At 55.2% G+C, this 57,671-nt stretch carries 49 protein-coding genes and 1 pseudogene (1 of these 50 running past the window's edge); 34 read left to right on the plus strand and 16 right to left on the minus strand.

Features of this window, described 5'->3' with window-relative positions:
- Positions 1 to 79 precede the first annotated feature (79 nt).
- The 4 genes from ABD735_RS05695 to ABD735_RS05710 all read right to left on the minus strand — a co-directional run bounded on the left by ABD735_RS05695 (position 80) and on the right by ABD735_RS05710 (position 3,609).
- Entirely contained in the window at positions 80 to 604 is a 525-nt protein-coding gene (locus ABD735_RS05695; protein ID WP_344804218.1) for a hypothetical protein, read from the minus strand.
- Between the two features lie 57 nt (positions 605 to 661).
- Complete coding sequence (locus ABD735_RS05700) at positions 662 to 1,459, minus strand: hypothetical protein (protein ID WP_344804220.1); 798 nt, start codon at positions 1,457 to 1,459, stop codon at positions 662 to 664.
- A 288-nt stretch (positions 1,460 to 1,747) separates the two neighbouring features.
- Entirely contained in the window at positions 1,748 to 3,262 is a 1,515-nt protein-coding gene (locus tag ABD735_RS05705; RefSeq protein ID WP_344804222.1) for a relaxase/mobilization nuclease domain-containing protein, read from the minus strand.
- The gene (locus ABD735_RS05710) at positions 3,262 to 3,609 is read right to left on the minus strand and encodes a hypothetical protein (protein WP_344804224.1); all 348 of its coding nucleotides are present in this window, start codon (positions 3,607 to 3,609) and stop codon (positions 3,262 to 3,264) included. The genes ABD735_RS05705 and ABD735_RS05710 overlap by 1 nt, the downstream gene beginning before the upstream one ends.
- Positions 3,610 to 4,077: 468 nt before the next feature.
- Here ABD735_RS05710 and ABD735_RS05715 point away from each other — a divergent pair, with 468 nt between their 5' ends.
- The gene (locus tag ABD735_RS05715; protein ID WP_344804226.1) at positions 4,078 to 4,935 is read left to right on the plus strand and encodes a hypothetical protein; all 858 of its coding nucleotides are present in this window, start codon (positions 4,078 to 4,080) and stop codon (positions 4,933 to 4,935) included.
- Positions 4,936 to 4,979: 44 nt separating this feature from the next.
- Here ABD735_RS05715 and ABD735_RS05720 read toward each other — a convergent pair whose 3' ends face one another.
- Positions 4,980 to 6,578 carry a tyrosine-type recombinase/integrase gene (locus tag ABD735_RS05720; RefSeq protein ID WP_344804228.1) on the minus strand — a complete coding sequence of 533 codons (1,599 nt, stop codon included), beginning with the start codon at positions 6,576 to 6,578 and terminating at the stop codon, positions 4,980 to 4,982.
- A 437-nt stretch (positions 6,579 to 7,015) separates the two neighbouring features.
- Between ABD735_RS05720 and ABD735_RS05725 the strand changes: the two genes are divergently transcribed.
- The 3 genes and pseudogenes from ABD735_RS05725 to ABD735_RS05735 all read left to right on the plus strand — a co-directional run.
- Positions 7,016 to 8,089 (plus strand): calcium/sodium antiporter, encoded by a 1,074-nt coding sequence (locus ABD735_RS05725; protein ID WP_344804230.1) that lies wholly within the window; start codon positions 7,016 to 7,018, stop codon positions 8,087 to 8,089.
- Between the two features lie 272 nt (positions 8,090 to 8,361).
- Positions 8,362 to 8,643 carry a hypothetical protein gene (locus tag ABD735_RS05730; RefSeq protein WP_344804232.1) on the plus strand — a complete coding sequence of 94 codons (282 nt, stop codon included), beginning with the start codon at positions 8,362 to 8,364 and terminating at the stop codon, positions 8,641 to 8,643.
- Positions 8,634 to 9,062, plus strand: a pseudogene (locus ABD735_RS05735) (chemotaxis protein CheB); the annotation flags it as partial. The gene ABD735_RS05730 and the pseudogene ABD735_RS05735, both read left to right, overlap by 10 nt.
- Here the strand turns inward: ABD735_RS05735 and ABD735_RS05740 are convergent.
- The 5 genes from ABD735_RS05740 to uvrY all read right to left on the minus strand — a co-directional run bounded on the left by ABD735_RS05740 (position 9,051) and on the right by uvrY (position 13,122).
- Positions 9,051 to 9,437, minus strand: coding sequence for a helix-turn-helix domain-containing protein (locus ABD735_RS05740; protein ID WP_344804234.1), 387 nt, complete (start codon positions 9,435 to 9,437; stop codon positions 9,051 to 9,053). The pseudogene ABD735_RS05735 and the gene ABD735_RS05740 sit on opposite strands and share 12 nt — an antisense overlap.
- Positions 9,438 to 9,568: 131 nt before the next feature.
- On the minus strand, positions 9,569 to 9,946 hold the full coding sequence (locus ABD735_RS05745) for a DUF2237 family protein (protein WP_425548578.1): 378 nt from the start codon (positions 9,944 to 9,946) through the stop codon (positions 9,569 to 9,571).
- A 37-nt stretch (positions 9,947 to 9,983) separates the two neighbouring features.
- Entirely contained in the window at positions 9,984 to 10,562 is a 579-nt protein-coding gene (gene pgsA, locus ABD735_RS05750; RefSeq protein WP_344805380.1) for a CDP-diacylglycerol--glycerol-3-phosphate 3-phosphatidyltransferase, read from the minus strand.
- Between the two features lie 18 nt (positions 10,563 to 10,580).
- The gene (uvrC, locus tag ABD735_RS05755; protein WP_344804236.1) at positions 10,581 to 12,458 is read right to left on the minus strand and encodes an excinuclease ABC subunit UvrC; all 1,878 of its coding nucleotides are present in this window, start codon (positions 12,456 to 12,458) and stop codon (positions 10,581 to 10,583) included.
- Positions 12,459 to 12,465: 7 nt separating this feature from the next.
- Positions 12,466 to 13,122 carry a UvrY/SirA/GacA family response regulator transcription factor gene (gene uvrY / locus ABD735_RS05760; RefSeq protein ID WP_344804238.1) on the minus strand — a complete coding sequence of 219 codons (657 nt, stop codon included), beginning with the start codon at positions 13,120 to 13,122 and terminating at the stop codon, positions 12,466 to 12,468.
- Positions 13,123 to 13,373: 251 nt separating this feature from the next.
- On the opposite strand from uvrY, the gene ABD735_RS05765 reads away from it, so the two are divergent.
- The 3 genes from ABD735_RS05765 (at position 13,374) to ABD735_RS05775 (ending at position 16,020) form a co-directional block, all read left to right on the plus strand.
- Positions 13,374 to 13,889 carry a PaaI family thioesterase gene (locus tag ABD735_RS05765; protein WP_344804240.1) on the plus strand — a complete coding sequence of 172 codons (516 nt, stop codon included), beginning with the start codon at positions 13,374 to 13,376 and terminating at the stop codon, positions 13,887 to 13,889.
- Positions 13,890 to 13,981: 92 nt separating this feature from the next.
- Positions 13,982 to 15,571 (plus strand): GNAT family N-acetyltransferase, encoded by a 1,590-nt coding sequence (locus ABD735_RS05770; protein WP_344804242.1) that lies wholly within the window; start codon positions 13,982 to 13,984, stop codon positions 15,569 to 15,571.
- Between the two features lie 35 nt (positions 15,572 to 15,606).
- Entirely contained in the window at positions 15,607 to 16,020 is a 414-nt protein-coding gene (locus ABD735_RS05775) for a hypothetical protein (protein WP_344804244.1), read from the plus strand.
- Between the two features lie 2 nt (positions 16,021 to 16,022).
- On the opposite strand, the gene ABD735_RS05780 is transcribed toward ABD735_RS05775, so the two are convergent.
- Together ABD735_RS05780 and ABD735_RS05785 are read right to left on the minus strand one after the other, a co-directional pair.
- Entirely contained in the window at positions 16,023 to 18,098 is a 2,076-nt protein-coding gene (locus ABD735_RS05780) for a putative bifunctional diguanylate cyclase/phosphodiesterase (RefSeq protein WP_344804246.1), read from the minus strand.
- A 191-nt stretch (positions 18,099 to 18,289) separates the two neighbouring features.
- A complete protein-coding gene (locus ABD735_RS05785) occupies positions 18,290 to 19,609 on the minus strand; it encodes a hypothetical protein (RefSeq protein WP_344804248.1) in 1,320 nt (439 codons plus the stop codon).
- Between the two features lie 225 nt (positions 19,610 to 19,834).
- Between ABD735_RS05785 and ABD735_RS05790 the strand changes: the two genes are divergently transcribed.
- The 3 genes from ABD735_RS05790 (at position 19,835) to ABD735_RS05800 (ending at position 24,228) form a co-directional block, all read left to right on the plus strand.
- Positions 19,835 to 22,474, plus strand: a complete 2,640-nt coding sequence (locus tag ABD735_RS05790) for an EAL domain-containing protein (protein WP_344804252.1) — start codon at positions 19,835 to 19,837, stop codon at positions 22,472 to 22,474.
- Positions 22,475 to 22,593: 119 nt separating this feature from the next.
- Positions 22,594 to 23,538 (plus strand): DUF2914 domain-containing protein, encoded by a 945-nt coding sequence (locus ABD735_RS05795; protein WP_344804253.1) that lies wholly within the window; start codon positions 22,594 to 22,596, stop codon positions 23,536 to 23,538.
- Entirely contained in the window at positions 23,539 to 24,228 is a 690-nt protein-coding gene (locus ABD735_RS05800) for a DUF4136 domain-containing protein (protein WP_344804255.1), read from the plus strand. It begins immediately after the preceding gene.
- Positions 24,229 to 24,281: 53 nt separating this feature from the next.
- Here the strand turns inward: ABD735_RS05800 and ABD735_RS05805 are convergent, their stop codons facing one another.
- The 3 genes from ABD735_RS05805 to ABD735_RS05815 are packed head-to-tail and all read right to left on the minus strand — an operon-like array spanning position 24,282 to position 29,501.
- Positions 24,282 to 25,541 (minus strand): hypothetical protein, encoded by a 1,260-nt coding sequence (locus ABD735_RS05805; protein WP_344804257.1) that lies wholly within the window; start codon positions 25,539 to 25,541, stop codon positions 24,282 to 24,284.
- Between the two features lie 22 nt (positions 25,542 to 25,563).
- Entirely contained in the window at positions 25,564 to 27,723 is a 2,160-nt protein-coding gene (locus ABD735_RS05810) for an EAL domain-containing protein (RefSeq protein ID WP_344804259.1), read from the minus strand.
- Entirely contained in the window at positions 27,720 to 29,501 is a 1,782-nt protein-coding gene (locus tag ABD735_RS05815) for an ABC transporter ATP-binding protein (protein ID WP_344804261.1), read from the minus strand. The genes ABD735_RS05810 and ABD735_RS05815 overlap by 4 nt, the downstream gene beginning before the upstream one ends.
- Before the next feature lie 168 nt (positions 29,502 to 29,669).
- Between ABD735_RS05815 and rimK the strand changes: the two genes are divergently transcribed.
- The 13 genes from rimK to ABD735_RS05880 all read left to right on the plus strand — a co-directional run bounded on the left by rimK (position 29,670) and on the right by ABD735_RS05880 (position 45,875).
- Complete coding sequence (gene rimK, locus ABD735_RS05820; RefSeq protein WP_344804263.1) at positions 29,670 to 30,581, plus strand: 30S ribosomal protein S6--L-glutamate ligase; 912 nt, start codon at positions 29,670 to 29,672, stop codon at positions 30,579 to 30,581.
- Positions 30,582 to 30,586: 5 nt separating this feature from the next.
- Positions 30,587 to 31,093 (plus strand): ATP-dependent zinc protease family protein, encoded by a 507-nt coding sequence (locus ABD735_RS05825; protein ID WP_344804265.1) that lies wholly within the window; start codon positions 30,587 to 30,589, stop codon positions 31,091 to 31,093.
- A gap of 42 nt (positions 31,094 to 31,135) precedes the next feature.
- Complete coding sequence (locus tag ABD735_RS05830) at positions 31,136 to 32,554, plus strand: acetyl-CoA carboxylase biotin carboxylase subunit (protein ID WP_344804267.1); 1,419 nt, start codon at positions 31,136 to 31,138, stop codon at positions 32,552 to 32,554.
- Positions 32,555 to 32,606: 52 nt separating this feature from the next.
- A complete protein-coding gene (gene oadA / locus ABD735_RS05835) occupies positions 32,607 to 34,439 on the plus strand; it encodes a sodium-extruding oxaloacetate decarboxylase subunit alpha (protein WP_344804269.1) in 1,833 nt (610 codons plus the stop codon).
- Between the two features lie 368 nt (positions 34,440 to 34,807).
- Positions 34,808 to 36,709 carry a DEAD/DEAH box helicase gene (locus tag ABD735_RS05840; RefSeq protein WP_344804271.1) on the plus strand — a complete coding sequence of 634 codons (1,902 nt, stop codon included), beginning with the start codon at positions 34,808 to 34,810 and terminating at the stop codon, positions 36,707 to 36,709.
- Between the two features lie 45 nt (positions 36,710 to 36,754).
- Positions 36,755 to 37,804 carry a succinylglutamate desuccinylase/aspartoacylase family protein gene (locus ABD735_RS05845; RefSeq protein ID WP_344804273.1) on the plus strand — a complete coding sequence of 350 codons (1,050 nt, stop codon included), beginning with the start codon at positions 36,755 to 36,757 and terminating at the stop codon, positions 37,802 to 37,804.
- A 31-nt stretch (positions 37,805 to 37,835) separates the two neighbouring features.
- Positions 37,836 to 39,335, plus strand: coding sequence for an OmpA family protein (locus ABD735_RS05850; RefSeq protein WP_344804275.1), 1,500 nt, complete (start codon positions 37,836 to 37,838; stop codon positions 39,333 to 39,335).
- 30 nt (positions 39,336 to 39,365) lie between these two features.
- Complete coding sequence (locus ABD735_RS05855; protein WP_344804277.1) at positions 39,366 to 40,271, plus strand: formate/nitrite transporter family protein; 906 nt, start codon at positions 39,366 to 39,368, stop codon at positions 40,269 to 40,271.
- 81 nt (positions 40,272 to 40,352) lie between these two features.
- On the plus strand, positions 40,353 to 40,706 hold the full coding sequence (locus tag ABD735_RS05860; RefSeq protein WP_344804279.1) for a histone-like nucleoid-structuring protein, MvaT/MvaU family: 354 nt from the start codon (positions 40,353 to 40,355) through the stop codon (positions 40,704 to 40,706).
- A 260-nt stretch (positions 40,707 to 40,966) separates the two neighbouring features.
- Positions 40,967 to 42,949, plus strand: coding sequence for a polysaccharide biosynthesis protein (locus ABD735_RS05865; RefSeq protein WP_344804281.1), 1,983 nt, complete (start codon positions 40,967 to 40,969; stop codon positions 42,947 to 42,949).
- Positions 42,950 to 42,992: 43 nt separating this feature from the next.
- Complete coding sequence (locus ABD735_RS05870; RefSeq protein WP_344804283.1) at positions 42,993 to 44,051, plus strand: MraY family glycosyltransferase; 1,059 nt, start codon at positions 42,993 to 42,995, stop codon at positions 44,049 to 44,051.
- Positions 44,048 to 44,986: an NAD-dependent epimerase/dehydratase family protein gene (locus ABD735_RS05875; protein WP_344804285.1), complete on the plus strand. Its 939-nt coding sequence runs from the start codon at positions 44,048 to 44,050 to the stop codon at positions 44,984 to 44,986. The genes ABD735_RS05870 and ABD735_RS05875 overlap by 4 nt, the downstream gene beginning before the upstream one ends.
- The gene (locus tag ABD735_RS05880; protein WP_344804287.1) at positions 44,976 to 45,875 is read left to right on the plus strand and encodes a glycosyltransferase; all 900 of its coding nucleotides are present in this window, start codon (positions 44,976 to 44,978) and stop codon (positions 45,873 to 45,875) included. Before ABD735_RS05875 ends, ABD735_RS05880 begins: the two co-directional genes overlap by 11 nt.
- Here ABD735_RS05880 and ABD735_RS05885 read toward each other — a convergent pair.
- Positions 45,872 to 46,897 (minus strand): metal ABC transporter solute-binding protein, Zn/Mn family, encoded by a 1,026-nt coding sequence (locus ABD735_RS05885; RefSeq protein WP_344804289.1) that lies wholly within the window; start codon positions 46,895 to 46,897, stop codon positions 45,872 to 45,874. The genes ABD735_RS05880 and ABD735_RS05885 overlap by 4 nt on opposite strands.
- A gap of 99 nt (positions 46,898 to 46,996) precedes the next feature.
- Here ABD735_RS05885 and ABD735_RS05890 point away from each other — a divergent pair, with 99 nt between their 5' ends.
- The 11 genes from ABD735_RS05890 to asd form a co-directional block, all read left to right on the plus strand.
- On the plus strand, positions 46,997 to 47,344 hold the full coding sequence (locus ABD735_RS05890; protein ID WP_344804291.1) for a PilZ domain-containing protein: 348 nt from the start codon (positions 46,997 to 46,999) through the stop codon (positions 47,342 to 47,344).
- A gap of 96 nt (positions 47,345 to 47,440) precedes the next feature.
- Complete coding sequence (locus ABD735_RS05895) at positions 47,441 to 48,256, plus strand: TatD family hydrolase (protein WP_344804293.1); 816 nt, start codon at positions 47,441 to 47,443, stop codon at positions 48,254 to 48,256.
- Positions 48,257 to 48,259: 3 nt separating this feature from the next.
- Positions 48,260 to 49,264: an alpha/beta hydrolase gene (locus ABD735_RS05900; RefSeq protein WP_344804295.1), complete on the plus strand. Its 1,005-nt coding sequence runs from the start codon at positions 48,260 to 48,262 to the stop codon at positions 49,262 to 49,264.
- On the plus strand, positions 49,261 to 50,361 hold the full coding sequence (locus tag ABD735_RS05905) for a DUF4892 domain-containing protein (protein WP_344804297.1): 1,101 nt from the start codon (positions 49,261 to 49,263) through the stop codon (positions 50,359 to 50,361). Before ABD735_RS05900 ends, ABD735_RS05905 begins: the two co-directional genes overlap by 4 nt.
- Positions 50,354 to 51,295: a 50S ribosomal protein L3 N(5)-glutamine methyltransferase gene (prmB, locus tag ABD735_RS05910; protein WP_344804299.1), complete on the plus strand. Its 942-nt coding sequence runs from the start codon at positions 50,354 to 50,356 to the stop codon at positions 51,293 to 51,295. The genes ABD735_RS05905 and prmB overlap by 8 nt, the downstream gene beginning before the upstream one ends.
- Before the next feature lie 51 nt (positions 51,296 to 51,346).
- On the plus strand, positions 51,347 to 52,477 hold the full coding sequence (gene aroC, locus ABD735_RS05915) for a chorismate synthase (RefSeq protein WP_344804300.1): 1,131 nt from the start codon (positions 51,347 to 51,349) through the stop codon (positions 52,475 to 52,477).
- Positions 52,478 to 52,484: 7 nt separating this feature from the next.
- Positions 52,485 to 53,684 carry an MFS transporter gene (locus tag ABD735_RS05920; protein WP_344804301.1) on the plus strand — a complete coding sequence of 400 codons (1,200 nt, stop codon included), beginning with the start codon at positions 52,485 to 52,487 and terminating at the stop codon, positions 53,682 to 53,684.
- A 115-nt stretch (positions 53,685 to 53,799) separates the two neighbouring features.
- Complete coding sequence (gene leuC, locus ABD735_RS05925) at positions 53,800 to 55,287, plus strand: 3-isopropylmalate dehydratase large subunit (protein WP_344804302.1); 1,488 nt, start codon at positions 53,800 to 53,802, stop codon at positions 55,285 to 55,287.
- Complete coding sequence (gene leuD, locus ABD735_RS05930; protein WP_344804303.1) at positions 55,284 to 55,955, plus strand: 3-isopropylmalate dehydratase small subunit; 672 nt, start codon at positions 55,284 to 55,286, stop codon at positions 55,953 to 55,955. Before leuC ends, leuD begins: the two co-directional genes overlap by 4 nt.
- Before the next feature lie 37 nt (positions 55,956 to 55,992).
- Positions 55,993 to 57,096 carry a 3-isopropylmalate dehydrogenase gene (gene leuB, locus ABD735_RS05935; protein WP_344804304.1) on the plus strand — a complete coding sequence of 368 codons (1,104 nt, stop codon included), beginning with the start codon at positions 55,993 to 55,995 and terminating at the stop codon, positions 57,094 to 57,096.
- 61 nt (positions 57,097 to 57,157) lie between these two features.
- Positions 57,158 to 57,671, plus strand: the 5' portion of a protein-coding gene (gene asd, locus ABD735_RS05940) for an aspartate-semialdehyde dehydrogenase (RefSeq protein ID WP_344804305.1). 593 nt of this gene lie beyond the right edge of the window; the window shows 514 of its 1,107 coding nt (coding positions 1-514); it begins with the start codon at positions 57,158 to 57,160; its stop codon lies beyond the right edge, outside the window.

The raw sequence follows: 57,671 nt of genomic DNA on the forward strand, positions 1-57,671 counted from the left end.
GGAGCTATCAGGCGTCTAGAAAAGTAGGGGCTTGCCAGTATGTCGAAAAGGGAACTATTGTTCCCATTTTGATCCACCACTATTTAACGAGTGAGAGGTAGGTTGGGACCGCCCTGGGTACTCCTGTCGGGACCGCGACTTCGGCGGGACCGAGGATCAATCGAATGAGTGCTTTCATTGATGCGCTATCGCCTCTTGCGCCTCGCGCTAGCAGGTGACTCATCTTTACGTTAACTAGATGGGTCAGACGTTCGTTTGTCCAATCGTCGTGTTTGGCTGCATCGATCAGGTCCTGTAATTTATCGTTTCCAAACGGCAGCTCATGCAGACCTATCAGTTGCTCAATTTCCTGCCGCAGAGCGCCAGAAGCTTCGGCGAGTGCAGTTAGTGCCTCAATCCATCCGTTTTCGTCAGTCGGTTCATACGCTCTAGACCCACCTCTGTAAACTTCAACTTCAACAGCGATCACTTCATGCATGCAGATGCATTTGCGAATAGTCTGTATGGCGCACGTCATGTCGTCAGACAGATCCTGATCTTCAGACCAGTTGGTCAAATATACGTGCAAATCGTCATCTTCTAATTTAACTTTGATAATATTCATTTTGATTCCTTTTATTGTTTTTAGTAGTAAAGCCCCTGCTTGGGACGGACCGAAGTCTTATCGCTTAAGAATTTTGTACTCTGCTTCGAGCTTTAGAGTGAGTATCGCTTTAACTTTACAGAGACAGTAGCCCGCACGGGTCTGCTTAAGATTCTTAAACTTTTCTTCAGCGGCATGCTTTGTAGAGACTTGCAAGTCTGAGTTTTTACGACTGAGCCCGCGAGTTACAAAATAATAAAGCTGTCGCTCAGCTACATAAAGCTTGTGCGTTTGCTCATCTGAAAAGATCTCATGAACTTTTCCATGGCTAGAATTCATGCGACGGAGCAAGCCTTGAATGATGGGGTCGCAGAGCTCGTCTAAACGGCCTGCAGCGATCATTGCATCAATCTCGCTGTCTAGATTACTAGGTGCACTTTCTGTTGAGTCTGGCAGTTCAATACGCTTAGCATCTTTGATAACGCCAGAAAACTCTCCGATCTTGCTCGATGCGACGTAGCATGACTCAGATGAATATTTGTCATCATCGCGCTTTCCGGTCCTAATCACCGGCACACCGCCGAAGAGGCCCAGCTTGGCATTATGCAAGTATGCTTTCTCAATCAATTCGACTTGTGATCTGGCCCAGCTTGAGAAAGTTTTGACTTTTGATTTACTGATCTGTCCACCACAGCTTAAAACGACCGTATCAAGCTGAGCGTCGATATCGGCAGATAAGTCGATCTCAGCAAGCTTGTTGTTGTCAGTGCGATATATTTTTCGGGGGCGGCCCTTGTGCTCGACTAGACCGTCAAATTCTGACCTGGACTGGTAGATATTAAAAGACGTGGCTTTTGAGTTAAGACGTGCGTACATAGGGTGTTCCTTCTTTATTGTTGTTGAGTTGTATAAAACTTACACTATTATTATCCCACAATTGATGGTAATGTATACAATTAATTTGGTAATAATTGAGAGTATTCTTTGATGATCAGAAAGGTGATCATATTATGGTGCCCTATTATTGCTAATCAGATTGTGCCCAGTACTAGCTTGGAATAGGCAACCTGCTGACATTAATATGGAAGTGAAACGACAATTTATTATTATTTTGTCATTAAGTAAGGAGCTCGCCGACTTCGAATGATCGGCGAACTGAAGGATTTACCGCCAGGTCTGCTGGAATTCGCGCGGCACTAGAGCCATCGAACAATCTGCATCCCAGTCGTAGCGGGTGCCAGGGATCTCTTGAAGCCTTGCCCCATCAATCCACTGCTCTTCTTTCTTGATCTCGTCTGCAATCTCCTTGGCTTTCTTGTCCTGAACATCCTTCACCTCCCGCTCTTTGACTTTATTAATGCCGTAAATTTGTTCAGCTTCGGCTCCATGCGTGATGAAAACCGACTCGCTGGGTAATGTGCCGAACAGCAGTTTCATCATCTCTTCGACAAAGCGCAGCAGCTCAGCCATCTGCGCTTCAAGCGCTCGCTCCCTCTTCGTTTTTGAAAAGTTCGCTGCCATATTCAAAATGAAATCCCAGCTCGTGTAAGTCGCTCTCTTGTTCGTGGTCGACTTGTAAAGTGGCATCTCAAGCCCGTTACGCTCAGCAGCGCTCAGGTGCAAGTTGTTGAGCGGGATATAAACTCGGTAGCCGCAAATGATTTCGACCGGAGCAAGCTTCCGAGGAGCCCTCTTCTTGGGCGCAACAGTTGAAGCCAAATCGGGAGACTTTTTCGGAGTCAACGCTGCTGGCTCCTTTGGGGACAACGCAAGCATGTCTTTGAGCCCAAGCAATACACCGCTGAGCGCTAGGTACTTGTCGTCGCGGGCTGGTGCGTAGTCAATGCCTTCTTTAGACATCAACTTCTCGAATGTTAGACGCGTCTTTTTGATGCGTGTGCCGCTGATCCAGTTGTCTGAAGCTGTCAGTTTGTAGCAGATGCCTGATGGGGTGGGGGAGCCCGGGCGGCATTTGATGTCAACGCCTTTTTCTTTAAGAGACAGCGCCAGGTCTTCAAACGTCACTGGCTTGTTCTTAGCCCATAGATCGTTGATGCGCGCGCGGATGATAGACCCTTCATCAGCATTTTTTGCATTATCACGCGAGCCGTAACCCTTCATTTCGTCTTTGCTGTAATCCTTTCCGAAATTGTCCTCCGGGTTCGGTACAACTCGCAAACCATACTTGAGCTCGAGCCTGCGCATTGACGACAGACCAAGATCATAGTCGTTGGTGTCATCTACCAACGGTCCCCCGAGCTCCGAAACAACCCTGCAAGCGACGATGTGCATGTGCTCTAGATCGGTATCGCCATGAACCACCGCAGTGTATTTTGTTAATGCTGCGTCGTAGCCCATTGCACCCATATAATCCTGCAGCACATCCGACCACTGCTCGTCTGTTAACTTCTCACCGGGCGCTAACGATATAATATAGTGCGAATAAAGCTTCTCACCTTTGCCCTGGTGCAGAAGGCCCTGCATTTCAAGTTCGTCATTCACATCATCGAAATCGATCGAAGCTATCTTTCCCTTCTCGTCATACTCGATAACAGGTTCAGCAAAGCAAGATCCTTGGATTGGGCGAACGTGCTCTACTTTATGTTCGTGTTTTGCACCATAGATATACTTGAGACGACCTAACGCATCCGGGCTGAACTCTTTCTTCTTATGTATCATTATTGTGCGCTCCGGATAAACTTTGCGAGCGCCTTATTGGCTTTTAGCAGTTCAGCTGTGATCTGCTTGACTTCATCTGCTGCGTCGCTCTTCTTGCTTGCAGCGATCGCTAGACGTGTGGTCTTGGTTAGCTGCTCGATCAAATCAGCTTTTTCAGGGGCTTTGCTCTTACGTGACTTAGTCAACATGACGTCGCGGAAATATTTGGAAAGCATTATGAAGCCCGCGGACTTCGAATCCCTGAGTAGCTGCTCCATTTCCTCTTGCGAAACATACATGCGAACATCTAGCGACCTCTTAAGCTCTGGCGCTACTACTGGTCGACCATTCTTTTTTTTCTTGCTCATTGATCAGTACCTTTTCTTATTATTATCTTTGTTTTTATTATGGTATTCATAGAGCGCAGCACCCAGCGGGTGTGAGCATCCAGAGTTTTCAAGAGTAATCAGATGAGCGAAGCTTATTTGATTAGGATTGAAAACATAGCTGGCCAAGCTTTTTTTTAATTCCGCACTCAGTACTTCGCTCAACCATATATATTATCGCATCAATTGAGCAAAAAGCATACAACATTAGAGTTTAGTTTGGTGTGATAGTTCTAAGGGTATTGTGCGGAAGGAAGTGAGATGGCGTGAGAATGGTCCTGGATATCATGATCGCGAAAACTGACGGATAATATCCGAGGTTTTTACATGGTGAGTATTTTTTTAACTTTCGTGATCAGAAAATGGATCATAGTATCACCCGAACAACATTTTTGACATTTATTACACGGTCAACTATAGTCGCGACTTGATTGGTGGGCGGTGTACGAAATGTCAAGAGCCGGAAGACCTAAGAAGACGACGCTGGAGAAGCTCAAGTCAGCAGCATCGAGAGCGTATCGCGAATGGCAGCGATCGCTAACTTGCGAATTTGCAGATGAGCACGATGACAAGCGCGTTCAAATCGCGAACGACAACGCGGGTCGCCCACCAAAAGAATTATCAAAAATTAGATTCGAAGCAGAACAAAAATACAATAAAGCCCTAGCTGAGTTCCGAGCGTTCGAAACCGACAACAGTATGGATCATTGCAGCGAAGACAGCATTATTGAATTTGCGAAGGACGAGAGTCCTGGCAGGAAGGCTCACGACAAGATCACGTATCTAAAGAAATACATCAGACGAGTGCAGATGCAGATCAGTCATGCAGAACAAGTTTATGAGCAAGAGCAACTTTCTGGGCCTGGGCGGAAACCCATGAGCAAAGCTGAGAAGATCGAATATCTAAATAACAAAATCAGCAAAGCGGAAGCGGAGATAGCGCCGCTTTATAATAAGCTGCCAACACATGAGAAAGTATGGCTTGAACTGAATGATGTGAGAATTGAGGCAAGGCAGCTAAGACTGTTCTTGAAGGGCAGCGGGCAGGCGAAACACGTCTACATGACAAAAGAAGAGGCAGAAACCAGGCTAGCCAAAGCGAACGATGAGATATTCGAACTTGAGCAGATATATAGTGAAGAAGAGAGAGAACACAGGAAGTACATGCGCTACTTAGAGAAGCGCGACAACAGAGAAGAGAAAGCGGCTAGACTACTCATACAACAGAAGAAGCTTGAAGAGCAGCTCGATAGCATAAGAGAAGATATCGAACGACTAAACACTAAGAAGTCAGATATAGCTGTTTAATCTTGAATCACCTCGCAAGCGAGGATGAGACCAGTGTGGAGTCACTACTTGCTCCCGTTATCTAGGCTCTTAGCTGTGTGTTTAAGCTGCTTGATTGTCGCAGTATCAGCAAAGCTTTCAATCAATGATCCGAACCTGATCCATTTTCTGAGCAAGTCCTGAACATTCACTTGTTGACGCCCCGCAATATCAACAGCCATTTCAGCTATGTCTTCAGATACCAATCCAGATGTGTCAGCGTTGACTACTTGTCGCTCTCCGACAAGTCTATACAACTCATCAGCCATAGCTTGCGAGCCTCGGCGCAAGATAGCCTCCTCACTTGTGAAGTAGCCTGATGTAATGTCCGCGCTCTCTCTACTTGTGTGGTTCATCAGTCGCTTTATAACCCATGGGTTAACGCCAGCAGCTACGCTAATAGTATTAAACGTATGTCGCAAAGTGTGCAGCGAAAATCTCATTGAGATGCTAGCAGCTTCATTCCATTTGTTAACCCAGTCTTTGGGCTCGCTGAGATGACTCTTGCCATCGGCTCCCGGAAAAAGGTATTCGCAATTAATGCCGCTCCGGTCTTGATGACTTTTGATTTCAACCAGCAATTCTCTGGCTTGCGATGACAGCGGCAGCCAGAACTTTTTACCACCCTTCATCAATTCAGCATTACTGTCGTAGAACTCAACGACACCGCGCTCTAAATTGACCTGGCTCCATTTTGTTTCAAGGGCGCTCGTGAGCCTAAGCCCCGTAAACATCACGAACCTGAAATATGACCAGGCCGTGAAGTGGTTCTTGCTCTTTGGGTTAGAGTCACCATAGCTCTTCAAGGTCTCTAGCGCCAACCAGACCGCAGGAAGATCTTTCGCAGGGATAGCTTCTTTGTTCTTTGCGCTTTGTCCGCCTTCGATGCTCCAATCGACATTGGTCGCGGGGTTATGCGTAATGATCGGTCGATGTTCGCTATCTTGATATTTGCTTTGAGCGAACTTGAACAGCATCCTAATCAAGCCGGCCCATTTATCTGCAGATCTTCCTTCACCCCTAGTGTTCTCCATTATTCTCTTGTGAGCTTCGCTCACATCGAGTCCGGATATCTGTCGCAGTGGCTTTTTCATGAGCTTAGCTGGCGTGTATCGAAATGACTTGTGGTAGTCCAAAATGGTCAATGGACGCACTCCAGATGGCTTGAATGGGATCTTGATGAATGATGATTCACTGATCTGCATCTTGATGCCGCCCTTAAAAACCTCTGTCTTCAATTCTTTCTCGATTCGTCCGTTATTGACCAGACCTTTGGACATCAACAAATCCTCGAAGCATTTCAGGAGAGAAACATCTTTCAGCTCGTCAAACTTTTGCGCATTGGCCGGATTGACTCCGGCTGTCATGTTTTCGTGATGCTGCCTTGCAAGCTGTCGAGCTTTGATTAAGCTTATTCGCTGAGCATTGCCGACAGTGAAGCGTCCTGAGGTTTTGGCTCCTCGGATTCTACCGGCGACGAAGTAGGTTTTGGTGCCGCCCGGATTAACTCTTAGATGTAGTCCGTTCGCGTATTTTGAGAGGTCTCGAATCTCGTAGGTCGAGTCCTCCGGCTCAAGCTTGTCTATGAGGGTTTTGGAAAGTACAAGGGCTCTGCTTGTAGCCATTAAGGAACCTCGAGAAGGATCGTAATGAGGGGTGAAACGCTCGAAATTCTTGCATCGCACATGCATCAGTACAGGGCTAGCTTATAGTATTTGCAACGTATATGCACGCTATTTTTAGCAATTAATAGACGGTAATCTAACATAAGTCATTGATATATAATATTTCATGTAATGAATGCCTAATAAAAATATACGGTTATGTATTTGTGGAATAGGACTTAAAATCCCTCGGAGGCAACTCCGTGCCGGTTCGATTCCGGCTCCGGGCACTCTTTCGGCTTTGGCACCAGAATCTGTTGCGCTCCCCCTCGATCCTCAATGATACTCCGCACCCTCGGCCCCGTAACTACATGGGGTCAATATCATGTCTATGTGGCTGACGACGTCCACGCTGGATGTCGCAGTCTGATTAAGGTCTCAAGGGGTCGACACTTTTCATGTTAATGACAATCATCTATCTTGTCGGTGGCCTGGTGCTGCTGGTGGCAGGCGCAGAAGTCCTGGTTCGTGGCGCAGCCAAGCTGGCTGGCATATTCGGTATCTCACCGCTGGTTATTGGTCTGACCGTAGTCGCTTTTGGTACCAGCTTTCCTGAAATGGCGGTCAGTGTACAATCCGCTTATGCAGGAAAGGGTGACATCGCCATTGGCAACGTCATCGGCAGTAATATCTTCAATATTCTTTTCATTCTCGGCCTGTCAGCCATGATCATTCCTCTGGTAGTGTCGCGCCAGCTTATACGGCTCGATGTGCCGGTGATGATCGCTGCCAGTGTACTGGTCGTGGCGCTGGGCTTCGATGGTCAACTTGGGCGGCTCGACGGGGCGATCCTGTTTGGTCTCGTGATCATATACACGACCTATCTCGTGATCAGCAGCCGGAAGGAACAATCGGCCGCCAACGACGAGTTTGCTGATGAGTTCGGACTGAATGAAAAGCCCGGCCAGTATGCCTGGCTCGTGAATCTCGCCTTCATCGGCGTTGGTCTCGGGCTGCTGTTACTCGGTTCAGACTTCCTGGTAACCGGTGCGGTCGATCTCGCCCGTGCTTTTGGTCTCTCTGAGCTCGTCATTGGTCTGACGGTGATCGCGGCAGGGACCTCGATGCCTGAAGTGGCCACGTCGGTCATGGCTGCCATCAAGGGTGAGCGCGATATTGCCGTGGGTAACGTAGTTGGCAGTAATATCTTCAACCTGCTGTCCGTTCTCGGACTGGCTTCACTGGTGTCTCCCATCCCGCTGGCTATTTCCGAAAGCGCGCTCGCCTTCGACTTTCCGGTCATGATCGCCGTAGCTCTGGCCTGTTTGCCGATCTTCTTCTCCGGCTATGTTATCAACCGCTGGGAAGGCCTATTGTTTTTTGCATATTACATCGCCTACACCGCCTACGTGGTCCTGTTCGCCACTGGAGCCCCTGTGGTCGATCAGTTTGCTCATGCCATGACCTGGTATGTCCTGCCGCTGACCGCAATAACGCTTCTCGTGGTGGGCGTCAGGGCTATTCGTACATAACGATCCTGAGTTCGGCATTCGACATCGGAGCGCTGCCCCTGGTTGATGGCCGGGCAGCGCTTTTTGCCCGCCTTGCATTTTTTAATTCTTCTTTATATTTCCTGTGTTCTTCTTCTGTCGAGTGACAGCCCTCTGATCACATCTAAACTTCGAATAACAGACGTCGAGACCGGCGCTGAACCCCTTCACTGGCTTCGCGAGCCGGCATTCTGGTGCTGAATCAGTATTGCCTGTGCCGCCAGCTCACGCTCCATATCAAGCATTCGGATTTTATGATGATCATCAAGCGCTACAAGACGTTTGCCGTTCCCATCGTCGTGCTGGCCGTGCTGACGATAGTCATCAGTTTTTGGTCCGGCGATGTCTCGATACTGGCTGGTATCGTGCAACTGGCTTGCGTGGTGGCCTTGCTGTGTCTTGTTTATAAACTAGTGGCCAGTCTGACACCGGCTCCTACTGAAGCTGGCACCGAAACCGATGAGGCGGCTGTAAGAGAGCTGGCTCAGGATTATCAGGACATCCTTCGGGTTTATCTGGAGGTTTCGTACGGGTGAAGGAAGCCGAAGATCACGAGCGGGTCCTGCCTGGTCACGCCTATATCGCCCCAGGTGGGTATCACATGCGCATTGCCCGAAGTGGCGCCAATTATCTCATCGCGCTGTCGGACGAGGCCCCGGTCAACCGGCACCGGCCTTCAGTGGATGTGCTGTTTGACTCGGCGACAGAGCATGTTGGTCGTAATGCGGTTGGCGTCATTCTGACAGGCATGGGCCGCGACGGCGCAGCCGGACTGCTCAGTATGAAACATGCCGGTGCGACCACCTTTGCCCAGGACGAGGCGAGCTGCGTGGTATTTGGCATGCCAAAAGAGGCCATAGTACTAGGCGCCGTGATTCACATTCTGCCGCTGGCGCAGATGGCCGAGCAAGTGGTCGCATTACTCGCCCACGGCGGGCGCGCCTTAAGAATCTGAGGCGGCGCTGGTCGAATCGACAAACATGCCTGGCAGCGCGACCGCATCGGCAGTAGCCGGTAGATCCTGTTGATCCCGAAGCAACTTGCCAAACGCGAGCAGAAGTTCTCGATCCCGGTCAGGCAAGGCAATATAGAGCGAGTTCAGAGCCAGCTGTAGCTCATCTGGCTCGCGGTTGTCGACTATGAAAAACACGTCTGAGACGCTGACATCGAGCGATGCAGTTATACGATACAACAAATCCATACTGGGCATGGTTGACCCCCGCTCGATTCGAGAGAGGTTGCCAACATGCGAGCCAGCCCTTAGCGCAATGTCCGCCAGTGTTAATCCTTTCGACTTCCTGAGATGTCGCAATGCGCTTCCGAGATGCATACTGCCATTCCAACGTTATGCTTGACCGACTGCCTGTCGTCAAATCGCTATACCACAAGATCGCTCATTCGCTGGTGAAAACCAAATAGATTGTACTAATGGCTGGCATTGGGCGCCGCTATGTCAAGCGATCAGTTGAGATCTGCTGCGTGCTGCTTGAGTTCGGTCAGTGGCACGATGTCCAGGGCAGCAAGATGTGTGGCCTGTAGACGAACCCGGGGCGCACAGTCCGCCCGGAAGGCATCGCGCCAGCGGCTGGCACACAGGCACCAGCCATCTCCAGGCTTCAGCCCCGGAAAGCCGAATTCCGGCCGAGGTGTACTCAGGTCGTTGCCCTGTCGCTTCGAGAAGTCGAGGAATTCAGCCGTAAGCAGCGTGCATACGGTGTGTGATCCGCTATCGAGCTTGCTGGTATTACAGCAGCCATCCCGAAAGAAACCGGTCATCGGTGAGGTACTGCACGGCTGAAGCTGTTCGCCGAACACATTCAGAGCGGGTTTCATATCCATCGAAGTTCCTTGGTGGGGTGGCATGGCAGCCCCGGAGTCATATAGGGGAATCAGTGTCGCGACCGATGGCGCGATTGCTGGTCAGGTCAGGCCAGGCCGCACGCAGGTAGAGCAGCATGGACCAGAGCGTGAGTACCGCAGCACAATAGAGTAGGCCCAGGCCCAAGACGGCACCAGCGTGATCGGGATCAAAGGCCAGCAGGACGGTAATTGAGCCCATCTGCACGAAGGTCTTGATCTTGCCGATCATTGATACTGCAATACTCGCACGCTTCCCGGTTTCGGCCATCCACTCACGCAAGGCGCTAATGACGATCTCACGACCGATAATGACCATGGCCGGGATGGTCAGCAGTATCGAGGCATGCAACTCAATCAGCATGGACAGCGCTACGGCAACGATCAGCTTGTCGGCCACCGGGTCCAGAAATGCGCCGAAGGGCGTCGACTGGTTCAGCCGGCGGGCCAGATATCCATCGAGCCAATCAGTAAAGCAGGCCAAGGCAAAGATGATGGCAGAGGCAAAGGGGCCCCAGGTGTAGGGCAGGTAGAACACGAGCACGATGATCGGGATGAGCACCAGTCGAGCCAGTGTAAGTGTGTTCGGCAAATTCAGAAACATGATGGACAACTATTACTCGCGAAATGCATTGTGAAGCGACTTGGCAAGCGTCTGGCTGACGCCCTGAACTTTCTGCAGATCCTCGATACTCGCGCCAGCTATGCCCTTGACGCTGCCGAAGTAGTTCAGCAGGTCACGTCGCTTTTTAGGGCCGATACCTGGAATATCATCGAGTACCGACTCACCCATTTTCTTGCTGCGTTTGTTCCGGTGGCCAGTGATGGCGAAACGGTGGGCCTCGTCACGAATGTTCTGCAGCAGATGAAGCGAAGCTGAGTGGGACGGTAGCGTGATGATCTTGCCGCTATAGCCGAGTATCAGGGTCTCGAATCCAGGCTTTCTGGTCACGCCTTTGGCGATGCCCAATAATAATACATCATCGATGCCGAGTTCCTGAAACACTTTCTCGGCCATGGTGAGCTGACCCTTCCCGCCATCGACAATAAGAAGATCCGGCAGGCCGATGTCACTCTCCTTCATGCGTTTATAGTGGCGCATCAGGGCCTGTTCCATGGCGTGGTAGTCATCGCCCGCGGTCACGCCGGTGATATTGAAGCGTCTGTACTGCGATTTGACCGGCCCTGAGGCATCAAAGACGACACAGGAGGCAACAGTCGCCTCGCCAAAGGTATGGCTCACGTCGAAGCATTCCATACGCAGCATCGGCGTCTCGAAGCCAAGGGTATCGCTGAGCTGTTGCCAGCGCGCCGCCACGGCCTGTTGCGTGTCCAGTTTCAGCGTCAGTTGCTGCTGGGCGTTCTGCTGGGCCAGCTTCAGCCACTGGGCCCGATCCTGTCTCACGGCATGGGCAAGTCGAATCTGCATGCCGGACTGTTCGCGAATGGCGGCAGACAGCGCTTCCGCCTCCTCAATGGGGCTGGAGGTGATAATCTCGCGGGGCAGGCCATGGACCTGGTGGTCCGCCAGATAGTACTGCGCCACAAAGTCTCGCAGCAGTGCAGCCTCGGGTTCGCTGGCTGACTCATCATCGTCCATGGAGTTGACGATATCCTTGAAGTGAAAGCTTTGCGAGCCAATGACCTGACCATCGCGAACGAAGACACCGTAGACCAGCGCTTCACCGCCCTCGATGACCGCTGCAAATAGATCGACATCGGAGGCCACACCAGCTTCGATACCCTGGTGTGTCTGTACCTTGCGCAGATAGGCAATCTGATCCCTGAGCACGCTGGCGCGTTCAAAATCAAGCTCGTCGGCGGCCTGTTGCATCTGCGCCATCAGTGCCGCCATCAGTTCAGGCTTTTTGCCCTGCAGGAACATGACGGCATGCTGCATGTCCGTGGCGTACTGGTCCTCACTGACGAGGTCGACGCACGGCGCGCTGCAGCGGCCAATCTGATGCTGCAGGCAGGGCCGCTGCCGATTGCTGTAGTAACTGTCGGAGCAGGAACGGATGCCGAAGCCTTTCTGCAGGGTCGTCAGCGCCTCGCGGACCGCGTGGGCGCTGGTATAGGGGCCGAAATAACGTCCCTTGTAGCTCGATTTCTTGCGACGGATGCGGCGCAGCGTCAGCGACGGATGGCGCGGGTGATCCGACAGCAGAATGTAAGGGTAGGACTTGTCGTCCCGCAACAGGATATTGAATGGCGGATGCAGGCGTTTGATGAGGTTCTGCTCGAGCAGCAGCGCCTCGGTTTCGTTCGTTGTGGTGGTGTAGCGAACGTCGGCGATGCGCTCGACCAGGGCCTGCGTGCGACGTGCGAGGCCGGAGCCACGAAAATAGCTCGACAAGCGGTTCTTGAGGTTCTTCGCCTTGCCTACATAAAGGATGCTGTCGCTGGCGTCGTACATCCGGTACACGCCCGGCACCTGCGGCGCCTGCCTGAGAAAGGCGCGGGCGTCGAACGCAGTGGTATCACTGTCGCTCACTGTATCGTCAAAACCCCTCGACCTTGCTTTCGTCAACAATGCCATGACGAACAGCCAACAGCGTCAGTTCGACATCACTGCTGATACCGAGTTTCTCGAACAGTCGATACCGATAGGTATTGATGGTTTTCGGGCTCAGGCAGAGATGGTCTGAAATGTCCTGAACTTTCTTGCAGCTGACGACCATGACGGCAATCTGCATCTCTCGCTCAGAGAGCGTCGAAAATGGATTGTCGGCAGCGCTGCCGTGGAAGGGCTTTAATGCCATTTTCTGGGCAATATCCGGACTGATGTATCGCTGACCTGAATGCACCAGTCGGATGGCCTTGATCATCTCCCGAAGATCGGCTCCCTTGGTAATGTAGGCTGATGCGCCGCTTTTGAGTACACGAGAGGGGTAGGGGTCTTCCTCAACGGCTGTGACCACGATGACCCGCACGCTGTCATCCAGCCTTTGCAAGCGCTTGATTGCCTCAAGGCCGCCCATGCCCGGCATCCTGATGTCCATCAGAATGATGTCCACCGCGTGTTCGCGGACAAACGAAATGGCCTGCTCCCCTGAATCCGCCTGCCCAACGACCTCGATGCCAGGCTCGTCTTCCAGCATGCGCGCAAGACCTGCTCGCACGAGGTCATGGTCGTCTGCGATCAGCACTCTAATCACTGGATATCCCCTCTGCTGACTGGCGTGATTCGAAGCTTTTCCGGCTTCGTTTTCGTATGCAGTAGCTGTGCTAATTCAGTTGACCAGTATAAGGGAGTCGGCTACAAACCACTACAGTTCAGGGTCACTCCGTCTGGCAGAAACAGCATCTTGCGTGAATATTGCGCTATGATACGTGGCAGGACGGGTAGAGGCGTCTGCGAATTCAGAATCATCGATCAGCCTGGTAAGGGGTTTAGCAGTTCATGTCCATGCAGCACAGCGTCTACGGCGGAATCAAACAGTGGATGGCCTCGGAGACACTCCCGCTGAGCGGACTCAGAAGTGCCAGTGGCCTCCTGGCCGTCAATACCTTTGTAGGTCTGGCCATTCCCTTCGCGCGTCGCTGTGGCTTCAGGGTTGTCGAGCTCGAGCGGGGTTATATCCGCGCCCAGGTCCCAGTGAGGCGTAACAGAAATCATCTCGGCACGATGTACGCCGGAGCCCTGTTCACGCTGGCCGAAATCCCCGGTGGGGTGCTCGTGCTGTTCGACTTCGGCGGTCGCTTCGTGCCTATCCTCGAGCGCTTCGACATTACTTACATTGCCGCCGCCAAATCCGACGTGACCGTGGAGTGCCAGCTGTCGCCCGAGACCCTGAACAGTCTCGAAGCGCAAATGAGGCAGTCCGACCGTGCCAGCTTCGAGCTGGTCAGCACGATGACTGACAGCACAGGCCGTCGCGTCGCTGAAGGCACCGGGTATTACCAGATGCGTTATAGCCGCTGACATGCAGTGCACACCCAGATTCCGTCACCCGTGACTGGTGATTTTCCATTCAATGCTGCCTTCGGGCGGTTCGCAGTATTCAGGACTCATTCATGACCAAAGATAACGACCAGCCAGACGAGCGCGAAGTCTCTTCTCTCGACGATACCAGTGAACACAAACTACTGCTGCGGAGTCTCAAACTCTCCGATTTCGACGAAGTCAGGAGCATCATGGATCGTGTGTACGCACATCTTGGCGGTAGCTGGACCAAACGCGAATTCAGCAGTCAGCTGAAACGCTTTCCCGATGGCCAGATCTGTATCGAAGACAATGGCAAGGTCGTCGCTGCCGCATTCTCGGCCATCGTCGACTACGACAAATTTGGCGATCGGCATACCTACGAAGAGATCACTGGCGACTATTATCTCACCACGCACGATCCCAAGGGTAATGTGCTCTACGGCGTGGATATCTTCGTCGACCCGGATTATCACGGCATGCGGCTGGGCCGTCGTCTCTATGAAGCGCGCAAGGAACTGTGCAAGAACCTCAATCTGCGCTCCATCATTGCTGGGGGGCGCATACCTGGTTACAAGGCTGTATCCGATACGCTTTCGCCGTTCGAGTACATAGAGAAAGTCAGCAAGCGCGAGATATTCGACCCGATCCTGACCTTCCAGCTGGCCAACGATTTCGAGGTCAAGCAGCTGCTGCCAGGCTATCTGCCGGAAGACAAGGAGTCCAAGGGCTACGCGACGCTTCTGATCTGGCACAACATGTATTTCCAGCCGCAGGAGCGGAAGCTGATTGGCCGCAAGAAGACCACCGCGCGGGTAGGCTGCGTGCAGTGGCAGATGCGTGAACACAAGAGCGTGGAGGAGCTGCTGAAGCAGTTCGAGTACTTCACTGATGCTCTGTCGGATTACAAGTGCGATCTGGCGGTCTTCCCTGAATTTTTCTGCGCGCCCCTGATGGGACTGAAGGAGCATGAGAACTCGGTCGAGGCCATTCGTTACCTGGCTGGCTTCAGTGAGCAGATCCTCGAACACATCAGCAAGCTGGCAGTCTCCTACAACATCAATATCGTCGCGGGTTCGATGCCGGTGCTCGAGGATAATGAGTTGTACAATATCGCCTATCTCTGTCGCAGAGACGGCACCATCGAAAGCCAGTACAAGATCCATCCCACGCCTTCGGAGAAGAAGGACTGGTATATGCAGGGCGGCGAGCAAATCAAGGTATTCGATACCGATTTCGGGCGCATCGGCATCCTGATCTGCTATGACTCGGAATTCCCCGAATTGGCCCGCCTGATGTCAGATCAGGATGTACAGATTCTGGTAGTGCCTTTCTGGACCGATACCAAGAACGGCTATCTCAGAGTCAGGCTGTGCTCACAGGCGAGAGCGATCGAAAATGAGTGCTACGTCGCCATTGCAGGCTCCGTCGGCAACTTGCCACAGGTGGACAGCCTGGATATCCAGTACGCCCAGTCCGCGGTGTTCTCACCGTCTGACTTTGCCTTCCCCCACGATGCGATCATGTCAGAGACTACGCCGAATACTGAGATGACGCTCATCGTGGATCTGGACCTCAGCAAGCTCGAATTCATCAGAAATGAAGGCTCCGTGCGCAATTTTCTTGATAGACGCCGCGATTTGTATACAGTTGGATGGGTGGGACACAAACACAGCCAGTGATCTCAGAATAATCACAATAAGCCCAGGAGTGGGACATGTCGCAAGCGGTACAATCCAATACGGCGCGGACGGCCTCCGTACGCGCTACTGATCAGGCGCACAGCCGAAATGTGCAGCCTGGCGTCTATGCAGATGGTGTCAAATCATTGTTGCTACGCAAGATCAGGAAGGCAGAACATGAGCTGGTGCAGTTGAAGATGGATTATTGCCGCTTCATCTTTGGCCTCAGCTTCGGGGCGCTCGTCGTCAGTAACGGCAAGCTCTACGTGGTGGATCAGGTTGAAACCGAGACCATGCAACTACTGGACTCTGGTGACTGGTCGCGCCCGGCGCTCCAGGCCCGACCAGTCGATGCGCTGGCCGTGAGCAAGAGGCAATTGTCAGCACCGGTGCAGCTGGCGCCGGATTGGGAGATTTTCAGGCCAGCAGAGAGAACCGCGCGGGTCTGATCTCAGTGTGACGTGGTATTCGAGGGCAGGGTTGACAGCCAGCTCTCGCTGCCGCTTTGGCCGGCTATATCTTCAGGTGGATAGATGCTCAGCTCAAACTTCTGGCGGCATTCATTGCGCTGCATGAATTCGTTGAGACCGGTGTAGCTGAGCGGCCTGGAAAAGAAGAAGCCCTGGGCATAGTCGCAACGGTTGATCATCAGAAAGTCACGCTGATCGATATTCTCGACGCCCTCGGCCACGACTTTCAGCCCCAACTTATGTGCAACCGCGATGACCGCTGCCGTGATTTCCATATCATGCAGTTGCTCTGGAATGTCGCGTACGAACGCGCGGTCCACTTTCAGAACGTCGACAGGCAGTTTTCTCAGGTAACTGAGCGAAGAATAGCCAGACCCGAAGTCGTCGATGGCGATACTGACGCCGGTAGACTTCAGCCTGGTCAGCCGCGCCACGACCATGTCCACATCGCCCATCAGCATGCTTTCCGTCACTTCAAGCTCAAGATACTTCGCCTTCAGGCCTGAATACTGTAGCGCCTGAGCGATATTGTCCTCGAGTTGTTCGTCATGGAACTGCCGCATCGACAGGTTGACGGCCACCTTGATGTTGCGTCCAGTAACCACCTGAAGCTGTCTGATCTGCTTGCAGGCGTTGCGCAACACCCAGTTGCCGATAGGCACGATCAGGCCGGTCTCTTCGGCTACGGTGACGAAATCGTTGGGAAACACCATGCCCTGAGACGGGTGATTCCAGCGCAGCAGTGCTTCTACACTGATCAGCCGGCCCTGCTTGAAATCAAATTGTGGCTGGAAGGCGAGGCTGAACTGGTTGGTATTCAGCGCCAGCCTGAGTTCCTGCTCGAGCACGAGCTGCCGGATTGCCTGGGCGTTGAGTTCTTCAGTGAAATAGTGATAGCAGTCCCGGCCCTGATCTTTCGCTCGATACAGCGCAAGATCAGCGTTCTTGACCAGGCTTTCAGCTTCCAGACCGTCAGTAGGGGCCAGGGTGATACCGATGCTCGTGGACACGATGATCTCGTGCTGGTTCAGCGTGATCGGCTGTTTCAGCGACGCCAGAATGAGCTGCGCGATGTGCGTGACCGAGAGTGGGTCCGTGATATCCGTGAGCAGCACGACAAACTCGTCGCCACCAAAACGCGCGACGGTGTCGTTGGCTCTTACACAGCGCTTGAGGCGCTCAGCCACAGTGATGAGTAGCTGATCGCCCGCATCGTGGCCCAGGGTGTCGTTGATCCGCTTGAACTTGTCGAGGTCCAGAAAGAGTAGGGCAATTGAATTCTTCTCACGTCGCGAGACTCTCAGCTGCATTTCCAGCCGGTCCACGAACAGCCGGCGATTCGCCAGGCCGGTCAGCTCGTCATTGAGGGCCAGACGTTGCATCTCGTGATTGAGGTTCTTCAATTCACTGATGTCGATGGCGGAGACGACATAGCCCTGAGTCTTGCCGCTGCTGCTTGGCTCAGGATCGGCTCCTGACGCCAGTGGCAGTTCGTGATTGTCGACCACAGAGACCGATACCGAGGCCCAACTGACCGATCCGTCCTTTCGCGTGGTCTGAACCTCATTGGCCCAGGCATCCTGAAGCCATTCGGTTCTCTTGATGGGGACCAAGTGACCATTGACATAAATCTTGGGGTGAAGAATCTGCATGCCGTTTTCGATGATCTCCTGCATCGAATAGCCGGTAGTTTCCTCGAACTGCTGGTTGATGTATTCGACACTGCCTCGACCGTCGAGAATGGCAATGGCACAACCACTCTTGGTCACGGCCTTGCCCAGCTTCTTGAGACGAAGGTCCTGTTCCCGGCTTTCTGCAATGCTGTGCGACAGGGTGCGGTTCAGTTGGAACAGGTAGAGCGCAAAGGTGCCGAGCAGGCACAGTGCGCCAGCTACAGAGAGCTTGCCGAGAATGCCAACGCTATAGCCGCTATCGCCAGCAGCGAATACCCAGACGGTGGCGAGGGTGGAAATTGAACCAAGCGCAAGGAAAAGCAGTGGAAACACTTTTGTCGAAACGGTCAGCTGTTGTGCAGCCTGAGCCAGTTCCGTATTCACTTTACCGCCCAAATTCGCTGCCTCAAAAGTCGCCACGATACAACAGGAGTCTTACTACGATAATTCTAGAGAGGGGAGGTCGAGCCCGATAGGGGGGAATTGTAATAGATTGACAAAATTGAGGACTGCGACAGGACTTATTTGTAAGCCTTTGTAACGCAGGATGTGACCGCCATCCATGGCGGGAGGCTTCACTCGGGGGTGAAAGGCTTGACGAGCTGTGCTTTATAGCCGAGGCGTACGGCGGTCTTCGAAAACTCTTCGATGGTTTGCTGGCTGGCTTCAGGCTCTTCCAGCAAGACAAGCGCCTCGACGAGGCAGCCGGGAATGCTGCCCTTGCTCCATTGCGGCATCTTTGGAAAGGCGGTGAACTCCGGGTTCGTCAGAACGGTCTTTTCCACCTCGATGCCTCGACGCCTGAGCGCCTGACGGAGGGGCGTTTCGATCGAGGGATGCGTGTCGTCGGCCAGAATGGCACCACGGGGCAGGAAGGGCAGGAACTCTTCCACTGCCGAACCGCGGGCCGTAAGTACGATGAACAGCTTGTGATCCCCCAGGTGCATGGGGTTGGAGGTCTCCATGATCCGCTCGGTGGACTGGAAGTCGATGTCGTAGCGCCGGTCGAAAGCGATGACCTGATCAAAATACTTGGCCAGGTCATCACACAGGGACCGGCCTATCCGGCCAGCACCGCCCAGTACGACGATGGAGGTTTCCTGCTGATACTCAGGGCGTGCCTTCAGTTCTTTCGCCAGCTCCAGAATCATGAAGCGCGTGCCGAGCGAACCTTCCACGAAGGGGGCTTCGATTGGATATCGCGCCTTCATGGCGAATGTCGGCAAACGGCCCACCAGGGCTATCTTGTTGACTGAGGGCCACACATTGCGCAGGCCGTCGAGATACTTGATCACCTTGCTGGAGTCTTCAGCCAATTCATGCTCGAAGGACTTGGAGGCGACGACGAAGCCCTTGTAAGGTCCCTTGCTGATATAGTTACCGAGTGAAATATCAGGCAGACGAGCATGCAGGTCTTCGCTGATATAACGTGATACGTCTCTCTTATTTCCATATACGGCAAATAGGAAGCCGGGTTGAACGGCTCTGAATATTGCATTTCGGGCGAACTTGTTGATGCCGAAAATGCTCCATCGCCTAGCCTGAATCCAGACCTGCTTGCGCATTTGATACAAACCGAATCGGCTGCGTCGTTTTTTCTGCGGCTGATCAATCAACATTTCCACTTCAGGAATATGTGAATGAATAAGCGTATCGAATTTGAGGCCAATCGTGCCGGAATTGCGGTGCATGACAGCGGCTCTGAGGTTCGATACTGGCAGTGAGTCGATGATTAGATTGAGGTGCGTAGCCTTGCGGATCCCGGCCGCTGCAATTTCGCTTTCGGCAGGAATACGTAACAATATACCGTCACTGGAAATATTCAGGCTTTGTGCAGTAATAGACGCCTTGTCTATGACCAGTTCGGCTTTCCCGGAAAATTGATGTCGAGGCATTCGCCTCTGTTCGGCTCTACTTAAATCTACAGACGACTTCATGGATGAGATAAATCCTGCAACATGACCGCGATCATGATCTATAGTTATGTTTCAGTTTCCGTTATCTGGAAACCCCTGTTTGTTTTTTGTTCTAATTCGGGCGCAGTCTACAGAGGTTCCTGCAGACATAGCATTACTGATCATCGCTCAAACTAGAACCAGGTTGGCAATTTTGGAATTCGGATGCTGTCGAATCTCTTGATGATCACAATTCGCTGTCAAATGCTGACGCTACTTCTGCTATGCGTCGGCAGCAGTCTCGTGTCTGCCGCGCCGCCCGTCAATGTCGATTCTGCCTTCTCCCGCCTGAATCTCAATCCATTCGTCGCCTATACCCTTGACCATTCCAATTCGCTCGATGCAACGAACATTGACGAGTTCGAAAACTGGCAGACGAATCCGAGTGCAGCGCCAGTCAACCTGGGTTTTTCGGAGTTCGAGGTATGGATTCGACTACGCTTCGAAGCCTCATCGGCGCTGGACAATGCAACACTTGCGCTGCCGTATCCGCTGCTGGAAGACCTGACGGTCTATTTTCAGAACAGCCAGGGCGAGATGCAGAGATTGCTGAGGTTTGGTTATCTTGGGCCGAACCAGCAAGATAACCGCTTCCCGGTTCTCCAACTGCCTGCCGAACTGGTCGACGGCGGGACGGTATTCATATCCGCGAAATCGTCCACCTCATTGCAGCTCCCGCTCGAACTATGGCAGCCGGAGCACTTTATAGCCAATGAGCGCACACAGATCATGATCTGGGGCGGCTATCTCGGACTGCTTGCCGCGCTGCTCGTCTACAACTTCTTCCTGTTATTGAGCACGGTGGACAGACAATACCTGTTCTATGTGCTCTACCTTGGCTCTGTGATTGGCGTCATGCTGGCCATTTCCGGTCTCGACAAAGTCTATCTGTGGCCAGGAGACCCGCAGTACAGTATTACACTACTGAGCGTCAGCACCTTGCTGAGCTGCATCTTCGGTCTGATGTTCGCGCGGGCCTTACTGTTTGAAAACGCCGTGCCGTCGGTGATCAACCAGATTTTCCGTTTCCTGATGGGCAGCGCCGCAGTGTTACTGGTGGTGGCCCTCGCCTGGCACGACTACGGTGCTCGCTTCGCCGGTGTCTGGTCCGGTGCCGCCATGCTGTTCGTGATCTACGCTGGTGCTTACGCCCTGCAGCAGGGCGTGGTCGTGGCGCGCTACTTCATGGCGGCCTGGCTCCTGTTCTGTGGCGGGCTGGCGCTTTATCTGCTGAGTGTATTCGGCGTGGTCGCCTCCACCGATATCAGTAGCCACGCGCTGCAATTTGGTTCTGCGGCCGAAGTGCTTCTGCTGTCTTTTGCGCTGGCCTATCGCATCAAGGAAGACCGGCGACGCCGGATGAAGGCTCTGGAGCAGCGCCACCAGATGGCCGAGAAGATGAAAGCGGTAGAGTTGCAGGCCCTCGAGCGGGCGACACGGGATCCGGTCACCTCAGTCGCCAACGAATTTCCGCTCATCGACCGCATGCAGGCCTTGATGCGTAGCAAGCAGGCTGAGGACAATGTGTTCGCCGTTCTGTACTTTCGGCTGCCACAGTGCCGCGGGGCCATCTTCAGCCTGGGAAGATCCGTGGCCGAATCACTTTTTCGCATGGTGGTGACCGAGGCCAACGACTACCTGCAGACGGCCAGAAACACGGTGAGGCTCGAGCGTGACCGAACCGGCCTGGTCTGTGTGCCTGAATTTGGCTCCGTGGTCTGTCTTGTCAGATCGGGGCAGGGTGACGCGGGCGTCCAGCATACCGCTGAAGCGCTGCGCGGCAGACTGAGCAGAGCCTATGAGGTCAATGGCATCTCCATCCACAGCGATGCGTTCTGCGGCATAGCCTTCTATCCTACCGATTGCGACTCTCCGATGAACCTGCTGCAGCGGGCGGGTTCGGCGTGTGAAAGTGGCATGATCCATGGTGATCCGATCACCGTCTATCACAGCAGCATCGAACTCAGCGCACGGCGCCGCTTGCAGCTGATAGCTTCTCTGGCGGAAGCCCTTGAGAGCCAGGAAATAACGGTCGTATTGCAGCCTCAGGTCGACATACTGAATTATCAGGTCATAGGGGCTGAAGTGCTGGCCAGGTGGCATTCACCACGGCATGGTGATGTGCCACCCGACGAATTCGTCAAGCTGGCTGAAAGTGCGAATCTCATCGACAAGCTCACCTCGCTCATTATCGATAGGAGTTTCGAGTGCATCAGGCAGATCAACAAGCAGACTCCGGGCTTTAACATCAGCATCAATATCTCGGTTCATAATCTGACTCGTCCAGGGTTTGCGGCGCACATCGTATCCAAGGCCCGCGCCGAAGAAATCGATCTCTCGCAGGTGACCTTCGAAGTCACTGAGTCCACACTCATCGAAAACATGAGCAGTGTGCTGCAGAACCTGAACCATCTTGTCCAGCATGGCGCACGGCTGTCTCTGGATGATTTTGGCACTGGCTATTCGTCCTTCAGCTACCTGAGTCAGCTCCCCATACACGAGCTCAAGGTCGACAGGGAGTTCGTGAAACGCATGCGTGAAGCAGAGAACGATGCCAGTATCATTGCGACCATCATGAAGCTGGCAAAGACGCTGCAGCTGGAAACAGTGGTAGAAGGGATAGAAGACAGCGACACGCTCGAGCAGGTGGCCAAGCTGGGCGCCGATCGGGTACAAGGCTATTATTTTGGTAAGCCGATGACCCTTGAGCGTTTTCTGCAATCAGCCAGTCGCCCAGTCTGGGTCAGCGGCCTGGCCAAATCACCCGCCGCACTGTTCGACAAGCAACATAAATTCCTGCGTTAATTCAATTCAATAGAACTGCATTCGCTTGAGGCTGCGGTTCGCCTCCGCTACCATGGCTTTCCGCCCAGCCGATGCTTGAGCGACGGCTTTGACTTCTTTTCAGGTGCTTTCAATCCGCTATGCCAAAAAAGCTTCGTGTATCGGTGAACAATCCGCAGACTTCCAGTCAGCGGCCCTTGTCACCGACTGTATATGTCACTCAGTACCACTGGCCACGAATCATTGGTGCCGGACTCGTTCTGCTCGGGCTAATCGTTGTGCTGTATTTCTGGGCAGCCTCTGATGATGTCGTGGATGAAAAAGGCTTGGCCAGTGATGGGGATATCGATATCAGTTCACCTGCGTCTTCCGAAACGTCCGAGGTACCAGTATTCGTGGAGCCGGGCTCGGATAGTACTGACGAAGCAGTGGCGACCGAAGCTGAAGAGACCAGCGTGCCCAATGAGCGGCCAGCCGTCAATCGACAGCAAGTGCCGGTGCCCCGGGACACTACCCGTGAAGGCGCTTTCGGGGGCGACAGGCCGCTTGCGGAATCCTTGAGTGATCAGGTGCATCAGCGGCCGCAGGCTGGCGACTCACCGTCCATCCTGGCACCAGAAAGCGAGAGTGAGCGCTCGAAATATCGGCTGACAGTCCAGGATGAGCCTGTCGCCAGGCCCAAGGCGCCTGCCGAAGCTGCGCCGTCTCAGCCGAAAGGCCCATCACCCGAAGGCATCATGAGCGTACAATCCAACAAGGTTCTACGGGCCGTAATCACTGATGCCGTCAGTAATAGTGAGCCCGCTAAACTACTCAATGATCCTGTGAGGATCGGCAGCGGGCGTCAGACGACTGTTCACCTGTTTGCCGAAGTCGAAGACCTTAAGGGCGAAACCCTTCGTCTGCTGTGGTTTCATGCCGGCAGCGAGGTGCTGAGCCTTCCACTCAGGGTGCATAGCGAGAAAGCTGTGCTGACTTCCAGCGTAACGATTGAGAGCAGCCAGAGTGGCGACTGGCAGGTTGAAGTACGAGATGCGTCCGGCCAGCCTATGGCATCTGGACACTTCCAAGTGACGAATCAATAGATGAGAAAGATCAAAATGAGAGCATTCCCCAGTTTTCCTCAAGCGCTGACGACAAATTTGCCTATCGCAAGATCGACCCGTCTCTTTCAGACGAGCCTCATCGCGCTGATCCTGATGGTCCTGCAGGCCTGTTCGGGTTATACGGTCAAAACCGATAAGGATGACAGCTTCGTCCTCGGCGAGTATTCGAGCTTTCGTTTCGTCGACCAGGTGACCGCGGTCACCAAATCGTCTGACCTCGTCAATCCATTGGTGGTTAACCGCGTTCGCGAATCGATCGCTCGAGAGCTCAAGTCAATGGGGCTCGCCCAAGCGTCTGCTGCTGCCGCTTCTGAGGGGCTGCTGCTGGTTGATTTCGCGCTACAGTCTGAAGAGCGAGTCAGATACCGCCCAAGCACGCTTTCATTGGGCTTCGGTGTCCGTCGTGGTGGTCTTCTGATGGGAGGCGCACGGGACGTGATGCCCGAAGATTACACCGCAGGTCGCTTCGCGGTAGAGCTGAGAAAGCCTCTGCCAGTATCTGCCGAGGATGACGGCGAAGCAGTCGACGACAAGACTACCAGTGAGGTGGTGTGGTTTGGCGTGGCGAATCACAACTTTCTCGGCATGAGCGCCAACGACACTCAGGAGCAGGTTGATGAAGTCGTCAGCGCGCTTCTGGAAGAAGTGCGCCCATCGTCCGACGACTGAGCGATAAGGCCAGCTGATACTGGCCCTTTCGTCTGCCTCTGTCAGAAGCGCCTTCAGAAATAGTAATTGAGCCCAAGCTCGGCATAGTCGTCGTTGCGCAGCGCAAAGGCGCTGTCGTCTTCGTCGGCTTGGGTGATCAGTCTGACTGCAAATTCGAGTTTGAGGTCATCCCGAAGACGCCTTTCAGCCTCGATGCTCAGAAAGGTCGTACCCCCTGCAAGATCCACGACGGCGCCGCCAAGTATTGAAGTGCCGTCAATGTCGTTGGCAGCCCATCGGAGGCCAGCAAATACGTCATCGTCGCCCTGTACCGGGTCAATTCGCTCGTCGCGACGGTCGTTCAGATACTCAAGCAGCAGCCCCAGGTCGCCATCCGTACCGAATATCTGGTAGATCGTGTACTCGAGCCCGCTGACAGACGCGAGAAAATCGTCTTCCGCCGTGGATCGATAGATGGCTTCGAGCTTCAGTAGCCACGAGTCGACGGTATATTGCAGGTCAAGACCGTACTGGCGCATCTGCACGTACCGGGCTTGCAGACTTGCGGCAGGCGGGAAACCTGCAGCGGCGGGGGGCTCCAGCAGTAATTCGTAACGGGGCTCTCGATTGGTGCCGTTGAAATAACTGATTCCGAAATCCAGACTCTCGATATAATGGCTGTAGCGGACAGCAAAATCGTTATGCCATTCCTCATCCCCGCTGTCGTACAAGGCCTCATTGTCGATGCTCAGCGGCAGGCGAAATCGGTCGTTATCGTCCGGCAGGGTGCGTTCACGAAAATAAGGCAGTATGAAAAAGGCGATCCGACCCCAGTCTGCCTGAAGATTGAGGTTGAGCATGGGCTGCCCCAGCTTGTCCTCGCCGTCGATGTTCTCCACCAGGTCAGATTGATTGATCACGTCGACCAGGTGGCGCGATTCAGTGACGCCCCAGAAGACCTTGTTCGCTCCAGCCACGACATCCCAGTTATTGCCTTCATAGATCATGTAGAGCTCCCGGACGTCAGCATGGCTGCGATAGCTGTCTCCGAGAAAGTTTTCGCGAGCAAAACCCTTGAAGTAAACAGCCACAGGCGCCTCACCGCGCCAGGACACTTCAGGCTCCCAGGCAATGGACGGTCGAAGCGGTGTCGTCTGGCCATAAAGCGCGTCCTGCCAGAAGTAACGGACTTCGCCCTGCACGCGATGGCTCATGCTGAGATCATCGAGGACGGCTGCAAATGCAGGTGTGGTCACGATAGATGCTAACAGGATGGCCGAGCCCAGCAAGGATCGTTGCTGCGCGTAGGGGTAGAATATACAGCTGGAGCTCATAACGTTCTCTTGTGCGGTGGTCTTATTTTTTTCGACTGATGAATTCGATAAAGTCGCGTTCAGGCATGGGTTTGCCAAACAGGTAGCCCTGAACGGAGTCGCAGCCGTGTTCCTTCAGGAAGCGAAGTTGCTCGAGGTGCTCTACACCCTCGGCGACGACATGCATACCGAGATTCTTCGCCAGCGACAGAATCGCCAGAGCAATGGCCTGAGCCTGTCTTGGATCCGGTTCGGAAAGACCGGACGCTGGATGCTGGGCCTGCTCGTGGAGCGAGCTGTAATAGGAACTCAGCTCATTGACGAACGAACGGTCTATCTTGAGCGTGTCGACCGGCAGCTTGCTCAGGTAAGACAAGGATGAATAACCAGTCCCAAAGTCATCTATCGACACACCACAGCCGATCTTGCGCAATTTGGCGATGACGTTGCTGGCCCTGTTGAGCTCGTCCATGAAGATTGACTCCGTGACTTCGAAACGGAATCGTGTCGGCGGCACGCCATGTTCGAGCAGAATATTCTCTATCGTTTCGAACAGAACATCCTGTCGGAATTGCACTGGCGAGAGATTTACGGCGATGCGGAAGTACTGGTCGTTAGCCAGAAAGGGTATTGCGCCAGATTGCAGACGCTTCAGCAGGATGCAGACCTGCTCGATCACCCAGATGCCAAGCTGATTGATAAGTCCGGCGCTTTCAGCGACAGGCACGAACTCTGAGGGACCGATCATGCGGAATTGCGGGTGATGCCAACGAAGTAGCGCTTCGGCACCAATGATCTGATGGTTATCGACCTGAACGATGGGCTGGTATACCACCTGCATCTGACGTTCGCGAAGTGCAATGCGGAGGTCCGTCACGATCATGTGCCGACGCTGATTTCGCTTGTTGATCTTTTCATCATAGAAACGGTAGGTATCACGGCCGTCTTCCTTGGCCTTGTACATCGCGCCGTCTGCAAGTTTCAGCAAGGCGTCACCGTCATCCGCGTGCTGAGGAAATCTGGCGATGCCGATACTCGCCCTGGTCGATACCACATGACCAGACAGTGTAAAGGGCTGTGCAAGCGCACTGATGCAGTCAGTGGCGATTTTGCCAAGCAAGGCGTCGCTGAGCTGGGCATCGGGGGAGGCCGCGATGATAAGAAATTCGTCACCACCCAGGCGGCCAAGCACGCCTGATTTGCCGAGAACCGTTACGAGCCGGGCTGCAGCTTCCCTGAGCAGCACATCCCCGGCTTCATGGCCTAGCGAATCGTTGACCAGTTTAAAATTGTCGAGATCAATATACATGGCGGCCACCTCGCCAGAGTGGTCACGCGCCGTCGCCACGGCTTCATTCAGTGTACGCAGGCTGCAATCCCTGTTTGGAAGGTTGGTCAGGCCGTCAAAGTTGGCGAGGCGGTCGAGCGTGGCAAGGGCCTTGTCGCGTTCCTTTCTACGCTGCGCGATCGTGCTGAGCATCTTGTTGTAAGTGCGCACCAGAGCGCCGATTTCGTCGTCACCTTCCACCTGAACGCGCTGGTCATAGTCAGCATTGTCCAGTATCGAAGTGCTGACGCGCTGCAATGCAGCCAGTGGCCTCAGGATGGCGCCCTGCATCCGGTAGGCCACTAATGAAGCTATGGCCACGGTCGTCAACACGGCCGCCAGTAGCAGCAGTGTCAGCAATGCGATTCGGTCGCCGAGGATAGACGCGTCGGCTTCCGCTTTCAGATAGGCGACAAACGGTGATGCTTCGCCGTCGACGAGGCGGCCAACACCGTAGCTGCCAGCCCTCCACTCGGAAAAGTCGCCGCCCGAACAGCTGGCCGCTTCGTTCTGCCTGACTATGGCACTGGCGGGCTTGAGATCTGCTGCTGTATAAAAGAATTCATAATTTTCCATCGTCTCACTCAGACAGACGGCCACTGTCATGTCGTGCGCAGTCGCCACGGCCGAGAGGGTGCGAACGAGGGTGATCTTCGAAGCCTCCGATCCATCCTGAGGATGTGCCTGGATTATCAAGGCCAGCGTCTGCACCTCTGCCTCCACAGCGCTTTCGAAATCATTCCGTTGCTGATTGGCGTAGAGCAGCACCAGTGCGAGAGACATGACGAGAGTCACCCCGAAGGTGGTAGTGCAGAAGACGAAGGAGAACTTCGTTCGCAGCGGGGCGTTCTTGTACCACTGTTTCAACGCCTTCAAGCGTGCACTCCGGTCTGGACACGCCACTGACGATAGTATGCCCCATTGCTCGCCAGAAGCTGGCTGTGGCTGCCACTTTCCATAATCTTGCCATCTTCCAGTACCACGATCCTGTCGGCATCCACCACGGTGCTGAGACGGTGGGCGATGATGATCAGGGTTCGATCCTGGCGAATCTTCACCATACTTCGCTGTATGGCCGCTTCTGTTTCATTATCGACGGCACTTGTGGCCTCATCGAGTATCAGTATTGCTGGATCTTTCAATAGTGCCCGCGCAAGTGAAATGCGTTGTCGCTGACCGCCGGACAGTCTGACACCACGTTCGCCGATCTGTGTGTCGAGGCCTTCCGGCAAGCGACTGATGAAAGACCAGGCCTCTGCCATGCGGGCCGCCTGTTCGACGGCTTCCCGATCAGCATCCGGGCGGGCATAGGCAATGTTCTCGAAGAGTGAGCCATCAAATAGGAAAACGTCCTGGCTCACCAGCCCGATGGCATCGCGCAGGTTCTGCAGCGACACCTGACGAATGTCGTGTGAACCGATCGTGATGCCGCCACTACTTGGGTCATAAAACCTCAGCAGGAGTTTGATGAGGGTGGACTTGCCGCTACCGGTAGTGCCCACGAGCGCAAGCGTACTGCCACCCTCTATGGTGAGATCGACATCTCTGAGAGTAGGGGCGGCTGCCTGTGCGTATGCGAAATTGACTGCATTGAAACGAATGTCATCAGCCACAGAAAACGATACCGCTTCGCCTCTTGTGGAATCCACTACGGTGACAGGCGTGTCAAGCAGACCGAGAATACGCCGCGTGCTCGCCATGGCGCGTTCATAAAGATCCACTGTGCCAGCCAGCGAAGTCAGCGGCCAAAGCAGTCGCTGAGTCAGAAAAACGAGTACACCATAGGCGCCAACGCCCAGTTCACCGTCCAGCGCCTGCATGCCACCAACGACCAGGGTGGCCAGAAACCCTGCCAGTATCGCCATTCTGATGATGGGAATAAAAGCAGAGCTGACCCGAATGGCCGCCCTGTTCGAAGCCACGTAGGACTCACTGATCCGTCTCAGCTCGGCAGCTTCTCGCTTTTCGGCCGTGAAACTCTTGATGGTGGCAATACCGCCAATATTGTTGGCCAGGCGGCTCGACAGGTCACCGACTCGCCGTCTGACATCGTCATACAGCGGCTGTGCGCGCTTCTGGAAGGCAAAGGCCCCGTAGATAATGACGGGGATCGGTGTGAACGCGAGCAGGGCAATCATCGGACTGATGTAGAAAAAGACGCCGCCGACTGCGATCACAGTCACGAAGACCTGAATCAGCGCATTGGCCCCACCGTCCAGGAAGCGCTCGAGCTGATTGACGTCGTCGTTCAGGACTGAGATCAGTTCGCCCGAGCTGCGCGACTCGAAATACGCCATATCCAGCTTCTGCAAATGCTCGTATCCATCCTGTCTCAGGTCCGACTGCAGTTGCTGGGCGAGGTTTCGCCATAATATCAAATAGGCATATTCGAATATGGACTCGCCGGCCCAGATGAGGAATGTCAGCACGGCGAGCAGCGTTATCTGCATGGCAGGCGATTCGACGCCAAGCTGAGCGACAAAGCTGCTCTGCTGATTGACGACCACATCGATGGCAATACCGATGAGGATTTCAGGGGCGATGTCGAACAGTTTGTTCACCGCCGAGCAGATGCTGGCGGTGATGATCTGGCGACGATAGCCGCGGGCATATCTGATCAGGGAGTACAGCGCCTGGAAACTTGAGCTGGCCACTACAAATTAGTCCTGCCGTTTTATGAAAAGTAGAGAGATTCGTCGAGCCGCTTGCACCTGCAAACCGGGCGTATCATAGTAGTGCGAAGCAGGTCAGTGCATTCAAATGCTGAAGCTTGAAGTAGTCGCCTGATCGCCTGCAGAATAAACAACACCAAGGAATTCATAATGAAAGTAGCCGTTCTGTCCCGGAACAAGAAGCTGTACTCGACCCGCCGGCTGGTAGAGGCCGGAGAGGCACTTGGGCATGAAGTCCACGTGGTCGATACCTTGCGCTGCTACATGAACATAGCCACTGCCAAACCGACCATACACTATGCGGGCAAGCCGCTTGAAGGCTTTGATGCGGTCATTCCACGAATTGGCGCATCGATCACGTTCTATGGCGCTGCTGTGCTGCGCCAGTTCGAGATGATGGGAGTCTACCCTCTGAACGAATCTGTTGCCATAACCCGATCCCGCGACAAACTGCGCTCGCTGCAGCTTCTGTCTCGCAAGGGCGTAGGCCTCCCGGTCAGTGGCTTCGCCCATTCGCCAGGCGACATCAACGACCTGCTGCAGATGGTGGGCGGTACGCCTGTGGTCATCAAGCTGCTCGAGGGCACCCAGGGCATTGGTGTCGTGCTGGCTGAAACCAAGAAAGCTGCCGAAAGCGTCATCGAAGCCTTCATGGGTCTGAAGGCCAACATTCTGGTACAGGAATACGTCAAGGAAGCCGGCGGCGCGGACATTCGCTGTTTCGTCGTCGGCGACCGGGTCGTTGCAGCCATGAAGCGCCAGGCCCAGCCCGGTGAGTTTCGCTCGAACCTCCATCGTGGAGGTAGTGCCTCACTGGTCAAGATAACGCCGAAGGAACGTCAGGCGGCGCTGAAAGCTGCACAGGTCATGGGGCTGAACGTGGCAGGGGTGGATCTCCTGCGCGCAGAGGCCGGACCGAAAATCATGGAAGTCAACTCCTCGCCAGGCCTTGAAGGTATCGAAAATGCTTCAGGTAAGGATGTGGCGACCATGATCTACCGCCACCTCGAAAAAGTAATGGAATCCAACAAGGCGACGACGAAGACGCGTGGTAAGGGTTAGGACGGGTGAAAGGACTAGTTGGCTGGCGTGAATGGGTGGGTTTGCCGGATCTCGGCATCAGATATCTCAAGGCCAAGATCGATACCGGGGCGAAGACCTGTTCGCTTCATGCCATGCATATCAGAATCATAGAGCAGAGCGGTGTGCGATATGCGCGCTTTCATACCAGTCCGGTTCAAGGCCGTAGCCATGCCCTTGTGCTGTGTCAGGCGCCATTGGTAGATGTTCGCGACGTGACCAATTCCGGGGGGCAGACTGAAACCCGTTATGTCATTCATACTCACATGCGCTTCAGGGACCACAGCTTTGACTGTGAAATGACGTTGTCTGAGCGTGGCGATATGGCTTATCAGATGCTTGTGGGACGAAATGCGCTGCGGAACCGCTTTATCGTTGATTCAGGCGGATCATTCCTGCAGGGGAAACCACCTCAGATCATTCCGGTGATCAAACCGCCCAAAAGAGTACCGAAGACGAGCAAGGCAACACCGAAGCAAGCTGATAGTGATTGAGAACGGAACCACTTTCCTCAGAAGAAAACTCGGAACGACGACATGCTGAAGAAGATACTTATCGCCAACCGGGGCGAAATAGCGGTACGGATTATTCGTGCCTGCCGTGAACTCGGTATTCCCTCGGTAGCGGTCTATAGCGACGCCGACCGTTTTGCGCTGCATGTCAAAAAGGCTGATGAAGCCTACGGCCTTGGCAGCGACCCGCTGGCGGGCTATCTCAATCCTCACCAGCTGGTGAATATTGCCGTGGCGGCTGGTTGCGACGGCATCCACCCTGGCTATGGCTTTCTCTCCGAGTCGGCTGAATTTGCCAGTGTCTGCGAGTCACGCGGCGTGACTTTCATAGGTCCAACCGCCGAAGTCATTTCCCGCATGGGTGACAAGACCGAAGCCAGAAGTAGCATGATCGCGGCAGGCATTCCGGTCACGCCCGGCAGCGAAGGCAATCTCATCGATGTCGAGGATGCGGTACAGCAGGCCGATGCCATTGGCTACCCCATCATGCTGAAAGCGACGTCCGGCGGTGGCGGGCGCGGCATTCGACGCTGTGACAGTGAGCGCGAGCTGCGCGACAATTATCAGCGCGTTATCTCAGAGGCCACGAAGGCCTTTGGGCGGGCCGAAGTCTTTCTCGAGAGATGCATCGTCAATCCTCGTCATATCGAGGTGCAGATTCTCGGTGACCAGATGGGTAATGTGATTCATCTCTACGAGCGGGACTGTTCCATACAGCGCCGAAATCAGAAGCTGATCGAGCTGGCGCCGTCGCCGCAGCTCAATGACGAGCAGCGTAACCTGATTGGTGAGCTGGCTGTACGGGCAGCCAAGGCGGTCGACTACACCAATGCCGGTACCGTGGAGTTTCTCCTCGACGACAAGGACGATTTCTACTTCATGGAGATGAATACCCGGGTGCAGGTGGAGCACACCATCACTGAAGAAATCACAGGGGTAGACATTGTCAGAAAGCAGATCGAAATTGCGTCTGGGTTGCCACTTGGGCTGCAACAGTCGGATATCAGGATAAACGGCTTCGCTGCGCAGTTCCGTATCAACGCGGAGGATCCGCAGAACAATTTCCTGCCCAGCTTCGGTACCATCAGCCGTTATTACGCCGCTGGCGGGCCGGGCACACGAACAGATACGGCCATTTACTCTGGCTATACCTTACCGCCGTACTATGACTCGATGTGCGCCAAGCTCATCGTCTGGGCAGCTGACTGGGAAAGCCTGTTGAGCCGCTCGGAGCGTGTGCTGAATGACATCAGGCTATTCGGCATCAGAACCACGATTCCGTACTATCTGAATATTCTGCAGCATCCGGATTTCAGAACCACGAATTTCAATACTGGATTCATTGCAGCGAATCCACAGCTGGCCGAGTACAGTCTGAAAAAGACGCCCAGCCAGGTGGCGACGGTGATCGCGGCCGCACTGGCCGCTCAACAGTCATGGTAGAACAGGCTTCAACACAATCAGCTTCAAGCTCCACTAGAGGGTAAGACAGGTCATGGCGAGAAAGATCCACATTACGGACGTTGCATTGCGCGACGGCCATCAGTCGCTGCTGGCGACCCGTCTTCGTACCGAAGACATGTTGCCGGCCTGCGAAGCGTTGAACAAGGCAGGTTACTGGTCTCTGGAAGTGTGGGGTGGTGCCACCTTTGATGCCTGCGTACGTTTTCTCAAGGAAGACCCCTGGGAGCGACTGGTCGCCCTACGCAAGGCGCTGCCTGATACGCGGCTGCAAATGCTGCTGCGAGGCCAGAACCTCCTCGGTTACCGTCACTATGCTGATGACGTGGTACGCGCCTTCGTGGCCAAGAGCGCGGAGCTCGGTATCGACGTGTTCCGGATTTTTGATGCCCTCAACGATGAACGCAACCTGCGTACCGCCATCGAAGCCACCAAGGCGGCTGGCAAGCACGCACAAGGCACCATCTGCTACACCGTGAGTCCTGTGCATACCATGGAGCGCTTCGAAGACCTGGCTCGCTCGCTGGTCGATATGGGTAGTGACTCCGTGGCCATCAAGGACATGGCTGGCCTGTTGACGCCCTCGGCCACGGCTGAACTCGTCAAGCGTCTGAAAAACATCATCGAAGTGCCCTTGTTCCTGCATACGCATTCGACGTCAGGTATGGCCCCTATGTGTCTGATGAAGGCGGTCGAAGCGGGTATCGACCATATCGATACTGCGCTGTCTCCGCTGGCCGGTGGTACAAGCCATACACCAACCGAAACCATGGTCGTCGCCCTGGAAGCTGCAGGCTACGAGACAGGGATAGATCTAGATATCCTCAAGCCAGCCGCCAAGCATCTGCGCACTGTGCGCAAGAAGTACGCTCAGTTCGAGAGCGATTATTCGGGCGTCGATACCGAGGTGCTCACATCGCAGGTACCTGGCGGCATGATGTCCAACCTCAGCAATCAGCTCAAGGAGCAGGGCGCTCTAGACAAGATAGATGATGTTTTCGCTGAAATACCGGCTGTACGCAAGGATCTGGGGTATCCGCCACTGGTAACACCGACCTCACAGATCGTCGGCTCTCAGGCTGCTGTCAATGTCATGAGCGGCAAGCGTTATGCTTCGGTCACCAATGAGGTGAAGCGTTATTTGCAGGGTGGCTACGGCCGAACGCCAGCACCCGTCGATCAGGACCTTCTGAAGTCTGCAATCGGTAATGAGGAAGTGATCACACACCGACCCGCTGATGATTTGCAGGACGAAATGGCCACGCTGAAGGCAAAGGTCGCGAGTCTGCTCTCTTCAGGTGATAACAAGGCGGAGGTGAAGGACACCGACGTGCTCATCTTTGCGATGTTCCCCGATCTCGGTGGTGAGTACCTCAAACAGCGCGCTGCGGGTACCTTGCAGCCCGAAGTGCTACTCGACCCAGCCACTGCCAGCGCGGTACAGACTGGCGCTGCGGTATCAACAGAGTTCAAGATCGCGCTTCACGGCGAACAGTACGATGTCGCCATCACTGGGCTCGGCCCGAAAGGCAAGGCGGAACGACGCATCTACCTGACGGTCGACGGTATTCCGGAAGAAGTCATCATCGAAACCTTCGATGCGGTGGAGTCAGGGCAGACCGGGCAACAGCGACCCCAGGCCGGCAAACCAGGCCACATTGCGACTTCGATGCCCGGCAACGTCGTCGATGTGCTGGTCAAGAAAGGCGACAAGGTCGAGGCAGGCCAGGCTTTGCTCATTATCGAAGCCATGAAGATGGAAACCGAAATCAGGGCGGATGTCAGTGGGACAGTCAGTGAGATCTACGCGAAAAAAGGTGATCGCGTAGCGCCGGCGGAGACCTTGGTGGCCATTCAGCAGGACTGAAACGGCCACGCCGGGAGACGCGTCTGGCGGTCGGGCCCTTCATGGGTCAGGTCGACAGGCCGCGTCGAGCTAGAGTTGTGTCTAAAGTGTGAACAAACCTGTATACTGCGCAGCCTGATTCTGTCAGGTGATTTTGATTGGCTTAATTTGAAGCTCGGAGTTTGCCCCTAACGGCGAGGCTACCAGCTTGCGATACCCCGCTTCCCCCCGGCCGGCCTTGATGTCCGCCCCTCTGAAGCAGGCCAGATGCGCTCATCCCTTCAGAACATCCTGTACAACATTTGGCAGCAGGACCAGCAAGCGCGGGTCCATAACTTACTTGCCGGTTCCTTAGTGACTCGCTGGTTCATTTCTAGAATAGGTATACCATGTCTACACAAAACGAAGGCGCTCCGTCTTCAACACAAGCTCCTGTCGCTGATGAACAGGCTCAACAGCCAGACTTCATCAGTCTTGGTCTCCCCGCCAGCATGCTGGAGACGATTTCGAAACTGGGTTATGAAACACCCTCGCCAATTCAGGCCAAAACCATTCCATTGCTGCTCGGTGGCAATGATGTTGTAGGTATGGCGCAGACGGGCACCGGCAAGACCGCCGCGTTTGCGTTGCCTATACTGGCGAAAATCGATACCCACAGCGCTGATATCCAGGCGCTGGTCCTTTGTCCGACGCGTGAACTCGCGCTGCAGGTGTCAGAAGCCTTCCAGACCTATTCAGCCGGTCTTGGCGGCAAGTTCCACGTCCTGCCCCTGTACGGTGGTCAGGATATGCGTGCACAGCTTCGTTCTCTCAAGCGCGGCCCTCATGTCATCGTCGGCACCCCGGGCCGTCTGCTGGATCACCTCGAGCGGCGCAGCCTGGACCTCAGCAATCTGAAAACTCTGGTGCTCGACGAAGCTGACGAAATGCTGCGAATGGGCTTCATCGACGATGTCGAAACCATTCTGCAGAAGACGCCGGCCGACCGTCAGGTCGTGCTGTTCAGCGCCACCATGCCGCAGGCTATTCGGCGCGTCGCTGAAAAGTATCTGAAAAAGCCCGTCGAAGTTCGTATTGAAAGCAAGGCGACTACTGGCGAGAACATCAAGCAGTTCTTCTGGCTGGTCCGTGGCATGCAGAAACTCGATGCGCTCACGCGCATTCTCGAAGTCGAGCGCTTCGATGGCATGATCATCTTCGTGCGCACCAAGACGGCGACCACAGAGCTTGCCGACAAACTGAACGCCCGTGGTTTTAACGCGGCCGCACTGAATGGCGATATCGCTCAGGCGCAGCGTCAGCGCACTGTCGAGCAGCTCAAGGAAGGTCGTCTCGATATCCTGGTGGCTACCGATGTGGCGGCTCGCGGCCTCGACGTCGAGCGTATCAGCCACGTTATCAATTACGACATTCCTTACGACAACGAAGCTTACGTTCACCGTATCGGCCGTACCGGTCGGGCAGGGCGTGAAGGCAAGGCCATACTTTTCGTGGCGCCACGTGAACGCAATATGCTGCGCTCCATCGAGCGCACGACCCGACAGCAGATCCCGCCCTTGGAACTGCCATCGCGTGACGATCTGATCGCACAGCGTATCGATCGCTTCAAGACCGAGATTCTCGAGACCATCGAGTCCCAGGATCTGGCATTTTTCCAACAGGTGGTCGAAGAGCTGTGTCGCGAGCGTACCTTGACTGAAGTCGAGGTCGCTGGCGCGCTGGCCTATCTGCAGCAGAAGGATCGTCCACTTCGGCCGAAGCCCGAGCGCGAAGAGCGAAGCCCGAGAAGCCAGCCGGAGTGGACCAGTGGTGCCGATGCCCGTTCACCGCGGTCGCGAAATGACAGTGATCGTGGTCCTGGCGCTGGCCGGCCGCCGCGCTCGCATTCTGCAGGCCCCGAAGCTGGCATGCAGCGCTATAAAGTGGCCGTTGGTCACCAGGATGGCGTGGCACCAGGTGAGCTCGTTGGCGCCATTGCCAATGAATCAGGCATCGAAGGACGCTACATAGGTCGAATTCAGATCTATAATACTTTCAGTACAGTAGATCTGCCGGCGGAAATGCCAGGTGAAGTCACCGAGTTGCTGCAGAAAACCCGTGTGAGGCAGAAGCCTCTGCGAATCACCGTTTTCGATGGTGAAGTGCCTGCAGACGAGATGACCGGAGGCTTTCGCAAGCCACGTGGACGTAACGAAGGTGGGCCTTCTGGCCGCAAGCCGCCGCGACGTGACAAGCCTGGTTTTTCGCGCGATGATGGTGCACGCAAGGGACCGCGCAAGCCTCGAGACTAGGGCAGATCTGTTCCGTTGATCTCATCAAGTGGAGACAGACCGTAGATGTTGAAGGCAGGTTCTTTCGAGTTTCTGGACGAAGTCGTAGCCCCCGGTACGCGCAAGATTTTTAACCTAGCGATCGGGGGACTCTATACTCAGAAAGACATCTCGGTCCCGATCGCAGTTGTTCATGGCAAGGTGCCAGGCCCGCGTCTGCTGGTCTGCGCTGCCATCCATGGCGATGAGCTTAATGGTATTGAAATTGTCCGGCGCGTGTTGCATAGCAGCTGGCTCAATAATGTCCGCGGCACGCTTATCGCCGTGCCGGTGGTCAATGTGCTTGGCTGCATTCAGCGTACCAGATACTTACCAGACCGACGCGACCTCAACCGCTGTTTTCCGGGCAGTATGGATGGTTCGCTAGCCGGTCGTATTGCCCATATCTTCAATACCAAGGTGCTGCAGTCGGCCACGCATGCCATCGACCTGCACACTGGTGCTATCGATCGCAGCAACCTTCCCCAGATTCGCGTCCACCTTGCCAGCCCGAAGGCTGAAGAAATGGCTCACGCCTTCGGGGCCCCAGTTATCGTCAATGCACCAATCCGTGACGGTTCTCTGCGGGGTACCGGTGAAGACCTTGGCATTCCAATTATCACTTATGAAGCTGGCGAAGCCCTGCGTTATGAAGAGCAGAGCATCGCTGGCGGCGTTCGTGGCGTGCGACGTGTCATGGAATCTCTGGGCATGCTGACGATGCGCAAGCGTGGTCGAAAAATAGTCAAGCCGGTGGTTGCGCGATCATCGGCCTGGATCCGTGCCCCTGAAAGTGGATTTCTTACACTATACTGCTCTCTTGGTGATCGCATCAGGGCAGATGAGACCATTGGCATGATCTGTGGTCCACTTGATGATGAGGGTGTTCTCATCAAGGCGCCGCACTCGGGGATTGTCATTGGTCGCACAAACCTGCCACTGGCTTACGAAGGTGAGGCGGTCTACCACATCGCACGCTTCGACAAGGTGACTGAGGCCGTAGACGTCGTCGGCGAATTCCAGACACACATGCAGGAGCGTTCCGCAGAACAGTTCACCCCTATCCAGAACGCTTGAAGCGTCTGGTACTTCTCTACAGGGACCCTACATGCCGAGCGCACGTTTTTTCTCTTCACCCTCTTTTCGACTGTCCGTGTTACCAGAGAAGCTGAGTCTCGGCTTCCTCTGGCTTGTTCTCGGTGTCAGCCTGGTCACTGCCGGGTGCGCCTCACAGGCCGTGCTCGACGATGCTGTGATCGAGACGCAGTTTCCTCTGGTGATCGAGCTTCGCGACGCACTCCGGGAAGCCGATAGCGAAGAGCTCGAACTTCTCGCTCCGGCCACCCATGAACGCGCAACCCAGGCCTACGAAGAAGCCTATCGCCTCGCTCAGCGGGCAGACGATGCCGCACAGAACCGGGCCAGAAGAGGGCTCACCGCACTGAGCGAAGCTCGGGAGCAGGCTGCCATTACTGCCGATATTTTTGAGGATATCCTGCGTACTCGGCGACGTGTCATCGCGGCCGGCGCTGCCGAGCACGCCACCGACAACTACCGTGACTCGGAAGCGGCGCTGATTGCGCTCAGCCGTATGGCCGAAGAGGGTCGCGTGGAGCAGGCCAAGGCAGGGCGACAGGAACTGATCGACCTCTTCGAAGCCCTTGAGCTTGAAGCCCTGAAGACCGATACGGTAGCCAGGATCGAAGCGGCAATGGCGCAGGCTGAACGTGATGAGCTGGAAGATTATGCGCCGCACACCCTGAAGCGAGCGCGCGATGAACACACACTGGCGCTGGCTACCCTGGACGCCGACCGAAGCAACAAGATCAAGGCCGAGAACCACGCGCAGCGAGCCGTTTTTCATATAAACCGTGCGACGGGCATCAAGGATATCATTCAGATGTTCGTTACCTCTGACTTCAGCGAAGAGGACAAAGTGCTGTGGTATCAGGGGCAATTGGCGCGTCTGATTGAGCCGATGGTGCATGCGCCGGCGTTCGATGAACCCAACAAGGTGCTGATAGGCGCACTGCGGACCCAGGTTGAGCAGCTCGTACAGGACCGGAACAGGCTGCAACTTCAGCTTGATGAAGCCGAACGCCGCTTTAACGACCTGGTGCTCGAGCAGCAGCTTGTGCTCGAAGATGTACGTGCCGAAACAGAAGCTGAACGCAGTGCCGAGCAGGCTCGAGCTGCTAGGTTTGCCTTTGTCCAGTCGCTCTTTGATATCGATGAAGCGGAGGTCTACCGCCAGGATAACGACGTATTGATTCGGGCTCAGGGCTTTGTTTTTTCGCCCGGAGACAGTGAGATCGCTGCGGTGAATTTTCCGCTGCTCAACAAGGTGATCGAATCGATCAGAACGTTCAAGGACGCCCGCATTGTGGTGTCTGGCCATACCGACAGCTCGGGCGATGATGATTCCAATATGCTGCTTTCGCAGAGCCGGGCATCGAAAGTGGCTGCCTTCCTCAGCGAAGTCGGTGGTTTTGAATCACAGAGATTTACCTCGGTTGGCTATGGTGAGCAGCGTCCAATTGCCAGTAACGAAAGCAGTGAGGGGCGTGCAGAAAACCGGCGGGTCGAAGTATTGATCGTTAATCAGTAGGCGGCAGGTGCCGCCATGGGAGAACCACGGGTGGCACAGTCTGAATCAGACTTCCTAGACAAGAACGATATTCCGGAAAAGACGTCGAGAACGGTAGAGCGTGAGCGTGAAGAAGCCCGCTATACCAATGTCATCGTAAAGCGCATAGACGAATCCACCAGGCATCCTGACGATATCCTCGAACGTACGATAGAAGAGGGGCAGGAGCAGCTTTATCGTCCATTTATTTCTCTTCTTCTGTCTGCTTTTGCAGCCGCTCTCATTCTTTCTTTTACTGTAATGGCAGTGGCACTGGTTGTATCCGGGCTTGCCAATGTCGACGAACCCTTCGTTTCTCGAGTTTCAGTCGCGCTGGTCTATCCACTAGGTTTTATTCTTTGCGTGCTCAGTGGCACCCAGTTGTTTACTGAGCATACGGCCACCGCCATATATCCGGTTTTGGATAAACGTGCTAGCCCAAAGCGTTTATTAAGACTCTGGGCAACTGTCATTCTAGGAAACTTACTTGGCGCTTTTTGTGGTGCCTTACTGTTAACTTCGACTGATAAGGTAATAGGCGCTTCTGCTGGCTACGAGGCCATTGGGCATCATCTCGTCAGTTATCCCTTCAAGGACCTGTTGCTCAGTGCAGTCCTCGCGGGCTGGCTGATGGCGATAGGTGCCTGGCTGCTGCGAGCGAGCGCATCGGCAACCAGTCATATTTTTGCTATCTATATCGTTACTTTCCTTATTGGTCTTGGTGGGCTTCACCATTCCATTGCCGGAGCCGTTGAAATGTTTGCGGCCCTGCTCGTTTCGCCACAGTTTACAATTCAGCAGGCTGCTTTTTTTATTGGTACAGCGGTGGCCGGTAACCTGATTGGTGGAAGTATATTTGTAGGCGTTCTGAATTACGCTCAGATAAGAAGTACACAATTGCCGGCGCCACGTTCCTAGATTTAAATTGCACTTGTTCAGTCTTGCATCAATAATAGGCCCCTGTTATTAACAACACCAACATGTTTAAAGGGCGATGTAATGAGCAAGTTTGTAGATTATATAGAGACTAAAAATGCCATAGAGGCTTTGCAGAAGAAATTGGCAAGCCTTTCAGAGAACGAAACTGTGCAACGGGCAAATGAATTCAAGGAGAAGTTGTCGGCGCTCATGGATGAATACGGCTTCTCGGCCACAGACGTATTGAAGATGTGGAACCTGGAGTCGGGCACGGCCGACGGCGGTAGCGAGCGCAAGCGCAGCACCAGAACCCTCAAGACCTATCGCAATCCGAAAACTGGCGAAGAGGTCAAGACCCGAGGCGGCAATCACAAGACGCTGAACGCCTGGCGCAAGAAATATGGCAAGGAAGCCGTGAATAGCTGGGCGTCCTAGTCCGTCATAGGAGACAGGTGCCTTAGGAAGTTCGGGCTAGGGTAGGCGGTGTATCGGTTTGTCACATTGTAAAGTTGCTGCCGTTGCCGGATCATAGTCTATGCTGTTGTATATTTGCGATCGGCAGGCGCGCCTCCGGCGGCCACGTTGACCAGTCAGCTTTAGACCCGACCCGGAAGCGGACACTGTCGGACCACAATTCGGCTATTGGAGCTGCTAGCGATGGATAGGCGGACAATGATTGCATGAAGCAGAACGGAATGATTAATACCCTTTTGACTCTCGACCGGCGCCCCAAGCAGGTGATTCTGGTCCTTATTGATTCACTACTGCTTCTTTTAGCGGCGGTGGCTGCCTATAGCCTCCGGCTAGAGACTCTCTTCGATCCGACGCGAGCGCATTTCATCGCTTTTGGCGTTACCGTATTCTCCAGTGTCACATGCTTTGCCATGCTTGGCCTTTACCGGGCAATGGTGCGCTTCCTGAGTCAGCGGGCGCTGTCATCTGTAATCTCAGGTGCTGTTTTCTCGTCCCTGATGCTGGTCATGATGATGTCCGTAACCGACGCATTCATTCCTCGATCGGTACCAATCATCTACTTCATGATGGTCATCATGCTTGTAGGCGGCTTCAGGGTTGGCCTGCGTAGTCTTATTGCCATCATCATGCGTTATAACGCCGGCAAGGCAAACAACTACGAGCGCGAGCGTGTCGTCATCTACGGCGCGGGTTCTGCTGGTCATCAGTTACTGACTGCGCTGCAGCATCAACCGCTGTTTGAGCCTGTAGCCTTTATCGATGACAATCGAGCCATCCAGAAAACGACCATCAGTGGCTTGTCAGTGCATCCAGCCCGCAATCTGAGCACGCTGGTCGAGCAGCACGGCGTAAGCAGGATACTGCTGGCCATCAGCTCCGCCTCTCATGCGAGGCGTGCCGAAATACTGCTCTTCCTCGAGCCTTTTGGCCTCAAGGTGCAGACTATCCCCAGCTTTGAAGATCTCGTGTATCGCAATCACGGCATCGGTGAGCTGCGCGATATCGAAGTTGAAGATCTGCTCGGCCGCGACCCGGTGCCTGGTTTGTCCGAGCTCGTCTCGAAACCCATTACAGACCGCTGTGTCATGGTCACCGGTGCTGGCGGGTCCATCGGTTCCGAGCTTTGCCGCCAGATCGTCAAGCAGGGAGCCAAGAAGCTCGTGCTGCTGGATATCTGTGAATATGCGCTCTACAAAATCAGTCATGAGCTGACTGGTATGAAGGCCAAGCTGGACTCGCGCATTGAGGTGATTCCTGTACTCGGTTCAGTGCAATCAGCCAATCGCCTCAAGTCCATAGTCTCCAGTTTTGGCGTGCAAACGCTCTATCACGCTGCGGCCTATAAGCATGTGCCTATCGTCGAGCAGAACATGATCGAGGGTGTGCGCAATAACGTGCTGGGGACCTATAACGCCGCAGAGGCTGCTCTGGCCGCCGGGGTCGATTCATTTGTTCTGGTGTCGACCGACAAGGCCGTGCGCCCCGTGAATGTCATGGGCGCATCCAAGCGCCTGGCGGAGCTGGTGCTGCAGGGCATGGCCAAGCGTGAGTCGCAGACCAAGTTTTCCATCGTGCGCTTCGGTAACGTGCTGGGCTCTTCGGGCTCGGTCGTGCCGCTGTTCAGAGAGCAGATTCGCAATGGTGGCCCGGTCACAGTGACTCATCGGGACGTTATTCGTTACTTCATGACGATCCCGGAGGCGGCAGGACTAGTGATTCAGGCTGGGGCGCTGGGCTCTGAGCTGGAATCCGGCTCGCTGTTTCTGCTCGATATGGGCAAACCGGTGAATATTGCGCAATTTGCCATGAAGATGATCAGGCTGATGGGCCACAAGGTGCGCGGCGTCGATTCGGCTGAGGGGATCGAGATCGTCTACACGGGACTTAGGCCTGGGGAAAAGCTTTACGAGGAGCTTCTGATCACGGAAGATAGTCAGCAGACGCGCCACCCGCGGATACTGACTGTCAGAGAGCCCTCGCTCGAATGGGCGGAAGTGCAGGATCTCCTTCGCAAGGTGACCAGGGCCTGTGACAAGTTCGATTGTGAAGCAATGACCAGTCTGCTAAGGGTGGCACCGCTCGGTTATGAACCGGCCGGCGATTGCGCTGATCTTGTATGGCATCAGCGACTGAGCAAACCGTCAAGGCCTCTAAGCCTTACGGCCGATACTCAGTCGGGTGCAAAGGTCGTCAAAATAGCCTGACCGGCGTCGGATACCTCTTCGCTCACCTCGTGCTATTGGTCCCATGATTGAATTGAAAGCAGTGATCCATGATCACGCCGCTATTGTTATTTCGTCTTTACTGGTGATATCCCTTCTCGGGGTCTGGGCGGTTCGCTCGTTTTTGCGCCGCCTCGCTGTGGTCGATGTGCCGGGCAAGCGCTCTTCGCACGCCGTTCCTACGCCCCGAGGAGGCGGTATCGTCTTCGTGCTGCTCATCATGCTCGGTCTTCTGTTGCTTGAACTTCCATTTGCCGCCGTGCTTGCCATCAGCGGTGGTCTAGTGGCACTGCTGGGCTTGGCTGATGATATCCGCGGTCTGTCAGCACGTGTGCGCTTCCTTGGTCAGGTCATCATCGCGCTCGCTTTTATTGTCTGGCTGTTGCTTGCACTTGAACCGCTGCATCGCATCGATATCCTGTTCTGTCTGCTCGTCTTCCCGCTGGGCGTCATCTGGCTGACCGGCGTCACCAGCGCTTATAACTTCATGGATGGCATTGATGGCCTCGCAGCTAGCCAGGCGGTCATCATGGGGGTGGGCATTGCCGCACTCGCACATCTGACCGACGAGTCCAGCTGGATATTGGCAGGCGCGTGGATTGCAGTCAGTGTGCTTGGTTTTCTGGTGTTCAACTGGGCAAGGGCATCGGTATTCATGGGTGATGTTGGTAGTACATTTCTTGGCTGGCTTTTCGCGGCCCTGTCTATCGTTCTGCCGGTGATCACGGAGATCAGTTGGGCGTCCCTGCCGCTATTACTCATGCTCTTCCTGGTCGACGCCGGACACACGGTGGTGCTTCGCCTGGTGCGCGGAGAAAATGTCACTACAGCCCATCGTCAGCATATCTACCAGCATATGGTGGACCGTCTCGGCTCGCATGCCGGCGTCAGTGTGTTATATGTCCTCGTCACACTGATCGGACTGCTGCCGCTCAGCCTCCTGGCGACCCAGCGCCCGGATCTCGAGCTCGAACTCGCTTTGGCTGGTCTTGGTTCGGTTTTCCTGCTAGCAGTTCTTGTCAGGTATCGGCTCAAGGCCCTCGGCTATCGTGCGCAGCGAGCGCGAATGCTGGCGCGGAAATGAGGGTTCTGATCACCGGCGCGAATGGCTTCATTGGCCGCTCAGTCGTCAATGCCTGTCTGGAGGCTGGTCATGAGGTTGTCGCTACGGTAAGAACCACCTCAGCAAGGCATTCCTTCTCGGATGAGTCTGCTGAATACCCGGATCTGCTGACCGTCCTCGTGTTGCCGGACCTGGCTGGCATCGCCGAGCAGTTTGCAGAGGGGGCTCTGGCGGGCATTTGGGTGGTGATTCACTGCGCGGGTGCGGCTCATGCTACGAAGTCCGATCCGGCTTTCTATCAGGTGAACGCCGAAGGGGTCGATGCCTTTGCTGCACTATGTGCCGCACATGGTGTACAGCGCTTTATTCTGCTCAGCACCATCAAGGTATTCCCCTCTGACTGCTTAGCGATCGATCGCTATACGCTCACAGGACCGGATACTGAATACGGCCGCTCCAAGCGAGCAGGTGAGGTGGCGCTGCTCCGCCACTGTAGTCAGTCAGAGATGGCCTGCTCGATTCTACGTTTTCCGCTGGTCTACGGCGCCGATTTCAAGGGCAATCTGGGTTTGTTGAAAATTGCAGCCCGCATGGGTCTCCCTTTGCCGCTGGGCGGCGTGAGCAATCGTAAAAGCTTGATTCACCTGCCAACGCTAGTATCCTTGATCGAGGCCTGTCTTGAATCGCATACCAAGGAAGAGATTCTTCTGGTCGCGGATCCTCAACCCTATTCAACCGAAGCGCTATACCGCTATATCTGTTCACAACTGGGGGTGGAGTGCAGAACTTTTTCGCAGGATGCGCTAGCCGGCAAGCTGGCTCGCAAAATTGCCGACAGGTTTGGGTTTGAGGATAAACTATTCGGAGATCTTGAAGTGGATATTACCGGGGTAGAGTATCCAGCGCATTGGCGCCCAGGCAAGGGCGTGCTTGAAATCCTGACCAATGGCCAGTAGAGCGTTCAGCGACGACAGTGCGCCTGGTAGAGACCTGCGCCCTGTGTCCGGACTCAAGCTGGATGTCTCTATCGTCAGTTTTTTCTCCGATATTGGTCGGTTGAGTGGCACGCTCAGTTCCCTGGCGGACGCATTTCGTCATCTGCAGACTTCGCTACCAGACACCGTCCTGGCAGTCACGATCGTCGATAACACGGGTGATCATCTCAAACGTTACTCGATTCAACTGAAGGCTGTGCTGGCTCACGTTGGTGTGCATCTGGAAATCATCTATAGCAATGCCAATCTCGGCTATGGCTGTGCGAACAATCTGGCACTGGCAGATTCGACAAGCGACTATGTGCTGGTGCTCAACCCCGATGTGTTGCTGGCTGAAGACATGCTTCTGACGGCAGTGCTGTATCTTCAGGAGCAGCCTGATATTGCGCTGCTCGCCCCCGACGCATCAGATCCAGATACAGGCAAAGCGCAGTACCTGCACAAACGCTATCCCGGTGCGCTTACCTTCGCTAGTCGCTTTCTTGGTGTGCGCGCGTCCAGCCGCGATCGTGAGTATTACGAAATGCGGGCTGAGCGTGATGCTGGAGTAGCCTATGAGCCTTTGCTGGTCAGCGGTTGTTGCATGATGTTGCCGACACCCTGCTGGAAGCGGCTTGGTGGATTTTCCGAACAATTCTTTTTATATTTCGAAGATTACGACCTGTCTTTGCGTGCTGGCAATCTGGGGCGGGTCGTTGCCTTGCCGGCTTTACGCATCAGCCATTATGGCGGTGGGGCGGGACGCAAGGGGCTAACCCATATCAGGCTCTTTCTCAGTTCGGCCGTCAAATTCTTCAATCACTACGGCTGGCAACTCACGTCCAGCGAAAAACCGCCTGCCAGACTCTAGCTGTCGCTTTCAGGCCGCGCCTGTGCACCCAGACAGGCTCTGAGCGCCTTGCGCACGCCCGCGTAGAGATCGGAAAAACTGTCTGCTTCAACTCCCAGCGGGTCAGCTACTACCGTCCTGCTGGCCTTCTTTGCTCCCCCAGCGAGTTTCGCCATCAGGCGCTCGACGGGTAGGGTGTATTGAGGTTCAGCCAGCATGCAGATCTCGTTCTCCGCCGCGGTCTCGAGAAAGGCGGCAATGGCCGAGGGCGGTACACCGGACTCCGGGTTGCGAGTGAGATAGCCCTCGTCAGGGATGCCGAGTTCCCGAAGAAGATAATTAAAAGCCGGATGATAGCTATACACGAGCGGGAAACTGTCCACGATAGCAGATCCGCTGGCTGGAAAAGATCGCTTCAGCCTGTCCATAAACGCCTGTCTGCTGCCAGATAACTGTTTTTGAAGGGTTTCCCCCTGTGCTGAGCGGCCCGAAACATCCCCCAGGTGGAGTCGAACAATGATCTGCTCGATCCGAACCAGCAAAGCTTCCACGGCGGCGAGGCTCAGCCAGAAGTGAGGGTCAACGCTGCCCAGGGCGTGCGCATGCGCGCCTGGCGGGAGTTCTGTCTGCTGATCGTCAGAGAGCCCGCTCTTGCCATATTCCACCAGAAGAGCAGCTGGCAACACCTCAAGCGCGGCCAGCTGCAGGCGCCGCTCAGTGCTTGAGGTATTCGATGCCGCGTCAACGTGTTCAAAACCGAAGCGTGACAGCAGGCCAGGCAGGAAGCTTTCCAATTCCGGCCCTGCCCAGATCAGCAGGTCAGCACTCCTGAGACGGTTGACCGCAGAAGGGCGCAGGGTGACGTGGTGAGGCGACTGCTCAGGCGGAACGAGGTAGCTGCTCTCGACAAAATCGCCATAGGCTTCATCTATCATCAGCGCAAAGGGTTTGAGCGAAGTGATGATGACTACCTTGTCATCGGTCGCTGAACCAGTCGACTCGGCGGGCGAAGACTCATCGTTGGAGCATCCAGTCAGAAGCAACAGCCCAACTGTGGCTGTCAGCGCAAGTTTGACTATACTTCTGAAAGACTGATGTTTTTCAGGCAGACTTCCAATAATTGACGGCGCGGAACAGATCTTATGATTCCTTCAGGCGGACGTAGCGGCATCTTGACGCTTACGATCAAGGATAAGGGCGTACTGTATGCGAGCTACATGCCCTTCATCAAGCGCGGTGGCTTGTTCATACCGACAAGCAAGTCCTACCTCTACGGTGACGAGGTCTTTCTTCTGCTATCGCTGATGGACGAGCCCGACAAGATTCCGATACCCGGCAAAGTCGTCTGGCTGACGCCCAAAGGCTCGCAGGGTAACAAGGCCGCAGGCATCGGCATACAATTTACAGGTGACGACGAGATTGCCAAAGGCAAGATTGAAACCTATCTGGCCGGCGCGCTCGGCAGTGATCGACCAACTCATACCATGTAGAGAGCGCTTGCGTTCGCCCCGGTCAATGGGCAGACTTTGAATCTCGATCAGATTCAGTACTGCCCATTGCCCGTGTTGCCAACGATAGGTTCCTCATTGAAGTTCATAGATTCTCATTGTCATCTCGATCGCCTGGATCTCGGCGACGCTGCCTCACCAGACATCTATGCGAGCCGACTGGCGGCCGCGCTTGACGAAGCTCGAGCCCGTGGTGTCAGTGGTTTCCTCTGTGTCGATATCGATCTGGACAATTTCGAAGCTGTCAGGACCGTTGCGGATGCTCATGATGATGTGTGGTGCTCCGTTGGCGTGCATCCGCTTGGCGAAGACGAATTCAGCATCGACCCCAGTGTGGAAACCCTGATTCAGCTCGCTGGTAGCAGCGAGAAAGTGGTGGCTATCGGCGAATGTGGCCTCGATTTCTTCAAAGGAAAGGGCAATCGTCAGGACCAGCTCAACCGCTTCGAGACGCAGCTGATCGCTGCCTGCGAGCTTGGGCTGCCTGTTATCGTTCATAGCCGCGAGGCACGAGAAGATACGCTCCGGCTGCTCAAGGCCTATGTTGGCCAAGGACTTCGCGGTGTACTGCATTGCTTCACAGACACGCTGGAAATGGCGCAGGCTGCTGTAGATTTCGGCTTCTACGTGTCCTTCTCAGGCATCATCACTTTCAAGAATGCTGCCGATCTTCGCGAGACGGTCAAGGCGCTGCCGTTATCGAATCTGCTGATCGAAACCGACTCTCCGTATCTGGCGCCTATGCCATACCGGGGTAAAAGCAATCAGCCGAAGTGGGTCGTCGAGGTGGCGCATTGCATGGCTGAGGTCAAGGGTGTCTCTCCGGCACACATAGCGGAGCAGACGCGAAATAATTTCTTCGAGCTGTTCGACCGCGCCATCCCGGTGAACTGAGCGATGCAGGCGTCTTCAGAGACCATACCTGCGCAGTCGGTCAGTATACCTACGCCGGCCGGCATGCTCGCTGCACTGTACTGGACCAGGTCCACTCAGCCCTCACGCACCCGGCCGTGTTATCTGGCCCTGCATGGCTGGCTGGACAATGCCGAGTCGTTCCACCGCATCGCACCCTTGTTGGCCGAGGATGCTGACGTGCTCGCCATCGATCTGCCAGGACATGGGCTGAGTGATCATCGTCCACCTGGCAGCAGCTATCATGTCGTGGATAACGTGCAGACGCTCGACGTGGTTGTGGACTGGCTGACGGATGCAGCCAGCAGCGGCTTCCCCTTCAGCTGCGCGCAACCTGAAGATGACAATGAGCATGCTGCGCCTGCGAGACCACTCTATCTGCTTGGCCATTCCCTCGGTGGGGTTATCAGTCTGACCTACGCGGCGGTCGCTGCGGAACGTCTTAGCGGCCTGATCTGTATCGAAGCACTGGGTCCGCTGAGCGGTCCTGCTGAAGAGACCAGCTCACAGCTACGCAAGTATCTCATGAAGGAACGCAAGCGGCGGAGTTCGGGCAGCGAGCGGCCGGTCTATTCGAGTATCGAAGCTGTGTGCAAGGCACGCATGCTGGGTTTTGGCGGTCTTTCGGAGTCTGCCGCAGAAGCGCTCGTGACACGGGCACTCAAGCCCTGCGACGAAGGCTGGACCTGGCGCTCTGATCCTCGCCTGCGCCTGCCTTCAAGTCAACGTATGACCGAGGCACAAGTGATTGATCTGTTAAAGAATCAGACGCTGCCCACGCTACTCATCGCTACCAGCAAAGGATTTATCTCAGCTGATGAAAGCAGCAATGCTCGGCTTAGGGTGCTGCGTGAAACGCTCGAGACCGGGCCCGGCTTTTTGCAGGTCGTGACTGTCGAAGGCAACCATCATGGTCATCTGGACGGAGATTATTCCGCCATGGCTCTCCATATTCAGGATTTCCTGAAACATAGTCGGAGCATAACATGACGCGCCTTAGAGGCTTACTGGTGCTGATCATTCTCTGCCAGCCTGCCTGGGCTCAGGATCTGCTGCTCAGCCCCTTTCCATTCTCCGAGCTCGAAAGCAGCAGTGAGGATAACAGGCCTGAGTATGAAGTCATGACTGGCAGGGTCTCCGACAGTAACAGCGGGCTCAGGGCTGTTGGTGCCGTCAGGGTAACTGGAAATCGGTCCATCGCCACTTATGAAATTCCCCGTCGGCACGATGAAGATGAAGTCTTCGAGCACTACATGGCTGAAGTCAGTCGTCTCAAGGGGCTGCTCCTGTTCAAGTGCGAAGCACGTAATTGTGGGCGCAGCAACGACTGGGCAAACACCGTGTTCGACCGCAGGATCCTCTACGGCCGTGATCGAAACCAGCGCTATCTCGCTGCGAGACTATGGGAAGGGGACGACAGTTACCTGGTATCCGTATACGTCATTCGTCGTGGAAACCAGCGGCTCTATGCCCATGTCGAACAGATCCGCTACGATCGCGTGCTCGCGCTCGAAGGCGATGCCAAGCTACTCTCCACCCAGCTCAATGCCCAGCGAGGGGAGCTACCATCACCTCCTGTGAGTGAGGCTTCGGCAGGCGATGCAGGGCAAGCGGTACCATTTCCCGCGCCGGCTGTCGATCCTGAGGCACTCGCAGATATACAACGCTTCGATGAGCTGCTGAAGGCAGCTGGCGATGTGAGAACGCTTGTGGTCACCGCTGACGGCGTGCGCTCCAGCCGGACCTTTGACTCGAGACTGGAGCAATGGTTTTCCGAGATCGCCTCGCTTGGCTTCGACAGCAGACACGGTCAGATCGTGATCGGAAGCTTTAGCGAGCAGCCCAATATCGATGCAAGGCGAAACTATCGGGAGGCCGCCAGTCTTGGCAGCCTTGTGCGCACCTATCTTCGTCGTCGCTACGTGCAGCTGGAGGCAGTGGAGACACTCACCATCGGGCCCTGGCGCAATCAGTTGCAGAACCTGTCTTCCTCATCGGGCCTGAACGATGTTGACTCATCGACAGGTGGCCTGGTGCGCTACGTCGAACTGGTCTGGCTGCCTGCAGGAGGCCCTGCCAATGACTGAAATCGTTCATCTGGAAGCCGCCGATCTCGAGGCTATGGCAAGGGTTCGCGACTGGGTGCGTCTGAGCTGCTCACTGTTTCGCCAGCACGATGTGCACTTTGGCCATGGCACCGACAATGTCTGGGATGAGGCCATCCGGCTGGTGTTTGGTGCGCTGCATCTGCCAGCGGAAGGCGATGACCGGCTGCTGGATGCGACGCTGCTATTTTCCGAGCGCCTGCACCTGCTTGATCTGCTTCGGCGTAGGGTCGAGGCAAGAGAGCCTGTCCCCTATCTACTCGGAGAAGGCTGGTTCATGGGGCTGCCCTTTCATATCGACAGCAATGTACTTATTCCGCGTTCACATCTTGGGGAACTACTGGCGAATGAGCTGGAGCCCTGGGTGGGAGGGCAGGTGCCTGGTCACATCCTCGACCTTTGCTGTGGCTCCGGCTGTATCGGCGTGGCCGCCGCAATGACCTTTCCCGATGCAGTTGTGGTGCTGAGCGATATTTCACAGCCGGCGCTAGCGCTGGCGAAGCGCAATGTGGAACGTTACAGCCTGACCGACGCGCACGTGATCCATAGCGACCTGTTCGAAAATCTCGGCGACTACCGGGGGCAGTTCGACGTCATCCTCTGCAACCCACCTTATGTCGACGCAGAGGATATGGCCGACCTGCCACCTGAATATGCGCACGAACCTGAGCTGGCGCTGGCCTCTGGCGAAGACGGACTCGACTTTACCCGGCGCCTGCTGCGTGAAGCACCAGAATACCTGTCCGCAGATGGGATCCTCGTCTGCGAGATCGGCAACAGTCTGCCAAGGTTACTCGAGGCCTTCCCGAAGCTGTCGCTCGTCATACCCGAGCTGGAGGCAAGTCCGGAAGACGAGCGTGGTACCGAGGGCGTATTTATCGTTTCCAGAGAACAGCTGCTGAACTTCGAAGGCTAAGCGGCTACACTGCGCGATCGGTTCCAAACAGCATCAGGGCACTCAGCGTCTATGTCAGGTAACAGCTTCGGTAAGCTTTTTACAGTCACCACTTTTGGCGAAAGTCACGGCCCGGCTCTGGGTGCCATTGTCGATGGCTGCCCGCCAGGCATGGCGCTCAGTGCAGAAGATCTTCAAATTGATCTCGATCGACGCAAGCCCGGTACTTCCCGGCATACTACGCAGCGCAAGGAGCCAGATGAGGTCGAGATCCTGTCTGGTGTCTTCGAAGGCAAGACCACCGGTACTACCATTGGACTCCTGATTCGCAATACCGACCAGAAGTCCAAGGATTATTCCAACATCAGCGATGTGTTTCGGCCTGCTCATGCCGATTACACTTACTGGCACAAGTACGGCATTCGTGACTATCGTGGTGGGGGCCGAAGCTCTGCCCGTGAAACCGCCATGCGTGTGGCGGCCGGTGCCATCGCCAAGAAATATCTGCTCGAACAGTACGGCATTCAGATCAGAGGCTACCTCTCGCAGTTGGGCCCGATTCGGCTGAGTCATTTCGAGGAAGACAGCTTCACCTGGGCCGAGACCGACAATAACGCCTTTTTCTGCGGCAATGCATCTCAGGTCGAAGCGCTCGAGGCCTACATGGATGCACTGCGCAAGGAAGGGGACTCTGTAGGTGCAGAGGTCACGGTCACGGCGACCGGTGTGCCGGTGGGCCTGGGTGAGCCGGTATTCGACCGCCTCGATGCGGAGCTGGCTCACGGGCTCATGAGTATCAATGCTGTCAAGGGTGTGCAGTTCGGTTCAGGTTTCGATTCAGTGAGCCAGAAGGGTAGCCGGCATCGCGACCTGCTGACGCCAGAGGGCTTCCTGTCGAATAATGCAGGCGGAATTCTTGGGGGTATCAGCAGCGGGCAGACCATCGTCGCCAGCATTGCCCTCAAGCCCACCAGCAGCCTGCATTTGCCAGGCGACAGCATTAACGTGGCTGGTGAGCCTGTCGTGGTGCGGACCCTGGGACGTCACGATCCATGCGTCGGCATTCGAGCAACGCCAATCGCTGAAGCCATGATGGCCTTGACACTGATGGACCACATGCTGCGACATCGCGGGCAGAACATGGGTGTAGCGGTAAATACCCCTGATATCGAACGCGTAGCACGCGAAAAGAAGGCCAAGTAAGGCGCTCGTGGGCGCCTCATTCAGGCCAATTTCGGCTGCGTATTTCTGGTATTTCGCGCTCGTCGGCACGATAGCGCCCTTTCTGCCAGACTATTTTCGCCTGCTCGGGCTGAATCATGCAGAGATCGGCTACCTGGTGGCGTCGGTCATGGTAACCAAGATCCTGGCGCCCAATATCTGGGCCATCATTGCTGATGCCACTGGCCAGCGCCTCCGCCTGATTCATGTCGGCATCAGTTTCGCACTGGTCGCCCTGCTCATCTTTCCTCTGCTGGACTCGTTCTGGCCGCTGCTGTTACTCATGGTGTTCTTCAGCGCTTTCTGGAACGCGGTATTGCCGCAGTTCGAAGTCATCACGCTGGCCGCTTTGCGTGAGCAGAACAGGCAGCATCATTACAGTCGTATTCGGCTCTGGGGTTCTGTCGGCTTCATCGCAGTGGTCATTGGGCTGGGTGCCGTCTTCGAATACTTCGGATTAGCCTTGCTGCCGTACGCCATGATTATCCTGATGGCTTCTCTATTGTGGTCTTCGCTGATGATTCGGGCGCCGGAATCACCAGGTCGTATGCGCTTCGCCGAGGTGCTGTCGATCTTCACGAGCCAATTCAAAAGCATCTCTATCGTATTGTTTTTTATAGTCGCCTTTCTCGTTCAGCTATCTTTTGGACCATACTATACGTTCTTCACTATTCACCTTAAGAATATAGGGTATTCATTCGATATAATTGGTATTCTTTGGGCGGTTGGCGTGCTGGCTGAAGTTGGGCTCTTCCTCATTATGCATCGCTTCCTCAGGCGATTTTCCTTACGCCTGCTCATGCTTGCGGCGCTGGCATTGACGACACTTCGTTGGTGGGGAATAGCCGAATTGGCGGATCATGTCTGGCTGCTGCTGCTGTTCCAGCTTGGTCACGCTCTAAGCTTCGGTTGCGTTCATGCGGTGTCCATCGAATTCATCCACCGGGCTTTTGGGCGCGGCTCTGTTGCAGGGCAGGGGCAGGCGCTCTATAGCGCCGTGAGCTTCGGAGCGGGTGGTGCAGTTGGCGCCTGGGCGAGTGGTCAGATCGCATTCCATTACTCGGCGGGTCACACCTTCCATTTTGCCACCGCATCGGCTGCCGCGGCCATGTTCGTGTTGTTGCTGGGATGGCGGGCCTGCGGACCCGAAACGCACTGGTGTGTGGCCGATAAACGCGCCTCGGCCTGAGTGCTGGCGGGGGGTTCTGGCCCTTCGGCATTGAATTTCCAAGCCTTGAAGCGTAGCATGATGAGCCGTTTTTTGAGGAAGACCATCAGGTCTGCAAGCCATTATGTCCGGAAATATGTCCGCTCTTACCCTGTATGACAAACTGTGGGACAGCCACGTCGTCACCCAGCGTGACGATGGTAGCGCGTTGATCTACATCGACCGACAGTTGCTGCACGAAGTCACGTCGCCCCAGGCTTTCGAAGGACTGCGGATTGCTGGCCGCAAGCCTTGGCGCATCAGTGCCAATATCGCCACGCCTGACCACAACGTGCCGACTGAGAACCAGAGTGCAGGCGTCAGTGGCATTGTTGATCCGGTATCACGAATACAGGTGCAGACGCTAGACAGTAACTGTGACGATTTCGGCATTCTCGAATTCAGAATGAACGATATGCGCCAAGGCATCGTCCATGTCATTGGTCCGGAGCAGGGCGCTACCTTGCCGGGGATGACCGTGGTGTGCGGCGATTCGCATACATCGACGCATGGCGCTTTCGGAGCGCTGGCGCACGGTATCGGGACTTCGGAAGTCGAACATGTCCTCGCCACCCAGTGTCTCGTGGCGAAGAAGATGAAAAACATGCTGGTACGCGTGACTGGCCAGGCGCCGAAGGGCATCTTTGCCAAGGACATCGTGCTGGCGATCATTGGCCGTATCGGCACGGCCGGCGGCAATGGTCATGCGATCGAGTTTGCTGGAGAGGCTATCGAGGCCTTGTCCATGGAAGGCCGTATGACGGTCTGTAACATGGCTATAGAAGCTGGCGCCCGCGCTGGCATGATCGCCGTGGACCAGACCACAATCGATTATTTCGCAGGCCGTCCTTTCAGCCCCGGCCATGACGATCCGGAAGAATGGGATCAGGCTGTGAATTATTGGCGCACGCTGAGAAGTGACGATGGCGCACAGTTCGACACCATAGTGGAGCTCGACATCAGCGATCTGGCGCCCCAGGTGACCTGGGGTACATCGCCAGAAATGGTCGTGGCGGTGGACGAGAACGTGCCTGACGGCACAGAGCGCCGAGCTGATCGAGTGCAGCAGAATGCCGATTCACGCAGCCGGGCGCTGAGCTACATGGGCCTGAGCGAAGGTCAGGCCATCACCGATATCCAGCTTGATCGTGTATTCATTGGCAGTTGCACCAACTCGCGTATAGAAGACCTGCGCGAGGCTGCCGCTGTGGTGAAGGGCCGTAAGGTCGCTGCCACCATCAAGCAGGCGCTTGTTGTACCCGGCTCAGGCCTGGTCAAGCGTCAGGCCGAAGCAGAGGGGCTGGACGTCATTTTTCGTGAAGCCGGGCTGGACTGGCGTGAGCCGGGTTGCTCAATGTGCCTGGCGATGAACGCGGATAAGCTGGGGCAGGGCGAGCATTGCGCCTCGACGTCCAACCGCAACTTCGAAGGGCGACAGGGCTTTGGCGGCAGAACGCACCTGGTCTCGCCGGCGATGGCTGCAGCGGCAGCAGTCTTTGGTCACTTTGTCGACATAAGATCGCTGCAACCAATTGATCCAGAACGTTTATCCTCTGGGTCATCGCCTGATGGAGTCGCCGCATGAGAAAGTTTACTGTCCATACCGGGATTGTGGCGCCTCTCGACCGCGCCAATATCGATACTGACATGATTATCCCGAAGCAGTTCCTGAAGTCCATCAAGCGTAGCGGTTTCGGTCCGAACCTCTTCGATGAACTCCGTTACCTGGACGAAGGACAGCCAGATGCAGATAACAGCAGTCGGCCACTGAACCCGGATTTCGTGCTCAATAATAGCCCCTACGATCAGGCCAGCGTGTTGCTGGCCGGGCCAAACTTTGGCTGTGGTTCGTCGCGCGAACATGCGCCCTGGGCACTGGAAGACTTCGGTTTCAGGTCGATCATTGCGCCAGGATTTGCTGACATATTCTTCAATAACTGCTTTAAGAATGGCTTGCTTCCTATTGTTTTGAAAGAGGAAGAGGTCCGGCAGATTTTTGCTGCGGTTGCGAAGCTGCCTGGTTGCGAGGTGAAAATCGACTTGCAGGCCCAGACGGTTACCGTACTCAACGGTGAGGCTGCCCAACCAACATTCACCTTTGAGGTCGATGGTTTCCGCAAGAAATGCCTGCTCGAGGGCCTTGATGAAATTGGCCTGACGCTGAAGGAGGGCGATGCCATTCGCGCCTATGAGCTGCGCCGCAAGCAGGCTACACCGTGGATGTTTACTGATATCGAAAATGCTGGCGCCTGAGCGGGTTTCGCTCGCATCAAAAAATGGAAGAATGAGTATGAGTTCAGTGTTGTTGCTCCCGGGCGATGGAATTGGCCCAGAAATCATGGCCGAAGCGGCGAAGGTGCTGGATCGTGTCGATCAGCTCTTCGGGCTCGATCTACAGATAGACCACGGCCTGGTGGGCGGTGCGGCTATCGATGCGCATGGCACGCCTTTGCCCGACGATACCATGGCAAAGGCACACGCCGCTGACGCCATCCTGCTCGGTGCTGTAGGCGGTCCAAAATGGGACGCTATCGAGGCTGGCAAGCGTCCTGAGAACGGTCTCCTCGGTCTGCGTTCCGGCTTGCAGCTCTTTGCCAACCTGCGTCCGGCCATCCTGTACCCGCAGTTGGCGGCAGCCAGCTCACTCAAGCCGGAGATCGTGTCGGGGCTCGATATTCTTATCGTTCGCGAGCTCACCGGTGGTATCTATTTCGGCAAGCCGCGCGGCGTTCATGTCAATGAAGCCGGGGATCGCGAAGGCTTCAATACGTACCGCTACAGCGAGCCGGAGATTCGTCGTATCGCGGCGGTGGCCTTCGAAGCTGCCCGAAAGCGCTCGGGCAGGCTTTGCTCGGTAGACAAGGCGAACGTGCTGGAGGTGACACGTCTCTGGCGTGAGATCGTCACGAGTATGGCAGCCGACTACCCGGACGTTGAACTCTCGCACATGTATGTCGATAACGCGGCCATGCAGCTGGTTCGCGCGCCAAAACAGTTTGACGTCATTGTGACGGGCAACATGTTCGGCGATATTCTGTCTGACGAAGCGGCGATGCTCACGGGGTCGATCGGTATGCTGCCCTCGGCGTCGCTTGATGCCAATAACAAGGGCATGTATGAGCCCTGCCATGGCTCTGCGCCTGATATCGCGGGTCGTGGCGTCGCTAATCCTTTGGCGACCATACTGTCGGCCGCGCTCATGCTGCGTTATTCGCTCCGTAGTGAGGCAGCGCTGAAGGCTGCCGATGCGATTGAACGTGCTGTCGGCACAGTTCTGGACCAGGGCCTGCGAACTGCGGACATTGCCGAAGTGCCTGGACAGAGTGTCAGCACCGCACGTATGGGCGAAGCCGTCGTTGCTGCCCTGGCGCTCGATGAGCAGGCTGCTCACTAGTTCAAAATTCTGAATTCTCCGCTCTGGATTCAGTGAATGCACCATAGATATGGATGAAGTCATGAAACAGAAAGTAGGTCTTGTAGGTTGGCGTGGAATGGTCGGCTCGGTTCTGATGTCCAGGCTTGAAGCCTGTGGCGATCTCGATGCCATTGACGCCTACTATTTTTCGACATCACAAGGTGGGGAGGCCGGACCAGACGGCCGGCCATTGCTCGACGCGACCGATGTCAAGGCGCTGGCTGACATGGATATCGTCGTCAGTTGTCAGGGCGGCGATTATACCAAGCAGGTGATCACGGATCTGCGCGCTTCTGGCTGGGACGGTTACTGGCTCGATGCGGCCTCTGCATTAAGGATGCAGGATGATTCGGTCATCATCCTGGATCCTGTGAATCGTCATGTGATCGACAGGGCGCTTGACTCAGGTGTGCGCACCTATGTTGGTGGAAATTGCACCGTCAGTCTCATGTTGATGGGCCTGATCGGTTTGTTCCGGGAAGATCTCGTCGAGTGGGCGAATCCGACGACTTATCAGGCGGCCTCTGGCGGCGGCGCCCGTCACATGCGTGAAC

It is taken from the genome of Allohahella marinimesophila (genome assembly GCF_039538005.1).
Taxonomy (GTDB): domain Bacteria; phylum Pseudomonadota; class Gammaproteobacteria; order Pseudomonadales; family Oleiphilaceae; genus Allohahella; species Allohahella marinimesophila.

Excerpts from the sequence above, each read along its gene's own strand:
- ABD735_RS05695 (WP_344804218.1), bottom strand. The coding sequence starts at position 604 with ATGAATATTATCAAAGTTAAATTAGAAGATGACGATTTGCACGTATAT.
- ABD735_RS05700 (WP_344804220.1), bottom strand. The coding sequence starts at position 1,459 with ATGTACGCACGTCTTAACTCAAAAGCCACGTCTTTTAATATCTACCAG.
- ABD735_RS05705 (WP_344804222.1), bottom strand. The coding sequence starts at position 3,262 with ATGATACATAAGAAGAAAGAGTTCAGCCCGGATGCGTTAGGTCGTCTC.
- ABD735_RS05710 (WP_344804224.1), bottom strand. The coding sequence starts at position 3,609 with ATGAGCAAGAAAAAAAAGAATGGTCGACCAGTAGTAGCGCCAGAGCTT.
- ABD735_RS05715 (WP_344804226.1), top strand. The coding sequence starts at position 4,078 with ATGTCAAGAGCCGGAAGACCTAAGAAGACGACGCTGGAGAAGCTCAAG.
- ABD735_RS05720 (WP_344804228.1), bottom strand. The coding sequence starts at position 6,578 with ATGGCTACAAGCAGAGCCCTTGTACTTTCCAAAACCCTCATAGACAAG.
- ABD735_RS05725 (WP_344804230.1), top strand. The coding sequence starts at position 7,016 with ATGTTAATGACAATCATCTATCTTGTCGGTGGCCTGGTGCTGCTGGTG.
- ABD735_RS05730 (WP_344804232.1), top strand. The coding sequence starts at position 8,362 with ATGATGATCATCAAGCGCTACAAGACGTTTGCCGTTCCCATCGTCGTG.
- ABD735_RS05740 (WP_344804234.1), bottom strand. The coding sequence starts at position 9,437 with ATGCATCTCGGAAGCGCATTGCGACATCTCAGGAAGTCGAAAGGATTA.
- ABD735_RS05745 (WP_425548578.1), bottom strand. The coding sequence starts at position 9,946 with ATGGATATGAAACCCGCTCTGAATGTGTTCGGCGAACAGCTTCAGCCG.
- ABD735_RS05765 (WP_344804240.1), top strand. The coding sequence starts at position 13,374 with ATGCAGCACAGCGTCTACGGCGGAATCAAACAGTGGATGGCCTCGGAG.
- ABD735_RS05770 (WP_344804242.1), top strand. The coding sequence starts at position 13,982 with ATGACCAAAGATAACGACCAGCCAGACGAGCGCGAAGTCTCTTCTCTC.
- ABD735_RS05775 (WP_344804244.1), top strand. The coding sequence starts at position 15,607 with ATGTCGCAAGCGGTACAATCCAATACGGCGCGGACGGCCTCCGTACGC.
- ABD735_RS05785 (WP_344804248.1), bottom strand. The coding sequence starts at position 19,609 with ATGCCTCGACATCAATTTTCCGGGAAAGCCGAACTGGTCATAGACAAG.
- ABD735_RS05790 (WP_344804252.1), top strand. The coding sequence starts at position 19,835 with ATGCTGTCGAATCTCTTGATGATCACAATTCGCTGTCAAATGCTGACG.
- ABD735_RS05795 (WP_344804253.1), top strand. The coding sequence starts at position 22,594 with ATGCCAAAAAAGCTTCGTGTATCGGTGAACAATCCGCAGACTTCCAGT.
- ABD735_RS05800 (WP_344804255.1), top strand. The coding sequence starts at position 23,539 with ATGAGAAAGATCAAAATGAGAGCATTCCCCAGTTTTCCTCAAGCGCTG.
- ABD735_RS05805 (WP_344804257.1), bottom strand. The coding sequence starts at position 25,541 with ATGAGCTCCAGCTGTATATTCTACCCCTACGCGCAGCAACGATCCTTG.
- rimK (WP_344804263.1), top strand. The coding sequence starts at position 29,670 with ATGAAAGTAGCCGTTCTGTCCCGGAACAAGAAGCTGTACTCGACCCGC.
- ABD735_RS05830 (WP_344804267.1), top strand. The coding sequence starts at position 31,136 with ATGCTGAAGAAGATACTTATCGCCAACCGGGGCGAAATAGCGGTACGG.
- oadA (WP_344804269.1), top strand. The coding sequence starts at position 32,607 with ATGGCGAGAAAGATCCACATTACGGACGTTGCATTGCGCGACGGCCAT.
- ABD735_RS05840 (WP_344804271.1), top strand. The coding sequence starts at position 34,808 with ATGTCTACACAAAACGAAGGCGCTCCGTCTTCAACACAAGCTCCTGTC.
- ABD735_RS05845 (WP_344804273.1), top strand. The coding sequence starts at position 36,755 with ATGTTGAAGGCAGGTTCTTTCGAGTTTCTGGACGAAGTCGTAGCCCCC.
- ABD735_RS05850 (WP_344804275.1), top strand. The coding sequence starts at position 37,836 with ATGCCGAGCGCACGTTTTTTCTCTTCACCCTCTTTTCGACTGTCCGTG.
- ABD735_RS05860 (WP_344804279.1), top strand. The coding sequence starts at position 40,353 with ATGAGCAAGTTTGTAGATTATATAGAGACTAAAAATGCCATAGAGGCT.
- ABD735_RS05865 (WP_344804281.1), top strand. The coding sequence starts at position 40,967 with ATGATTAATACCCTTTTGACTCTCGACCGGCGCCCCAAGCAGGTGATT.
- ABD735_RS05870 (WP_344804283.1), top strand. The coding sequence starts at position 42,993 with ATGATTGAATTGAAAGCAGTGATCCATGATCACGCCGCTATTGTTATT.
- ABD735_RS05875 (WP_344804285.1), top strand. The coding sequence starts at position 44,048 with ATGAGGGTTCTGATCACCGGCGCGAATGGCTTCATTGGCCGCTCAGTC.
- ABD735_RS05880 (WP_344804287.1), top strand. The coding sequence starts at position 44,976 with ATGGCCAGTAGAGCGTTCAGCGACGACAGTGCGCCTGGTAGAGACCTG.
- ABD735_RS05890 (WP_344804291.1), top strand. The coding sequence starts at position 46,997 with ATGATTCCTTCAGGCGGACGTAGCGGCATCTTGACGCTTACGATCAAG.
- ABD735_RS05900 (WP_344804295.1), top strand. The coding sequence starts at position 48,260 with ATGCAGGCGTCTTCAGAGACCATACCTGCGCAGTCGGTCAGTATACCT.
- ABD735_RS05905 (WP_344804297.1), top strand. The coding sequence starts at position 49,261 with ATGACGCGCCTTAGAGGCTTACTGGTGCTGATCATTCTCTGCCAGCCT.
- prmB (WP_344804299.1), top strand. The coding sequence starts at position 50,354 with ATGACTGAAATCGTTCATCTGGAAGCCGCCGATCTCGAGGCTATGGCA.
- aroC (WP_344804300.1), top strand. The coding sequence starts at position 51,347 with ATGTCAGGTAACAGCTTCGGTAAGCTTTTTACAGTCACCACTTTTGGC.
- leuC (WP_344804302.1), top strand. The coding sequence starts at position 53,800 with ATGTCCGCTCTTACCCTGTATGACAAACTGTGGGACAGCCACGTCGTC.
- leuD (WP_344804303.1), top strand. The coding sequence starts at position 55,284 with ATGAGAAAGTTTACTGTCCATACCGGGATTGTGGCGCCTCTCGACCGC.
- leuB (WP_344804304.1), top strand. The coding sequence starts at position 55,993 with ATGAGTTCAGTGTTGTTGCTCCCGGGCGATGGAATTGGCCCAGAAATC.